Genomic DNA, 52,039 nt, shown 5'->3' with positions numbered 1-52,039 from the left:
CAAGCCGAACCTTTGGCAGGCACGGCCGACCGCGATCCAGTGCGATGTGTCGCTGCGATCGGCCGCGAGCACCACGATGCCTGCCGAGCTGGTGAGCTGCTCGCGGTACTTCTTGTTCTCACCGTTCTCGCTGAAGAAGAGCTTCATCAACGGTCGCGCCAGCCATGACGGCAGGGATGGATTTCCCGAGGCGGGCGCGAACAGCCCGTCCATGGTCGCGAGCGCCTCCGCTTCGTTGAAGCGAATCCAGCTGATGAGCTCGCGCATGAAGGCCATGTCGCGCATCTGCGCCGAGTTGCCTTCGAGCACATAGTCGGTAACCCCGGCGATCGCGGCGCGCCCGGTCATCAGGATAGCCGTGACATCAGGTTCGCGGCAGGCGTCCTCAAGCCGGCGCAAGGTCTCCGGCGCGACCGGCTTGCCGTCGAATGCTGCGCGGGTGCATTGCCTGATCGGAATCGCAGCCGCCAACGTTGATGCGGCGGGCGGGGCCTGCTCGAGTGCGATCACGATGCGGTCGCCGTCGATGACGGGGTCGGCGCGCCAGCCCAGCGTGGACGCGGCGAGGATGAGATTTTCTGCGGCGCAACCGAGGCTGACGAACAGGTGATGATCGTCGGGATCGACGGCAGGACAGCGGCGCGAAAAATCCGGCGCGATCGTGATGTCGTTGCCGCGGGCGGAGAAGATCCACGGCTGGGTGTTGTGGCTGTTGGCGGCGAGGGTGGCAAAGCGCACGAGCTCGCGATCCCGCGGCACGGCTTGCAGCGGAGCCCGTGATATGGCCGCCGCTTCGTCGTAGGTCATCGTTGCTGCTGACGCAGGAGCACCGCCGATCGCAGCTGCGGACAACCCGAGCGCGGTGGTGATGAACTGCCGCCGGTCAACCACAAGATTCCACTCCATGCCGTTGCGCAGGATGCGTCTAGCAGCAATGGGCTCCGGAACGATTGACCGGAATCAAGATCGGATGGCGAACCCAGCCGATTTGCGCATCATGACAAGCCCGCCACCAGCGGGCGCTGCAGATGCCTGGCCATCAGTTCCGCCGCCTCCGCATAGCGTCGCGTCTCCAGGACGTCGAGCAGGCGCAAATGTTCACGCACGTGCCGCCGCATGCCCTCGCGGTCGGCGAAGCTGCGATAGGCGAACAGGCGTCTGATCGAGTTCACCCGCCTGAGCGCTTCGAGAAAGAAGGGATTGCCGGCGCCGCGAATGATCTCTTCGTGGAATTCGCAGCCGGACTGAAAGATCTCGCCGATCGTCATCTTGTCGAGCTCGCCTTCGAATACGCGTTGCTGGCGCTCGCGCAGGCGTACGATCACCTCCTGCGGCAGCGCAAAGCCCGGCTGCGCGATGGCCGCCGGCTCGATCACCGCGCGAAATGCCTTGGCCTGCGTTTGCGCTTCGGGGCTCGAGACCGTCTCCGCAAAGCGCCAGCCATACCCGGGCAGGCGTGCGATCCAGCCCTCGGCGGCAATCCGGTCCAGCAGCCGCTGCAGCTCGGCGCGCGTGACGTCGTAGCGGCGCATCAGCTCCGCTTCGGTGATGTCTGCCGGCAGCCGGCTCGCGAGCAAATCGCCGGCGATGCTCGCATAAACTTGCTCGTTGCGCCTCACCGCCGCGATCGCCGGTTGGGCCGCGCCGCTGGTGGGATTCTTCGCCAGCACGAAGCCGCGATGCGGTTCGCCGCGCGCCGGCAAGCCCTGCAAGATCCTGCTCGCGACCGAGATGGTGTGCTCTTATGCCAACATCATGGTCCGGCAGGACCTCTACGACAGCGGCATCAATACGGTCGAAAAGCTCGCCGACTATAAGCGTGCCGACGGCGCCAAGCCGATCGTCGCCGCCACCGCGATCGGGTCCGGCACATGGGTGTTCGGCACCTATGTGTTCGAAGCGCGTGGCCTCGGCAGCAAGGTGAACTGGGTCGCGGGCGGCGGGCCCAACACGATGTTCCCCTCGCTCCAGACCAAGCAGTTCGACGCCATCATGGCGCCGCCGAGCTGGATCGTCGAGGTCGAAAAGAAGGGCTTTGGCAGGACGGTCTACGACACCTCGAAGCCGGGCGTGTTCGAGAAGGATTTCGGCGGGACATTGCCCGTCCTGGTGATCTACACGCTGCAGGACACGGTCGAGCAGGACAAGGCGATGGTGCAGGCCTATGTCAACGCGATCTATCGCGCGATGGCCTTCGTGAAGGCGACGCCGCTCGCGGAAGTGCAGGCACTGGTCACGCCGAAATATTTCTCAGGGATCGATCCCGACGCAATCAGTGCCGAGCTCGGCTTCGACAAATCGACCTGGGCCTATGACGGTGTCATCGGCAAGGCTGCGTTCGAGCGTGGCGGCAAGCCCTGGTACCGCAAGGGCACGGATATTCCCGAGACCAAATACGAGGATGCCGTGGACATGAGCTTCCTCCAGGCGGCGAGGGCGAAATACAAATGATCGCCGCGCCAGGCCAGGGCCTCGCGCTTGCGCGTGGCGAGGATGAAACAGCGGCGGCGCGCACCCGCATCGCGGTGCAGAGGCTTGCCAAGCGCTTCAACGCCTCGGGCCGCGAATTCGTCGCGGTGGATGACGTCTCCTTCGAGGTCAAGCAGGGCGAGTTCGTTGCGCTGCTCGGCCCATCCGGCTGCGGCAAGAGCACCATTCTCAACATGGTCGCGGGGCTGCTGCCGCGCTCCGGCGGACGCATCCTGATCGATGACGACACGGTCGAGACCGGCCAGGTCAACCCTGGGGTCGGCTACGTCTTCCAGCGCGATACGCTGTTTCCCTGGCGGACCGTGGAGCAGAACATCGGCTATGGGCTCGAGATCGCGGGCCTGCCGAAGGCCGAGCGCGCAGCACGCGTCGCTGCGGCCGTCGAGAAGGCCGGGCTCACGGGCTTTGCGCAGAGCTTTCCGCGCATGCTGTCCGGCGGCATGCGCCAGCGCGTCGCCTTGATGCGCACGCTGATCCTGGAGCCCGAGATCCTGCTGATGGACGAGCCGTTCGGCGCCCTCGACACCCACACCAAGCTGGAGATGCACAAGACGCTGCTGGAGATCTGGGAACGCGAGCGGCAAACCGTGCTGTTCGTGACGCACGATCTTGGCGAAGCCCTGACCCTGGCGAGCCGCATCATCCTGCTCTCGGCGCGGCCGGGGCGTCTCAAGGAAGATTTCGACGTCGCCATCCCGCGTCCGCGCGATCCTGTCTCGTTGCGCGAGACCGCCGAATTCGGCCGTCTCTACTCGCACATCTGGCATTCGCTCGGCGAAGAGTTCCGCCGCACCAGGGCCGACTGACCATGTCCAACAGCCGCACCGCCGTCCTGTTCTGGCAACTGGCCATCCTCGCCGCCATTCTCGTCGTCTGGCAGTGGGGCTTCGAATGGAGCAAGGCGCTGCTGCCGAGGGCCTATGTGCCGAAGATCCTCGATCCCTATTTCGTCGCGAAGCCGTCGCTGATCTGGCAGAGTTTTCTGCGGCTCGGTTGCTTTGCCGATACAAACGGCTTTGCCGCCTGCCTCAAAGGCAACGACAACAATCTGTGGCTTGCGACGGTCGTCACCTTGAAGAACACGTGGTGGGGCTTTCTGTTCGGCTCGGCAAGCGGCATCGCAGCCGGCCTTATTCTCGGCCGTTCGGATTTCCTGGCCCGCGCGTTCGGTCCCTACATCGTGGCGCTCAACTCGATCCCGCGCATTGCGCTGGTGCCGCTCGTCATCCTGATCTTCGGCCTCGGCGATCTCTCCAAAATCGCAACCGCCTGGCTCGTGGTGTTTTTCGTGGTGTTCTTCAACACTTTCGAGGGAACGCGCGCGGTCGATCGCGACCAGATCGCCGCCGCTCGTCTGCTCGGGGCCAGCGAGTTTACCGTGCTGCGGACCGTCGTGATTCCGTCGGCGCTGGCGTGGGTGTTCGCTTCGCTCCTGCCCGCCGTATCTTTCGCGCTGATCGGCGTCATCGTCGGCGAGTTCATCGGCGCCGAGCGCGGCCTCGGCAAGCTCATCATCGAGGCTGAGGCGCGGGCCAACGCCAGCGAGATGATGGTCGCCATCTTCGTCATGATGTTCGTCGGCATCCTGCTCGCGATCGCGGTGCGCTCGCTGCAGTCCTACCTCTTGCGATGGCAGCCGCAATTCGAGCCGTCGGCGTAGCGATCCGGCGTCACCGGCTGAACCGCGCCACCAGCTCCACATGCGGCGTGTGCCGGAACTGGTCGACCGGCACCACCGCCTCCAGCCGGTAACCGCCGTCGATCAGCAGACGCGCGTCACGGGCAAAGGTCGCGACGTTGCAGGACACTGCGACCACGACAGGCACCTTGCTTGCGGCAAGCTTCAGCGCCTGAGCCTGCGCGCCCTGGCGCGGCGGGTCGAACACCACGGCGTCGAAGTCGCGCAGCTCAGGCGGCACCAGGGGGCGGCGGAACAGGTCGCGAGGCTCGGCCTTGATCGGCTTCAGACCGGGCGTGCGCGCGGCCTTCGCCAAGGCCGCGATCGCACCGGCGTCGTTGTCATAGGCCGTGACTCGCGCCTTCTCGGCGAGCCGTAGCGCGAACGGGCCGACGCCGCAGAAGAGGTCGAGAACCTCCTTGGCCTTGCCGATGCGTTCCGCGACGAGCGCGGCCAGCGTCTCTTCGCCTGCGACGGTCGCCTGCAGGAACGAGCCCGGCGGCAGCGTCACCTCCGCGCGGCCCATTTTCACCGTCGGCGGCAGGCGCTGCAGCACCAGCTCGCCATGCCGCGTCAGCCGCGCCAGGCGGTGCTGCTCGGCGACGCCCGAAAGCGCCGTGACCAGCGCCGTCGGCAGCGGGCCGGAGCCGCGCACGTCGACGTCGAGGCCGTTGGCGGTGGCGGTGACCTGGATGTCGAGCGGCTTGGTGACCGGCATCCTGGACGTCAGCGGCTCGGCGATCGCCCAGGCGGCATCGAGCGCACCGTCGAGTGCGGGATCGAGGATCGGGCAGCGATCGATTGGGATGACGTCATGCGAGTTGGTCGCGGAGAAACCGACCTTGAGGACGTCATGCGTGCCGAAGCGGCCGTGCAGGGTGATGCGCCGGCGCCCGGCGCCATGAGCATCGACCAGCGGCGCCACCGCGCAATCGATGCCGGCCTGCGCCAGCGTCTCGACCACGATGCCCCGCTTCCAGGCGTGATAGGGCTCAGCCGCCCAGTGCTGGATGGCGCAGCCGCCGCAGACGCCGAAATGCGGACAGAACGGCGCGACACGCTCGGAGCTCGCGACGTCGACCGCGAGCAGCTTGCGTCGATCAGGGTGGTGGCCCACGACGTGGTCGACCTCGACGGTCTCGCCGCCAAGCGTGTAAGGCACATAGACCGCATCGCCCGCCGAGAGGCAGACGCCGTCACCGCGATGGCCGACGTGATCGATGGTCAGACGCTCAACCACGGCGCGCTCCCAGGAAGAACTCGATATTGCCGTCGCCGCCGGCAATCGAGGAGGGAAATATCTCGATATCGGTGCAGCCGAGCGACGCGGCGAAGGCGGCGATGTCGTCGCAGATCTCCTTGTGCACGGCGGCGTCGCGCACGATGCCCTTCTTGTTGTGCTTCCTGTCTGCCTCGAATTGCGGCTTGATCAGCGCCAGCAGGCTCATCGGCGCGGCGGCGAGGGACAGCGCCACCGGCAGCACCGTCTTGAGCGAGATGAAGGAGACGTCGATGACGACGACATCGGGCCGCGCCGGCAGCCGCTTGCCGTCATAGAGGCGGATGTCGGTCTCCTCCATCGACACGATCTTGGGATGACCGCGCAGCGAGGGATGCAGCTGGCTGGTGCCGACATCGATGGCGAACACGAGGCTCGCGCCGTTCGCGAGCAGCACCTCGGTGAAGCCGCCGGTGGAAGCGCCGACGTCGAGGCAGACATGATCCTCGATCTCGATGCTGTAGCGCTCCAGCGCGCCGGCGAGCTTGACGCCGCCGCGCGAGACGTAGGGGTGCGCAGGCTCGGCCTGGATCACGGCGTCCTCGGCGATCGTCTCCGAAGGTTTTGAAACCTGCTTGTCGTCGGCCGTGACGAGGCCGGCCTCGATCGCCGCACGCGCCCGGGCCCGGCTCTCGAACAGGCCGCGCTCGACCAGCAATATATCTGCGCGCTTGCGGGCAGGGGGCATCACGCTCTCATGGGGCGATTCGTGGGAAGATTGATGGGCTTATTTAGCGATCAATCGCGCGGCCGCCATCCGGACGCAAGCCTCGACCGTCAGGCCCTGCGTGTCGACCTGCCGGCCCATGAAGCGGCCGGTATTTGATGAAGCGAATGACGAAAATCTCGAGCCCGGGAGAGGGGGCGCCGCCAGCAAGACCCCTCAAAGAGGAGAAGGCCCCCATCCCACGCTGTGCGACAGCCGGGGCATCGCCCCGGCGTTCTCAAAGCACAGCCGCCGGAGGCGGCCTCCGCTCTCCCGCAAGCAAGCGGGAGAGGTGAAACATCAAGCCAGCTTGACCGTCTCGGCCTTCACGTCCTTGCCGAGCGCCTCGAACACCTTGGCGACGATGCCCTTGGCGTCGAGACCGGCGCGGCCGTACATCGCGGCCGGCGTGTCGTGGTCCTGGAACACGTCGGGCAGCACCATCGAGCGGAACTTGACCATGCCGGTGTCGAGCACGCCCTGGTCGGTCAGGTACTGCGCGACATGCGAGCCGAAGCCGCCGACCGAGCCTTCCTCGATCGTGATCAGGATCTCGTGGTCGCGGGCAAGCTTGAGCACCAGCTCGGTGTCGAGCGGCTTCATGAAGCGCGCGTCCGCAATCGTGGTCGACAGGCCATGGGCCGCGAGCTCGTCGGCCGCCTTCTCGCATTCGGCGAGGCGGGTGCCGAAGGAGAGCAGGGCGATCTTGCTGCCCTGGCGGACCACGCGTCCCTTGCCGATCTCGAGCGGAATGCCGACCTCGGGCATCTCGATGCCGCGGCCCTCGCCGCGCGGATAGCGCAGCGAGCTCGGACGGTCGTTGATCGCAACCTGGGTCGCCACCATGTGCACGAGCTCGGCCTCGTCGGCCGCCGCCATGATCACCATGTTCGGCAGACAGCCGAGATAGGCGTTGTCGAACGAGCCGGCATGCGTCGCACCGTCGGCGCCGACAAGGCCGGCGCGGTCGATGGCGAAGCGGACGGGCAGGCTCTGGATCGCGACGTCATGGACGATCTGGTCGTAGCCGCGCTGCAGGAAAGTCGAATAGATCGCGCAGAACGGCTTGTAGCCTTCGGTCGCGAGTCCCGCGGCGAAGGTCACAGCGTGCTGCTCGGCGATGCCGACGTCGAAGGTGCGGTCGGGGAAGGCCTTGTTGAAGATGTCGACGCCGGTGCCCGACGGCATCGCCGCGGTGATGGCGACGATCTTGTCGTCCTTCTGGGCTTCCTTAACGAGGCTCTGGCCGAACACGTTCTGGTAGGCCGGCGCATTCGGCTTGGCCTTGGCCTGGGTGCCGGTCGCGACGTCGAACTTGACGACGGCGTGGTACTTGTCGGCGGAGGCTTCCGCCGGGCCGTAGCCCTTGCCCTTCTGCGTGACGACGTGGACCAGGATCGGGCCGGTCTCCATGTCCCGCACGTTCTTCAGGACGGGCAGCAGATGGTCGAGATTGTGGCCGTCGATCGGGCCGACATAGTAGAAGCCGAGCTCCTCGAACAGCGTGCCGCCGTCCATCATGAAGCCGCGGGAATATTCCTCGACGCGATTGGCACGGCTGGCGATGACCTTGGGCAGACGCTGGTTGATCTGCTTGGCGGCCTCGCGCAGCGTGCGATAGGTCTTGCCGGAGTAGAGGCGCGACAGATAGGCGCTCATGGCGCCGACGGGCGGCGCGATCGACATGTCGTTGTCGTTGAGGATGACGATCAGGCGGGAGTTCATCGCGCCTGCGTTGTTCATGGCTTCATAGGCCATGCCTGCCGACATCGCGCCGTCGCCGATGACCGCGATGACGTTGTTGTTGCCGCCGGCGAGGTCGCGCGCCACCGCCATGCCGAGGCCGGCGGAGATCGAGGTCGAGGAGTGCGCCGCGCCGAACGGATCGTAGTCGCTCTCGCTACGCTTGGTGAAGCCGGACAGGCCGCCGCCGGTGCGCAGGGTGCGGATGCGGTCGCGCCGGCCGGTGAGAATCTTGTGCGGATAGGCCTGATGGCCGACGTCCCAGATCAGCCGGTCGCGCGGCGTGTCGAAGACGTAATGGATCGCGGTGGTGAGCTCGACTACGCCGAGACCCGCGCCGAAGTGACCGCCGGTGACCGAGACGGCATCGATGGTCTCCTGCCGCAGCTCGTCGGCAACCTGGCGAACCTGCTCGACCTTGAGCTTGCGCAGGTCTTCCGGCGTCCGGATGGTGTCGAGAAGCGGCGTCTTACTGTATGCGTTCACGGCGATTTCCAATTTGTCAGCGCCGGAAGGTCATTCCGGTGCGCGATGGGTTTGCACAATATCGGCGCAGCGCGAGTCCTCAAACCGTCGGAGCCACCTGCATGGGGCAAGGCCCCGTCTTCAAGCTTAGGTAAGCTTAAGTGCGCTCCGGTTCAGTCTCTGTGATCCCTGTCACTTAGATCGGCTTCGTCCGTCCCAGCCAATTTCATCAGCAGTTTGAAGCGCTTGTCGTCGGTAATCGGTGCCCACGCAAGGCTTGCAAAAAGCCACACTCCGCGCAGCTTTACACCAAAGCTTGGGCCAAAGCCAACCCGCCGGACCGATTAGGGGTATGCAGATGCAACCGGCGGGCCAGAGTGGTTAACTGCGGGCGGGGACGAGGGGTTCCGGCCTTGCCGGGTTCCTTGGCAGGCTTTTTTGCGCGCAAGAGGCCTTTTTCGCCCTCGGATGGGCCGGTTCCGGAGCGGATGCGGTCTGCACGGAACCGCGATGCTTCGCGGGAACAACGCCAAAAATCGCTGCGGCATCGCAGCTCCCCGCAAAGACAATTCGCGGGGCCGCCCTCCGTCAGCAGATCAAATTAAAGAGTCTCGGCTTCATTCACTGAACGTCGAGCGGCGCCGTGCCGGTGGCCTGACCGCTGGCATCGGTGGTGATCTTGTCGACGCGGGCCTCGGCCTGGCGCAGCAATTCCTCGCAGCGGCGCTTCAGCGCCTCGCCGCGCTCGTAGATCGTCACGGATTCCTCGAGCGGCACCTTGCCGTCTTCGAGCCGCTTCACAATCGTCTCGAGTTCCTCGATCGCGCGCTCGAAGGTGAGCCGGGAGACGTCGACTTGGGTGTTTTCGGCCATATCCGTTTCCGATTGCCCGATTCGCTCTTCGTGCAGTGAAGGCGGGTTTTGCGGGCTTAATGTGGCGGGCGTCGTCAGGCGCCCATCAGGGCGCCGACATGCGCCGTAACAGATTCTTTCAGTCCTTGCAGGTCATAGCCGCCCTCGAGCACCGAAACAACGCGTCCGCCCGCGGACTTGTCGGCGAGATCCATCAGCTTGCGCGTCACCCAGGCATAATCCTCCGCGCGCAAATTCAACGAAGCCAGCGGATCGCGATAATGCGCATCGAAGCCGGCGGAGATGACCACGAGCTCGGGGCTGAATTTTTCGAGTTGCGGCAGGATCAGATTCTCGAACGCCGAGCGGAATTCCGGCCCGCCGTCTTCGGAGGCGAGTGGCGCGTTGACGATGGTGTCGTGGTCGCCGCGTTCACCCTTGGCGCCGGTGCCTGGAAACAGCGGCATCTGGTGTGTCGAGCAGTACATCACGGTCGGGTCCGACCAGAAGATGTCCTGCGTGCCGTTGCCGTGATGCACGTCGAAATCGACGATGGCCGCGCGCTTGATGCCGTATTTGCGCTGTGCATGGCGCGCGGCGATCGCGACATTGTCGAAGAAGCAGAAGCCCATCGGCTTGCCGATCTCGGCGTGATGTCCGGGCGGGCGCACCGCGACGAAGGCGTTGCGATGCTCGCCGTTCATCACCGCTTCAGTCGCCGCGACCGCGCCGCCGACGCCGCGCATCACCGCTTCCCACGTGCCCGGCGACATCGACGTGTCGCCGTCGATATAGACCAGGCCGCTGCTCGGCGCGATATGGCGAAGCTCAGTGACGTAATGCTCGTTGTGGCACAGCGTGACGAGATCGAGATCGCCCTCCGGCGCGTGGTCGCGCACCAGGAACTGGAAGCGCTCATGGGACAGCGCTTCCTCCACCGCGCGCAGGCGGTCGGGCCTTTCAGGGTGGCCCGGCGGCGTGACATGGTCGAGGCAGGCCTTGTGGGAAAGGAGAAGCGTGCTCATCAGGTCGGCCTCACAGCAAACGGGCTTTCGGCGTCGTTGGCCCATCCGGCGCCAAAACGCAATGCAAGACCCAATCTATGCGCTTGGGCGGCAATGGCAAAGGGTCGTCACGCGCCGGCCCGTTTGATTCCGGTCAATTCACCCGCAGGATGCGGCTCAGCGGTAGCGGACCGATCGGCCCGTGTGCGCGGAAGAACGCAAACAGCGCGTCCGCGTCGTAGCCGCCATATTGCGGCGCCGTGCCCTGTTTTGCGACGGTAAAACCGTCGCCGCCGACGGCGAGGTAATCGTTGAGGGTGATGCGGTAGCCGCTTCCAGCTTCGATCGGCCGGCCGTTCAGCGTCATCTTCTCTGGCAGCACGCGCTCGCCGAATGGCTTCGCCGCATCCCAGGCATAGCTGAATCCGTTCGACACCTGCAGGATCCGCGGCCGCTTCGGGTCGAGCCATTGCTGCTCGAGCATGTCCTTGAGCTGACTGCCGGTCAGCGTCATGGTGACGAGGCGGTTGCGGAACGGCTGGCTGGCGAAGACATCGCCGAAGGTGATTGCGCCGTTTTCCTTCGGCACGATGTCGGTGCGGATGCCGCCGGGATTGGTGAGCGCGATGACAGCGCTGCCATCCTGGGCCGCCCGGGTTGCGAGCAATTGCGCGTCCGCGATGATGTCGCCGAGCGGGCTTTCGCCGGCCTCGTTCGGCACGCGCGAGAGCGTCTGCGTCACCGATCCGGCCGGCCGGTTGGCGATCGGCGCCGACAGCTTGTCATAGGCCTCAATCAGCGCGGTCTGCTCGGCATCCCTCGCCAGCGAGGCATTGGCGACGATGACGTTCTCGGCCCGGGCACCGACGATGTCGCGCGTTGCGGGATCGAGCTTGAGGTCGATCGCGGTGACCAGCGTGCCGTATTTGTCGCCGCTGGTGACGAGCCGCCCGTCGATGTCGCAGACATAGGCGCGGTGGGTGTGGCCGCTGACGACGACGTCGACGGCGCGATCGAATTTCTTGACGATGTCGACGATCGGCCCCGTGATCGAAGGGCATTCGTTGTAATCGCCGGCGGGCTCGCCGCCCTGGTGGATCAGCACCACGATCGCCTCGACGCCGCGCGCCTTCAGCTGCGGCACCAGTGCGTTCACCGTCTCGGCCTCGTCGCGGAATTCGAGGCCGGCGATGCCCGCGGGCGAGACAATGCCCGCGGTCTCCTTCAAGGTCAGCCCGATGAAGGCGACGGGGATACCGTCGAATTCCCTGATCTCGTAGGGCGGCAGCACGCTGTTGCCCGTCGCGGTCTCGATGGTGGAGGCCGCAAGATAACGGAATTTGGCGCCCGTGAACGGATGCGGACCCTGGCAGCCGTCGAGAGGATGGCAGCCGCCGTTCTGCATCCTGAGCAGCTCGGTCTTGCCCTCGTCGAATTCGTGGTTGCCGACGGACGAGATCGCAAGCCCCATCATCGACAGCGATTCGATCGAGGGCTCGTCGTGAAACATCGCCGACAAGAAAGGGCTTGCGCCGATCAGGTCGCCGGCGGCGACGAAGATCGTGTTCTTGTGACCTTCGCGCAGCTGCTTGACCAGCGTCGCCATGTATTCGGCGCCGCCGGCGGCGACCATCACCTTCCTGGCCTTGTCCTCGGGATCCCCGATGCGGATGCCGCCCGGAGGCGGCCGCAGATTGCCGTGAAAATCGTTGATCGCGAGAATGCGCAGCTCGACGGGGGCTGCGGTCTGGGCCGAGGCGGGGAGGGCGCAGATCAGCGCGACGGCGGTGAGGAGGGATCGGTATCGCATGGAACCAGATTAGTCGGTTCGCACGAAGATTTCACGAAGTTCTCGCTGCCGTCATTCCGGGGCGCGACGAAGTCGCGAGCCCGGAATCCATTCATCCACCAACGCCGTGGTGCGATGGATTCCGGGCTCGCGCTGCGCGCGCCCCGGAATGACGGCGGTTGGTTGGGCGCTGCACCCTACCGCTTCTTCCTGTTCGCAAACGCGTTGAACGCCGCAATCGCCTCATCCGACTTCAGCCGCTCGCCGAACAGGTGACTTTCCTGCTCGATGCGGCGGGTGAGCTCTTCGGCCGGCACGCGCAGCAGCTTGCGCGAGGTCGCGACCGCCTCGGCCGGCAGCCGGCAGATCTCGCGCGCCACCTTGCGCGCTTCGACCTCGGTATGTCCCGGCGATACCACGGTGTTGACGAAGCCGGCGGCATGCGCCTCCGCGGCGGAAAACGTCCGCCCCATCACCAGCATCGCGAAGGCGCGCTGGTAGCCCATCGTGTTCGGCATCAACAGACTGGACGCGCCGACCGGGACGAGCCCGAGATGAATATAGGGCGCGGAAAAGGTCGCAGCGTTGGAGGCCAGAACATAGTCGCAGTGAAACAGCATCACCGTCCCCATGCCGATCGAGGCGCCATCGACGGCTGCAATGATCGGCTTGACGTTGAGGGCCAGCGAATAGAGAAACTTTGCGCCCTCCGACAGCGTCTCGGGGCGCGAGGTGTCGGCGTGCATGAAATCGTCGATGTCGTCGCCGGCGGTGAACACGCCGGAGCCACCGGTGATGATCATGCAGCGGATATCGGGGTTGTTCTGCGCGGTGTCGATCGCGCGGCCCATCTCCCGGTACATGTCCTGGGTGATCGCATTCTTCTTGCCCGGGCGGCGCAGGGTGATCACGCGCGTGCCGCGCTCTTCGGTGATGACGATATTGCCATTCGGCATGAGAGGCCCCTGCACCCGCCGCGACGCTCGCCGCTTCGCGAGGCTCGCCAAGCATCAGCCTACATCATCTCGCAGGCGTGCCAATGCGCTGGGTCAAGCTTTTCGGCGCCAATTTTCGCAAGGCCGGCACATGGCCGCCATCGCTTTCGCATACCGCAACAATTGGCTACAATGTTTCATTTGAAAAACCAGTGGTTGTGGTGCACCATCTCACGCAGTTCCTTTTGGCCGATTGCTCGATCGATGATTGCCGCAACCCTGGTCGACGAATCCTCGCTGAACTACCGTGGCTGGCGCGTCGTGCTGGCCTGCTTCCTGATGGCCTTCTTCATGTTCGGCTTCGGCCTGTACGGTCAGGGCGTCTATCTCGCCGAGCTGCAGCGCGCCCACGGCTGGCCGGGCACGCTGGTCTCCGCGGCCAGTACATTCTCTTTCCTCCTGACCTCGGTGCTCGTCATCTTTACCGATGATCTGCTCGCCCGCATCGGGTTGCGCTCACTGATCCTGTGCGGCCTGGTGGCGCTCGGCGCCTCCACGGTGCTGTTGGCGCTGATGCAGACGACCTGGCAGCTCTATCTCGCCTACGCGCTGATGTCGGTCGGCTGGACCGGCATGGGCACCGTGGTGATCGCGACCGTGCTGAACTCCTGGTTCGAACGCCGACGCGGGCTCGCGCTCAGTCTCGCCTTCAACGGTGCGACCTGCGGCGGCATCATCCTCGTTCCGCTGCTGCTGTCGTTGACCGGCAGCATCGGCTTTCGGTCCGCCATGCTGGCAGCCACGCTTGCGATGATGGTGCTGGTGCTGCCTGTCGTCGTGATCTTCATGGATTGGCCCGCCGGGATGTCGCTGGCATCGAAGGGGCGCGCCTCCGGCGGCAGCGGGGCCGCACCAGGCCAATCACGCAAGGCGCTGCTCGCCAACGCGGCGTTCTGGACCATGGTGCTGCCGATCGCGATCGCGGTTCTGGCGCAGATGGGGTTCATCGTCCACCAGGTGAGCTTTCTCGAACCGCTGATCGGCCGCTCCGCCGCGGGGCTTGCGGTCACCGTCATGGCGGCGATGGCGGTGGTCGGCCGCCTGTCGCTCGGCCTGTTCGTCGACCGGCTCGATCCGCGTCTGGCCTGCGCGGCCTCTATGACGAGCCAGTCGGCGGCGCTGTTCGTTCTCCTGCAGAGCACGAACCCGACGGTGCTGCTGCTGTGTTGCGCCGTGTACGGCTTCTCGATCGGCAACATGATCACGTTCCCGCCCCTGATCATCCAGCGCGAGATCGGCGCCAGCGCCTTCGCCGCCGCGATGGGACTGGGCACCTCTATCAGCGGAATCGTCAGCGCCTTCGGTCCGGGCATCGTCGGCCTGGTGCGGAGTTTCACCGGCAACTACACCACGGCATTCGCGATGTGCGTCGTGCTGGATCTCGTGGCGGCGTGCATGGTGTTGTGGCGGCCGGGGAGAAGAGCCAAGGTCGTGGCCTCGTAGCCCGGATGGAGCGCAGCGCAATCCGGGATTCGTGCCATGAGCGAGGATGGCCCCGGATTGCGCTGCGCTCCATCCGGCTGCAGGGCTTTCCTACCCCAACAACACCGCATCCGCCGCCGCGACCGATTCCGCGCTCTCCGTCACCGTGCGCTCGAGCGCGCCCGCCTGCACACCGATATTCTCGGCGAAGAACCGCGCGAGCGAGACGTAGCGCGCGGCGTCCGTGTTGCCGTCGGCCTTGGCGGCGAGCGCCTCGGAGGCGAGCAGGCAGCCGCCGAGCGTTGAGCCGAACTGCTGCAAATAGGGCGTCGCACCGGCGAGTGCCTCGTTCGGTGCGGAGGTCACGCGCTCCAGCAGCCATTTGCTGCTGCGCGTCAGCGCCTCGATCGCCTCGCGCAACTTCGCACCCGTGGTGCCGAAGGCGGGGTCGTTGGAGGTCTCGACCTGCTTGACGGTGGCCGCGAGCTCGTCGAGCAGGGCCCACACCGAGGCGCCGCCATTGGCCGCGAGCTTGCGCGTGACGAGGTCGATGGCCTGGATGCCGTTGGTGCCTTCGTAGATCGCGGTGATGCGGGCGTCGCGATAGTGCTGCGCCGCGCCGGTCTCCTCGATGAAGCCCATGCCGCCATGGATCTGCACGCCGAGATAGGCGACCTCGTTGCCGATATCGGTGGAATAGCCCTTGGCCATCGGCGTCAGCAGCGCCGCGCGCGCGGCGGCATCGGCCCGCACCTTGGGATCCTTGGCGCGCGTCGAGACGTCGATCGCGACCGCGGTCGCATAGCAGATGGTGCGCGCAGCCGCGGTTTGCGCCCGCATCCGCATCAGCATGCGCTTGACATCAGGATGGACGAAGATCGCGTCCGAGCCGTCGCCCTTCTTGCCGACGGCGCGGCCCTGCTTGCGCTCCTGCGCGTACGCCAGCGCCTGCTGATAGGCGCGATCGGCGACGCCGACGCCCTCGAGGCCGACGCCGAGACGGGCCTGGTTCATCATCGTGAACATGCAGCGCATGCCCTGGTTTTCTTCGCCGATCAAAAAGCCGATCGCGCCGCCATGATCGCCCATGGTCATTGTGCAGGTCGGGGAGGCATGCATGCCGAGCTTGTGCTCGACGCCGCTCGCGAAGATGTCGTTGCGCGCGCCGAGCGAGCCGTCGGCATTCACCATGAACTTCGGCACCAGGAACAGCGAGATCCCCTTGGTGCCGGCGGGCGCGTCCGGCAGGCGCGCCAGCACGAAATGCACGATGTTGTCGGTCATGTCGTGCTCGCCATAGGTGATGAAGATCTTCGTCCCCTTGATGCGATAGGTGCCGTCGGCCTGTTTCTCGGCGCGGGTGCGCAGCGCGCCGACGTCGGAGCCGGCCTGCGGCTCGGTGAGCTGCATCGTGCCGGTCCATTCGCCGGAGACGAGCTTTTCGAGATAGATCTTCTTGAGCTCGTCACTGCCATGGGCGTCCAGCGCCTCGATCGCCGAGGCCGTCAGCAGCGGGCAGAGGCCGAAGGCGACGTTGGCCGCGCTCCAGATCTCGGTGCAGGCGGCGTTGATCGCGATCGGCAGGCCCTGGCCGCCGAAATCTTCGGGACCGGCCACCGCGTTCCAGCCGCCTTCGGTCCAGCGCTTGTAGGCGTCCGGCCAGCCCGGCGCGGTCGTGACCTTGCCGTCGTCGAGCTTGATGCCGTGCTCGTCGCCGACCTTGTTGAGCGGGGCCAGCACGTCGGACGCGAACTTGCCGGCTTCCTCCAGCACGGCGGCGGCGATATCCATGTCGAAATCGCCGTAATGACCGGCCTCCACAGCGGCCTTCAGGCCCGCGCCGTGGTTGAGCGACAGCAGCATGTCATTGATCGGCGCGCGGTAGGTCATGGCTCACTCCCGTGGACATCATTGGCGCCGTATTCTCATGAAACGGGGGAGGTCTCAATGGGCGCGATACGGGACCGCATCGGGCGCGTGCCGGCCTTATAGTTAGAGTGTGGTACGGCCCGGCCCGGCGATCCCAGGTATTTTGCCCCTCCAGATGGTTGAAATGGCGCTGCTCTCCCTATAGACCGGCTGCGACCAGCGGGAATCTGCGGTAGCCAGTTCTTCCGCCCCGTTCCCTGGTCCCTGATGGGGCGTAGCCAAGCGGTAAGGCAGCGGATTTTGATTCCGCCATTCGGAGGTTCGATCCCTCCCGCCCCAGCCAGATTTCCGCACAGCCAGATTTCCTCACAGCTAGGGATCACTCACAAACAGGCCGACCGGCAGGTCGCTGCTGAGCTCAGCGACAGGCTGCCAGTGGTTTGGCCCGGCGCTCTCGCGTCTCAGACCCAGCCGCCGTCGACGATGTAGTGTTGAGCGGTGCAGGCCGAGGCCTCGTCGGACGCGAGGAAGACGGTGAACTTCGCGACTTCGTCCGGCATGAGCCTGCGCTTGAGGCACTGGCGCTGTTGCAACTCGATCTCGCCCGCCGGCGTCATCCATTTCTCGAGCTGCCGCTCGGTCATGATCCAGCCCGGCGCGATCGCGTTGACGCGGATGTTGTAGGGGCCGTAGTCGCGCGCCAGCGAGCGCGTCAGTCCGATCACGCCTGACTTGCTGGCGGTGTAGGCGGCCATGCCGCCTTGTCCGGCGATCCACGACACCGAACCGAAATTGACGATGGCGCCGGCATTGGCCGCCGTCATGTCCGGCAGCACGGCCTGCGACGCAAAGAACTGGTGCTTCAGATTCACCGCGATGCGGTCGTCCCAATATTCCGGCGTCATCTCCTCGGTGTTGTGCCGCTCGTCATGCGCGGCATTGTTGATCAGGATGTTGATCGGGCCATGCGCCTTGCGGGCCTCGAGGACGCCGGCGCGGAGTGCGGGAATGTCGGTGAGGTCGACGTGCTGGAAATGCGCGGCCAAGCCCTGCTCGGACAGCTCACGCGCCAGGCGCTGTCCCTCGTCGAGCTTGATGTCGAAGAACACCACTTTGGATTTCTGCTCGGCGAAACGCCGCACGATCGCAGCGCCAATTCCCGCCGCACCGCCTGTGACGAGCACGACCTTGCCGGTGAGGTCGGAATAGATGGCAGCCATGGGCACCTCAGTTTGTTGTGGCCGGCGCAGCGCCCGGCTCGATTCTTTCGCGAACCTTAGCCATTCCGCCCCTGAGGTACATAGGTCAGAATTTGTGTTGCGCACCTCAAAAATTGAGGGCAGGATTGCTGCAAAGAATAAAAGCCGGTTGGGAGGACGTGATGAGACTGCTCGGGAAGCTGGGACTCGCCGCTGTCGCATGCCTGCTTTGGGCCGATTCCGCGTCAGCCGACACCACTGTGAAATGGCTGCATATCGAGGCCAACCCGGCCCAGGTGAAGATCTGGGACGAGGTCGCGCGGGCCTATGAGGCATCGCATCCGGGCGTCAAAATCGAAATGCAGTTCCTCGAGAACGAGGCCTACAAGGCCAAGCTGCCCACGATCCTGCAATCCAAGGATCGTCCGAACATCATCTACAGCTGGGCCGGCGGTGTCCTGAAGGCCCAGATCGAGGCGGGCGTGCTCGACGACATCACCGATTCCGTGAAGGGTTACAGCGACAGCCTCACGCCCGCCGCCCTCGCGGCTTTCACCAGCAATGGCCGTGTCTACGGTCTGCCGACCGCGCTCTCGCAGGTCGGCTTCCTCTGCAACAAGGAGCTGATGGCCAAGGCGAAGGTCGATCCCGCCGCCATCAAGACGTGGGACGATCTGCTCGCGGCGGTGAAGACGCTGAAGGCGGCTGGCGTAACGCCGATCGTGGTCGGAGGCGCCGACAAATGGCCGCTGCATTTCTACTGGACGCATCTTGCGGTGCGCATCGGCGGCAAGGCCGCGTTCGATGCGGCGTTGCGCGGCGAGAACGGCGGCTTCGCCGGCGAGACCTTCCAGAAGTCCGGCGAGCTGTTCAAGCAGCTCGTCGATCTCCAGCCCTTCCAGAATGGCTTCCTCGGCTTCAAGAACCCGCAGGCCGTCGGCTATTTCGGCGACGGAAAGGCCGCGATGACGCTCGCGATCTCGACCGTCTACCATCTGCAGCGCGCGCTCGCGGCGGACAAGACCGGTCTTGGCGAAGACAAGATCTGCTGGTTCGATTTTCCCGTCGTCGCCGGCGGCAAGGGCGCGCCGACCGACACTCTTGGCGGGATCACGGGCTGGCTGGTCACCAAGGGATCGCCGAAGGAGGCTGTCGATTTCCTGAAATACTTCATCTCCAAGGATGTGCAGACGCGTCTTGCGGCGGGCAATTTCATCATCCCGGTGGTGCAGGGCGCCGATGCCGGCCTCAACAACGCCTTCATGAAGTTGATCGCGGCCAATCTGGCGAAGTCGAACTATCACCAGAATTTCTACGACCAGAGCCTCGGCCCCTCGGTCGGCCGCGTCGTCAACGATGTCACGGCGGAGATCGCAGGCGGCAGCATGGCTCCGCAGGACGCGGCGAAGGCGATCGAGGCGGCCTGGAAGCAGGGTAACTGATGGTGGAACGGCGCATCGCGAGCGTGTCGGCGATGGACGTTGCGAAGCCGTCGTTCGCGCCGCTTGCGGTTCGCGGGCCGAGCTGGGACGGCCGCTTCACGGTCCTGATCCTGTTCCTGCCGCCCGCGCTGCTGCTGTTCACGCTGTTCGTGATGCTGCCGATCGGCGAGGCCGCCTGGTACTCGGCTTTCAACTGGAACGGATTCGGCAGGCCGACGAACTGGATTGGCTTCGACAATTACCGCTTCGTGCTGGAGACGCGGGCCTTCTGGCTCGCACTGCGCAACAACGCCCTGATCATCGCCGTTTCGCTCGCCGTCCAGCTGCCGCTCGCGCTGACGCTGGCGCTCATGCTCGCCGAGCGCTTCCGCGGAGCCGTGGCGCTGCGCATGCTGTTCTTCATGCCGTATATTCTGGCCGAGATCGCGACCGGGCTGATCTTCAGCTTCGTCTATGACGGCGATTACGGCCTCGTCGCCTCGATCTGGCGCACCTTCGGCGCCGAGCCGCCGCATCTTTTGGCCTCCACGGACACGGCGATGCTGGCGGTGCTGATCGTCGTGGTCTGGAAATATTTCGGCTTTCACATGATGCTGTTCATCGCGGCGCTCCAGGGCCTCGACAAGAACCTGGTCGAGGCCGCCCGGATCGACGGCGCGACGCGGACGCAGACACTGCGCCACGTCGTCATCCCCTTGCTCTATCCGACCATCCGCCTGTCTGTGTTCTTCGCCATCATCGGCTCGCTTCAGCTGTTCGATCTCGTCATGCCGCTGACGCGCGGGGGACCTGCGGATTCCTCAAACACGATGGTGAGCTTCCTCTACAACAACGGCATCTCGCGCATGCGGGTCGGCTATGGCAGTGCCATCGGCGTCATCCTGTTCGCGATCTGCGTGACCTTTGCCTTCACCTACAAGCGATGGTTCATGCGCGATGAGTAATGTCGAGACGAGAAGCGCATTCGATCCCGCCGCGCTGTTCAAGGTGCTGTTCCTCGGCTTGGTCGCGGTCTTCGTCCTTGTGCCGCTGCTCGCGACCCTGCTCGGCGGCTTCAAGTCGCTCGGCGAGCTGCGCGTCAATCCGTTCGGCCTGCCCAGGCATTGGGAGTGGCAGAACTACGCCGACATCCTGTTCTCGGCGCGCTATTGGCAGCTCTTGCGCAATTCGCTTGTCATCTCGACGCTGGCGGTGACGCTGACCCTGATCACGGCTTCGATGGCCGCGTTCACCTTCGCCCATGTCAGGTTCTACGGCAGCTCGATGCTGCTCAGCTATTTGACGCTGGGCCTGTTGTTTCCCGCCGCGACCGCCGTGCTACCCCTGTTCATCAAGGTGCGGGATCTCGGCCTGCTCGATACCTATTTCGGCGTGGCGCTGCCGCAGGTGGCGTTCAGCCTCGCCATGAGCGTGCTGCTGCTCCGCCGCTTCTTCAGGGATATTCCCTATGAGTTGCTCGAGGCCGCGCTGGTCGACGGCTGCAGCTACGTCAAGTTCTTCCGCTATGTGACGTTGCCGTTGTCGCGCCCGATCCTGGCGACCGTCGGCACCATCACCTTCGTCAACAGCTGGAACGCCTATCTGCTGCCGCTGGTGATGCTGAACACCGACGCGCTGTATCCCTGGCCGCTCGGCATCATGGTCTACCAGGGCGAATACTCGTCCGAATGGCACCTGATCCTGGCCTTCATCACACTCACCATCCTGCCCACGATCATTCTGTTCCTGCTGGCGCAGAAGCACATCGTCGCCGGCCTCACGGCGGGCGCGGTCAAGGGATGAGCCATAGTCTCGGGAGAACACAATGAGAAAAGTCGGCGTCGGAGTCATCGGCTGCGGTGTGATCAGCACCGCCTATCTCAAGGCGGCCCAGCGTTTTGATGTCATGGAGGTCAGGGCGCTCGCGGACATGCGCAGCGACGTCGCGGAGCGCCAGGGGGCGGCGTTTGGTCTGCCGGCGATGCGGGTCGACCAGTTGCTGAAGCGCGAAGACATCGAGATCGTCGTCAATCTCACGGTGCCGCTCGCCCACACCGATGTCAGCCTGGCGGTGCTGAACGCCGGCAAGCATGTTCATTCCGAGAAACCGCTCGGCATCGATGTCGGCGAAGCGCGCAAGGTGATGGAGCTCGCCACACAGAAGAACCTGCGCGTCGGCTGCGCGCCCGACACGTTCCTCGGCGGCGGGCATCAGACCGCGCGCAAGCTGATCGACGACGGTGCGATCGGCACGCCTGTCGCGGGCAGCGCGTTCTTCGGCTGTCCGGGTCACGAGCGCTGGCATCCGGCGCCGGGCTTCTATTATTTGCGCGGCGGCGGGCCGATGCTGGACATGGGGCCGTATTACATCACCGATCTCGTGCAATTGCTGGGTCCCGTCGCCAGCGTAATGGGTTCGACCGCGCGGCCGAAGACTGAACGCATCGTCACCAGCCAGCCGATGAACGGCGCGCTGATCCCGGTCGAGGTCGCAACCCACGTCGCGGGGACGCTGGAGTTCGAAAGCGGCGCGGTCGTCTCGATCACGATGAGCTTCGACGTGCCGAAACATCGGCATGCGCCGATCGAGATCTACGGCGACAAGGGCAGCATGCTGGTGCCGGATCCGAACCGCTTCGGCGGTGAGGTGCAGGTGGCGCGAACCGGCGGCGAATGGGAAGCGGTGCCGCTGACCCACGGCTATGTCGAGGGCGAGTTCCGCTCGATCGGCGTCGCCGACATGGCGTCCGCGATCCTGAACAACCGGCCGCATCGCGCCAGCGGCGCGCTGGCCTTCCACGTGCTGGAGGTGATGGAGGCGTTCCAGACCTCCGCTGGCGAAGGCCGTCGCGTCAAGATCGAGAGCCGCGTCGAGCGGCCGGCTTTGCTGCCCACGGGACGCGAAACCGGACAGATCGATTGAGGGAATGACCATGCGCAAGGCAATGATTGTATGGGGCGGCTGGCCGGGACATGATCCCGATCTCTGCGCTTCGATGATCCGGGGCTGGCTGAAGGCGGAGGGCTTCGAGGTGCGGATCGAAACTTCGACGGCAGCCTTCGCCGATCCCGCGATTCACGATCTGTCGCTGATTATCCCGATCTACACGATGTCGAAGATCGAGAAGGCGGAGGCGCTCAATCTCTGCGCGGCGGTGCGCGATGGCGTCGGGCTTGCCGGCCATCACGGCGGCATGTGCGATGCGTTCCGCGAATCGGTGGATTACCAGTTCCTGTGCGGCGGGCAGTGGGTCGCCCATCCCGGCAACATCATCGACTACAAGGTCGACTTGACGAAGCCCGACGACCCCATCATGAAGGGCCTGAAGAGTTTCGAACATCGGTCCGAGCAGTACTACATGCATGTCGACCCCGCCAACGAGGTGTTGGCGACGACCACTTTCACCGGCGAGCACGCGCCCTGGATCGAGGGCGTGGTGATGCCCGTGGTGTGGAAGAAGCGCTACGGCGCGGGGAGGGTGTTCTATTCCTCGCTCGGCCACCGCGCCTACGAGCTCGACGTGCCCGAGATCCGGACGTTGATGACCCGCGGCATGCTGTGGGCCGCGCGCGAATGACGGCTGGTGCGATCCAGCCGGTGATGCGAGCTACGCTCGAGGACGTCGCGCGCGCGGCAGGCGTTTCGCTCGCCACCGTCGATCGCGTCGTCAACCGCCGCGAGGGCGTTCGCGCCAAGACCGTCGCGCGAGTCGAGGCAGCTGTCGCCAAGCTCGGCTATCGCGCCGATATTGCCGCCGCGCGCCTGGCCCGCGGGCAGACGTTCCGCCTCGCCTTCGTCTTGCCGACGGGCAGCAACAGCTTCATGACCAGCCTGACTGAGCAGGTGGCTCGCACCGCGGACTGGCTCGCCAGCCAGCGCGGCTTCATCGATGTCCACCATGTCGACGTGTTCGACCCCGATGTGCTCGCCGGTGCGCTGGAGAATCTCTCGCCCGCCTATCAGGGCGTCGCTGTCGTCGCGCTCGATCATCCCAGGGTTCGCGCCGCGATCGACGACCTCGTCGCGCGCGGGATTGCCGTGGTGACCCTCGTGTCGGACGCGCCGAGCTCGTCCCGCGTGCACTATGTCGGGATCGACAATCCGGCCGCTGGCCGCACCGCCGCGACGCTGATGGGACGCTTCCTCGCCGGGCGCGAGGGGACCGTTGCCGTGATTGCGGGATCGTTGTCGTTGCGCGATCACACCGAACGGCAGTTCGGCTTCCACCAGATCCTGTCGAGCGAGTATTCGAACCTGTCGGCACTCCCCGTCATCGAGGGCCGCGACGACAGCGACCGCACGCGAAAGCTCACCGCCGAGTTGCTCGCGCGCCATGCCGATCTCCGCGGCATATATTGCTGCGGCGCCGGAAACCGCGGCATCGCCGACGCGCTCGAAGCCGCGGGCCGCGCGCGCGAAGTGGTCTGGATCACCCATGAGCTGACCGAGTACACGAGGCGATTCCTGGTCCGCGGTACGCTCGATGCCGTCATCAACCAGGATGCCGGCCACGAGGCGCGGTCCGCGGCGCGCATCCTGCTCGCGCATTGTTCGGGCGAGCCGATCAGCCCCGACCAGGAGCGCATCCGCATCGATATTTTTCTGCGGGATAACCTGCCGTAGTCTCGAGCCTTGTCGCCGGTGCGCTAGGGATCAAGCGTGGCGGCGGCCCATGGCCGCCGCAGCCGCATCGGTACGCCGCCACGAGGCGGCGGGTCGTCGTCGTCGTCGAGCTCGCGCAGCGCGGCGAGGATGTCCGCGAGCCGGACCGGGTGATCCATGCCCGGAATCTCGCGCAGCGCCGGATGGGATTCGACTGCGTACATGTCCGAGGCCCACGACGACAATATGATCCGCTTCTCCGCTGTCGAGAGCTTGCCGTCGTCGAGGACGGCGTTCGGCGATGCATAATGCGCGGCCGGATGAAACAGCGGGCCGAGACCGCCGGTGGTCGCATTGGCGTTGGTCATCTCTGGTCTCCCTCTACACTCCTTTCGAAGGGATGGTCTGATCGGCGGACGGCGAGGGGCCGCCGTCCGCCATGATGCTCGCAGGTAGGTCGAACGCGTCGGCGCGATCAGGCGGCCTTCTTCTGCTCGATCTGCGGAGACGCAGCACCCGCGATCTGGATCCGGCGCGGCTTCATGGCTTCCGGAATCTCGCGCAGGAGTTCGATGACCAGGAGACCGTCCTGGAAAGCTGCCTGCTTCACTTGGACGTAATCCGCGAGATTGAACACGCGGCGGAACGGGCGCGCCGCGATTCCCTGATAGAGATATTCACGGGTGGCGCTGTCAGGCTTCCGGCCCTCGATGGTGAGCGCATTCTGTTCGGCCGTCACGGTGATGTCGTTGACGCCGAAGCCCGCCACGGCCAGCGTGATCCGGTACTGGTCTTCGCCGGAGCGCTCAATGTTGTAGGGCGGATAATTGTCCTCGCCCGCCTGCCGCAGCGTGCTGTCGACGAGGTCGGCCAGATGATCGAAGCCGATGGTGGAGCGCCACAGCGGCGCGAAGTCAAAGGTGGTCCTCATACCAAGTCCTCCAAAGAGCAAGATGGATACGAAGGAGCGCAAGGGGGGAATCGGAAGCGGATCCGAAGACCCCCGCCCGGCGCCCGCGCCGGACCCGATCGGGCATCCGGCGCACCGCTCTCGCGGCGAAAAACGAATTAGAGCGGTACAAGGACCTTGCAAGAGGGGGACTGAAAATTTTTTCGGGGTGCCGCCGGCGGCGTCGCGGGAGCGGCGAAGCGGCGTCTTGACAGGGCGACGAGCCTGAATATTTTTTGCGCCGGAAGATGCTTCTTCCTGCACCGCAAAATCGAAAAGGACCCGTGAAAGACCGTCAGGAGTGACGACGATGCTCGATCAGGATTTCGCCCGCATCCGCGCGCACCGCAACAATCTCTCTCGTTATCGACGCTTGCTGAAGACCCACCTGTCGGACGTTGAGCGCCAGTTCATCGAGCGACGCCTCGCCGAGGAACAGACCGCGCTCGAAGCCCTGACCGGCGATGCTATCCCGGCCGCATTCAGCCTTCCGAACATGCCATCGATGTCCATTGCTGCGGGAGCGGAACGATGACCGACGTCCGCAATCTCCTCATCAGCGGCAGCGAGAAGGTGATCGGGCATTATCGCGTGTTGCTCGCCGGCGCCAGAAGCGAGAGCGAACGCGAGCTCTATCGGGCCCGGATCGCGCGCGAGCAACGCCTGCTCGAGGCTCTGCAGGGCGGCCTGCCGGAGCGCGCGGCGGCGTAGACGGGCGGCCGGAATCGGGCGGCGGGATAGACGGCATGGATGCCGCCGGCCGGCAAGCTCCAGGACGGCCGAGGGGATCAATTCGACCCTGCAGGCCGGATAGCTCTTTGCGAGCTTAGCCGCGAGCGGCGCGATGGGCTGAGCGGCAGACGCTAGGCCAGCGCCGCCGCCAATTTGCGCATCGCCCGGTCGAGGACCGCCACCTCCTCGGGGGTCAGCGCCTCGAGCAACTTTGTCTCACGCTGCAGCGCGTAGGGCACGATCTTGCGGTAGAGCGCGCGACCGGCCGCGGTCAGTGAGACGATCAGCTCGCGCCGGTCGTCGGGATGGTGCTTGCGGCTGGCGATGCCGCGGGATTCCAGGCCCTGCACGGCGCGGCTGACCTGCATCTTGTCGAGCGTCGTCAGCGGGCCGATCTGCTTGGTTGCGATCTCCGGGCGCGTGCCGAGAATTGCGAGCACGCGCCATTCCTGCCGCGTCAAGGCAAAACGCTCGGAATAAACCTCGGCCACCGCCAGCGACACCTGCTCGGCAAGGCGCGCCAGCCGGTAGGGAAAATATCGCTGCAGGTCCAGCTCGACGTCGTCCTGCGCTGTTGCGCCTCTCGCCACTTCCCCGCGCGCCACGCCCGAACGTCCCATCCCGCGATTCCCGTCCGCCAAGCCATCCGGAAAATTCTTCCGGGCCGGTTGATCCGGATCAAATCCAGGAGATAGTAACATCTGATACCAATTTCGCAACCGCAAATCCAGGGAGCGAAACGCCATGAAAATCGAGAAGATCCATCACGTCGCCTATCGCTGCGTCGACGCCAAGGCCACGGTCGAATTCTACAAGACCGTCATGAACATGGATCTTCTCGGCGCCATCGCCGAGGATCGGGTGCCTTCGACCAAGGCACCCGATCCCTACATGCACATCTTCCTCGATGCCGGGAACGGCAACATCCTCGCCTTCTTCGAGCTGCCGAATTCGCCGCCGATGGGCCGCGATCCCAACACGCCGGAATGGACCCAGCACATCGCCTTCCAGGTCAAGGACCTCGCCGAGCTCGAGGAGGCCAAGGCGCGCGCGGAGGCCGCCGGTCTCGACGTCGTCGGCGTCACCGACCACACCATCTTCAAGTCGATCTATTTCCGCGACCCCAGCGGCCATCGTCTGGAGATCGCGGCCTGGACCGCCACGCCCGAGCAGATCGACCGCATGAAATCCGTCGCGCACGAGATGGTCGAGGAATGGTCGCGCACCAAGCGTCCGCCGCGCCACACCGCCTGGATGCACGAGAAGGAATTCGCGGACGCGCATTGATCCGACCCCGGGCACCAGGAAGCCAACATGACGAGCTACATCTATCCGAAGTTCGGCTATCGGCGCTCCCAGGAGCAGGCCGATCATGTCGTGAAGCGGCACCCGATCGTGGTGGTCGGCGCAGGTCCGGTCGGCCTCACCGCGGCGCTCGATTGCGCGGCACGCGGCCAGCCGGTCGTCGTGCTCGACGACAACGACACCGTCTCGATCGGCTCGCGCGCGGTCTGCTACGCCAAGCGTCCGCTCGAGATCTGGAACCGGCTCGGCTGCGCAGTCCCCATGGTCGAGCGCGGCGTCAGCTGGAACGTCGGCAGGGTCTTCTTCCGGGACCAGCTGTCTTACCAGTTCGATCTGTTGCCCGAGGCCGAGCACCAATGGCCGGCCATGATCAACCTGCAGCAATATCATCTGGAGGAGATACTGGTCGCCCAATGCAGGGCCAATCCCCTGATCGAGCTGCGCTGGAAGCACCGTCTGATCAGCCTGAAGCAGGCCGCCGACCACGCGACCCTGGTGGTGGAGACGCCTGACGGCATCTTCACAATGGAGGCGCAATGGGTGATCGCCTGTGACGGTGCCAATTCCGACGTGCGCAAGATGGTCGGCGCCGAGTTCACGGGACAGTTCTTCCAGGATCGCTTCCTGATCGCCGACGTCGCCATGAAGGCGGATTTCCCGACCGAGCGCTGGTTCTGGTTCGATCCGCCGTTCCACCGCGGCCAGTCCGTGCTGCTGCACCGCCAGGCGGACAAGATCTGGCGCATCGACTTCCAGCTCGGCTGGGACGCCGATCCCGACGAGGAAAAGAAGCCTGAGCGGGTGATCCCGCGCATTCGCGCCATGCTCGGCGAGGACACCGAATTCGCGCTCGAATGGGTCTCGATCTATCAGTTCGCCTGCCGGCGCATCGACAATTTCCGGCAGGGCCGGGTGCTGTTCGCGGGCGATGCCGCGCATCAGGTCTCGCCGTTCGGCGCGCGCGGTGCCAACACCGGCGTCCAGGACATCGACAATCTCGCCTGGAAGCTCGCGATGGTTCTGCGCGGCGAAGCCTCGGAAGCGCTGCTCGACACCTATCACGAGGAGCGCGCCTATGCCGCGGACGACAACATCCTGAACTCGACGCGCGCCACCGACTTCATCACGCCAAAAACCAAACCGAGCCGTTATTTCCGCGACGCGGTGCTGGAGCTCGCCCGGCATCACGGCTTTGCGAGACCGCTGGTCAACAGCGGACGTCTCTCGACGCCGACGCCTTACGTGACATCGGCGCTCAATACTCCCGACGACAACGCGATCGCGGGCGGCGTGCCGCCCGGCACCAACGCGGTTGACGCGTCGATCACGGTGAATGGCAGGCCCGGCTGGTTCCTGCATTGTCTCGGCGATGGCTTCACGGTCGTGGCCTTCGGCGGAGAGACCGACAGGACCGAGATCGCGGCGGGGCCGCTCGCGGCGAAGCTCATTGTCGTCGGCCGCGACATCGAGGATCCCACAGGTCTCCTTGCCGAGCGTTATGGCGCTTCGCCCGGGACCACCTACCTGTTCCGCCCCGACCAATATGTCGCCGCCCGCTGGGCCGGATTCGACGAGGCAGAGATCACCGATGCGATGTTGCGGGCCTCTGGGCACGACACCGCCGGACGGACGGAGCTAGCAGCATGACGCTCAATTTGTCACCGAACATCGCCGATCCCGACGACTTCTATGCCGAGTTGATCGACAGCCAGCGCGACCTCGACGAGGAGCAGGCGCTGCGGATGAACGCGCGTCTGATCCTGCTGCTCGCCAATCACATCGGCGACCGCAAGGTGCTGACGGAAGCGATCGGTTGCGCTCGCGCCAGCGGCGGCTAGGGCGGAAAAGTTCCCGCGCCACGATAGAGGAGGTCACACGCCGTTTTCTTGACTTGGCTCAAGGTAAATTCCGTGAAGTTCGACACCTTGCCAGCCTTACACCAGGCCGGAGAAAGCGCCATGCCAGGTCGAGCCATTGCTGCAGCGTTGCTGTTCGTCACTCTGGGCCAGCCGGCTTTGGCTCAATCGCCGGCTGAGCATCAGGGCCATCATCCCGGACAGGAGCAGGCGCCGGCGTCGCCGCAGTCGAGTTCTCCTGCAAGCCCCTCCGCCGAGCGCCAGAGTCCGCCGCGCGGTGGAGACATGATGGGGATGATGGGGCGCGGAATGATGGGACAAGGCATGAAGGGACATGGCGCGACAGGCGCAGACGGGATGCAGCCGCCGGTCGTCTTCCGCATCATCTTCGCGCTGATGGATGCCGATGGCGACGGGACGGTCTCGTTGCCCGAGTTTCAGGTCGCGCACGAACGAATCTTCAAGGCCATGGATAGCGACAAGGACGGCAAGCTCAGTTTCGAAGAGATGATGACGTTCATGCACAGGAGCAAGAGCTCTCCTCCGCAACAGTAGTTGCGGGTGCCACAAGCCATGTCGTTTGATCGGGTCTTGCGATGGGCTCTGGTTGCGGTCGCAATCGCGGGATTGGCCGCGGGTATTGTCGCGCGGGCCGCGGGCCGGCCTGATCTCGCCGATCTCGCCTGGGCGCTCGGCACCGCGCCTGTGATCGCGGGATTGGCGGTCTCGATCGTCCAGGATCTGCGGCAAGGCCGCCTCGGCGTGGACGCGATCGCGCTGCTGTCGATGAGTGCGGCGCTGGCGCTCGGACAGCCGCTCGCAGGTGCCGTGGTCGCGCTGATGTATTCAGGCGGCAACGTGCTGGAGGAGATCGCGGTCGCACGGGCGGAGCATGATCTCAGGTCTCTGGTCGATCGGGCGCCGCGGCAGGTCCATCGCAAGTCCGGCGAGCGGATCGAGGATGTTCCGGTCGAGGACGTCGCGGTCGGCGAGGAAGTGCTGGTCAAGGCCGGCGAGATCGTGCCGGTCGACGGTGTCGTTGCGTCGGCCTTCGCAGCGATCGACGAGTCCGCGGTGACCGGCGAACCGATCCCGGTGCAGAAGACGCGCGGCAGCGCCGTTCTGTCCGGTTCTCTGAACGCCGGCGAGACCTTCCAATTGACCGTCACCGCGGCGGCCGGCGAGAGCACCTATGCGGGCATCGTGCGCATGGTGACTGCGGCGCAAACGGCCAGAGCTCCCTTTGTGCGCCTGGCCGACCGGTACGCGCTGATCTTCCTGCCGGTGACGCTCGTCATCGCCTTTGTGGCCTGGTACATCTCGGGCGATGTGACCCGCAGTCTCGCCGTGCTGGTGGCGGCGACGCCGTGTCCCTTGATCCTCGCCGCACCCGTCGCCTTCATCGCCGGGGTGGCGCGAGCGGCCCGTCGCGGCATCCTGGTCAAGGGCGGAAGGGCGCTGGAGGCGTTGGCCCGCGCTCACACCGTGCTGTTCGACAAGACCGGGACCTTGACGGTGGGCGGAGCGCGGCTGCTGTCCGTGGAGGTCGCGCCGGGCGAGGATCCGGCTGAGGTCCTCACGCTCGGGGCCTCGCTCGAACAGGCTTCGCATCACGTGCTGGCGAAGGCCGTCGTCGCCGCGGCCCTCGCGCAAGGGCTCAAGCTGAAGCCGCCGGAGCACGTCAAGGAGACCATGGGGTCCGGCCTCAGCGGCCAGATCGATGGACGACACGTGGTGGCGGGCTCGCGGGAGATGGTGCTCTCGCGTGCCGAGCTCTCGCCATGGGAGTTGCGGGCGATCCGGCGTGCCTCGTGGCGCTCGGCGCTGATCGTCTTTGTCGCGGTCGACGGCCGTCTCGTCGGCGCGTTGCTGCTGGCCGACGAATTGCGCGCCGACACGCCACGCGCGATCCGGCTGCTGCGCGATGCCGGCATCGCGCGGATGGTGATGGTCACCGGTGATCGCGCCGCGGCGGCGCAGGCGATCGGCGCGGCGCTCGATCTCGACGCCGTGCTGGCCGATCGCGTTCCCTCGGACAAGGTCGAGGCAGTGCGGAGCGAGCAGCGGCTGCATCCGACCATCATGGTCGGCGACGGCATCAATGACGCTCCGGCGCTGGCCGTCGCCGACACCGGCGTTGCGCTCGGCGCGCGCGGGGCAAGCGCCTCCTCCGAGGCGGCGGACGTGGTGATCCTCACGGATCGGCTGGATCGGGTCGGCGAAGCCATCGTCATCGCGCAACGCGCGCGGCGCATTGCCCTGCAAAGCATCTTCGTCGGGATGGGGTTGTCGTTGGTTGCGATGGCCGCGGCTGCCGTTGGCTGGCTCGATCCCGTACCCGCCGCGATCGTTCAGGAGGTGATCGATGTCGCCGTCATTCTGAACGCGCTGCGGGCGCTCAATCCGCCGCTCGTCCGGGGTGGTCCGCGCCTCACCGCGGAGCAGGGGCTGACGCTGCATCACGATCATCAGGCCCTGCTCGGGGATCTCGACCGCTTGCGCCACATCGTCGATGCGCTGGACGATGCGGTGCCCGAAGCTGCCGCTACCTTGATCGATGAGGCCCACCGACTGGTCCAGAGCAGCGTCGTGATGCACGAACGCGAGGATGAAGACAGCGTCTATCCGAAGCTCACGGAAGTGCTGCGCGACCGCCACGGGCTTTCTGCGATGAGCCGTGCGCATCGCGAGATACTGCATCTGGCGCGGCTGCTCGCCCGGATCGCGGAGGATCTGCCGTCGGAGAAGGTCGACCGCTACCTCATTCGGGACGCGCAACGCGTGATCGAGGCGATCGAAACGCTGGTGCGCATGCACACGGCCCAGGAGGAGGATATCTACGAGGCTGTGGCGGCATAGGCGATAGCCGTGCCGACGCGGGGGGCGGCTTTGAGTCAGCTCAATGCAACGCGGCGCAATCGGTTCAAGCTGGCGCCGCAATGTTGCGAGGCGAGGACGGCATGCAGAAGCTCAAACGGGTATTTTGGGGCAGTCTGGCGGTTCTCGTCCTGCTGTGGCTGGTTGCGGAGCCCCAGCCATTCGGCCCCGGCGCCTTCTTCCAGCTGCGCGAGAGGATGGTGCAACTGAGCGGCGTCCTGGCAATCGGTTGCATGAGCATGGCGATGGTCCTGGCGCTGCGACCGCGTTGGCCGGAAGCCTGGCTGGGCGGTCTCGACAAGATGTACCGCCTGCACAAATGGCTCGGCATCGCAGCCCTTGTGCTTGCCGTTATCCATTGGCTCTGGGCCAATGGTCCGAAATGGGCGGTCGGTTGGGGTTTGCTGGCACGACCGCAGCGTGGACCGAGGCCCGTCATCGACAACCGGATCGAGGCCTTCCTTGACGGCCTTCGCGAGCCGGCGGAGGGGCTGGGCGAGTGGGCCTTCTACGGTGCCGTGGTGCTGATTGCCTTGGCGCTCATTCAGATGTTCCCCTATCGCCTCTTCTACAAGACGCATCGGCTGCTCGCCATCGCCTATCTGGTTCTGGTCTTTCACGCGGTCGCGCTGATCAAGTTCAGCTATTGGATGTCGCCGCTCGGCTGGATCGTTGGGGCGCTGCTTGCCTTCGGGACATGGGCGGCGGTTGTGACGCTGTTGCGGCGCATCGGGGCCCGGCGTCAGGTTCAGGGCCGGATCACCTCGCTCCAATATTATCCCGGCGTCAGGGCCATGGAGACACAAATCGAGGTGCCCCGTGGCTGGCCGGGGCATAAACCAGGCCAGTTCGCATTCGCAACGTCCGACGTCTCCGAGGGCGCGCATCCCTACACGATCGCCTCCGGCTGGAACGCTGCGGATCCCAGGATCGTCTTCATCACCAAGGAACTCGGCGACCACACCAGCCGGTTGCGCGAGAAGCTCCGTGTCGGGCAGGAGGTGAAGGTGGAAGGGCCCTATGGCTGCTTCACGTTCGACGACGATTGCGCGCATCAGATCTGGATCGGCGGCGGCATCGGCATCACGCCCTTCGTCGCCCGCATGAAACAGGCGGCCATGAAGGATATTCCTGGCTGCTCTGTCGCGCAGGCCGTCGACCTCTTTCACACCACCGCTGACGTGGACGAGGAAGCGCTCGGCAAGCTTGCCGCCGATGCGCACTCGGCAGATGTCCGCCTCCACGTCCTCATCGATGCCCGTGATGGACGCCTGACCGGCGAACGCATTCGCGAAGCCGTCCCGCAATGGCGTGAGGCAAGCATCTGGTTCTGCGGGCCAGTGGCGTTCGGGGAGGCGCTCAGACGAGACTTCGGTGCGCAAGGCTTCCCGGTCGGACAGCGGTTTCATCAGGAGCTGTTCGCGATGCGATGACGGAAAGTCGCCTGCGCGTTCCGCTTCCAACTTGCCCTGGCAGCCAGTCCCTGTAATCTGCAATCAACAACAGGGAAGGGATCGATGGGAGGAGTTTTGGAGGGCGTGCGCGTCCTCGATTTCGGGCGCTATATCGCGGGCCCCTATTGCGCGACCTTGCTGGCCGAATTCGGTGCCGAGGTCATCCGCGTCGAGAAGCGCGACGGCAGTGAGGATCGCTTCGTGGCGCCGGTGGGCGAACATGGCGAAGGCGCGCTGTTCCTCCAGGTCAACCGCAACAAGAAGTGCGTCACGCTCGATCCGATGAAGCCGGAAGGGCAGGAGGTGATGCGCCGCCTGATCGCGACCGCCGATGTCGTCGTCGCCAATCTGCCGCCGCAGACCCTGCGCGCAATGAAGCTCGACTATGAATCCCTGAAGGCGATCAAGCCGGACATCATCCTGACCACGGCAACCGCGTTCGGTGGGCCGGGGCCCTGGTCCGACCGCGTCGGCTTCGACGGTGTCGGGCAGGTCATGTCGGGATCGGTGTACATGACGGGCGCCGGCGAGCCGCCATACCGCGCGGCGGTGAACTGGGTCGATTTCGGCACCGCGCTGCATTGCGCCTTCGGCACGCTCGCAGCGCTGATCGAGCGCGGCAAATCCGGGCGCGGGCAAGTCGTCGAGGGCGCGCTGCGCGCAACCGCCTTGTCCTTCACCAATGCGGCGCTGATCGAGCAGGCCGTCATCAACGTCAACCGCGTGCCGACGGGCAACCTCGGCCAGACCGCGGCGCCCGCCGACATCTACCGCACCAAGGACGGCTGGGTGCTGTGCCAGGTCACGGGTCACCCGCTGTTCAAGCGCTGGGCGCGGCTGATGGGCGAAGAGGATTTGTGGTTGAACGATCCACGCTTTGCCGATGACATCAGCCGCGGCAACAACGGCGCGGTGATCAGCGAGCGGATGGCGCGCTGGTGCGCCGAGCGCACCACGCAGGAGGCCGTCGATACGCTCGGGCAGGCCATGATTCCGACCGGACCGGTGCTCTCGCCGCAGCAGGCGCTGGATCATCCGCACATCCGCGCCGCCGGCTTCATGCAGGACGTCGACTATCCCGGCCTGCCGAAGCCCGCGCCGGTGACGCGGGCGGCGGTCCGGCTCTCGGAAACGCCGGGCGAAATCACGCATCGGCCGCCGACGCTTGGCGAGCACACCGATCTCGTGCTCGGAGAGCTCGGCTACGGCGAAGCCGAGATCGCGGCGCTTCGAAACGGCGGGATCATCTAGGCGACAGCAGCCGCTTCAACGCCTGCGCATCGGCGGGTGCCGCGCTCTTCTGGTCGTTGTCGAAATAGACATAGACGTCGCAGCCCTGCCGCTTCCAGGACTTGATGCGTTTGGCCCATTGCGCCAGCGCGGCCTTGCTATAGTGCCCGTGATAGCGACCGCCCGGGCCGTGGCCGCGGACATAGACGAAATCCGCCGTGCGCTTCCATGGCGCCGGCGCGTCGTGATGGTCGGACAGGCACAGCGAGATGTTCTCGTCCGCCAGCATGCGCAGGATGCGCGGCTGGTACCAGCTCGGATGACGGAATTCGAAACTGTAGCGGCGTTTCCGCGACAACAGCTTGAAGAAGGATGCGAGGCGGTCGGCATTCGCCTCGAATTGCGGCGGCAACTGGAACAGGATCGGGCCGGCCTTGCCGCCGAGCCTGGAGATACGGTCCTCCAGCAGCTCGAGGCTATTGACCGAGCGCTCCGACAGGCGCTTCCAATGCGTGATGAATTTCGACGCCTTCCAGGCAAAGACGAAATCGCGGCCGGTCTGCTCGCGCCAACCCTTCACCGCCTCGGGCGTCGGCGTGCGGTAGAACACGCCGTTCAGCTCGGTGGTGTCGAACTGTCCGGCGTAATGGCTGAGCTGCTGCTTCAGCGTCACACCCTCGGGAAAGAACGGGCCGCGCCAGGAATCGTAGTGCCAGCCGGAAGTTCCGATCAGAACGCGCGCCATTTTCCACGTGCCATCCGTTGGGCGCAGCGGGAGCTGCCGCGCCTTGCCGGAGGAAACGTCGATGGGGGCGATATGTTGCTGTCGGCGCGCGGTCGCTAGTTCGACGCCAGCGCGGCCTTCGCCACTTCCGCCATCCAGCCCGAAGCTACGGGAAGGATCGCGTCGTTGAAATCGTAGCGCGGGCCGTGCAGCTCGGCGCCGTCACGGAGCTCGCCATTGCCGATCCAGACGAAGGCGCCCGGCCGCTGCTGCAGATAATGCGCAAAATCCTCGCCGGCCATGCTGGGCGCGAGGTCGCGGCGCACGGGTGCCTGCACCTTCTCGGCGGCGATGCGGGCAAGGCCTGCCTCATCAGGCGTGTTGACCACCACACCGACGCCCCAGACGATCTCGGGCGTGACCTTGACGCCGAAGCTGGTCGCGATGCCGGCGCAGGTCAGTTCGATGCCCTCGAAGATGACGTCCTTGACCGCCTCGCGGTGGTAACGCAGCGTGCCGCGGATGGTCACGCGGCCGGCGATCTGGTTCGGCGCGGTGCCGCCGTCGATGGTGCAGAGCGACAGCACCGCGGTGTCGAGCGGATCGACGCTGCGCGACACCACCGATTGCAGCGCGACGATCAGATGGCCCGCCGCCACCACGGGATCGCGCGTCAGATGCGGCATGCCGGCGTGGCCCGCATGGCCCTCGATGGTGATGGTGATCCGCCCGCCCGAGGCCATGACGACGCCGTCATGCACGGCGATGGTGCCGGCGGCAAGGCCCGGCCAATTGTGAAAGCCGAACACGCGCTCCATCGGAAAGCGGTCGAACAGTCCGGCCGCAACCATCGCACGCGAACCGCCGAAGCCTTCCTCCGCGGGCTGGAAGATGAAATCGACCGTGCCGCTCCAGCTGTTGTCGGCAGCGAGCAGCGCAGCGGCGCCGAGCAGCGAAGCGGTGTGTCCGTCATGGCCGCAGGCATGCATCACGCCTGATGTCCTGGAGGCGTAGGGCAGGCCGGTGTCCTCGGTGATCGGCAGCGCATCCATGTCGGCCCGCAAGCCGACGCGGTTTCGCGCATGCCCGCGCGTCAAGGTCGCGACGATGCCGTGGCCGCCGATGCCGGCCTCGAAGGGAATGCCGAGCTCGGTGAGCCTGTCCTGCACGAAGGCGGCGGTGGCTTTTTCCTGGAGCGATAGCTCCGGATGGGCATGAAGGTGCCGGCGCCATTCGGTCAGTTTCGCGTGCAGCTCGGGTGTCAAGGGAGGCGTCTCTCGCAAAGTGTCGGTGGCCACCACCATAACGGATTATCCGCGGCATGCATCACGCGTTGGGGAATGGCTCGCGTGCATCAAGAGTCCGCTGGTCGTCGGCTCCAATGAACGGAGCCGCGAGGTCCCCTTCACCTCTCCCGCTCTTGTCCGCCGAAGCCTTGGCGAAGGCGGATGCGGGAGAGGCCGGGAGAGGGCTCGATCGGCATTGGGAATCCCTTCGGTGAGACACCCTCTCCCCAACCCTCTCCCGCAAGCAGGAGAGGGGGCGCACCTCGCTCGTAGCCGCTCGATCCTAAGCCCTCAGCTTCGCCAGCCCCGTCCAGTCGAAGCTGATGCCGTGTCCGGGGCGGTCCGGCGCCAGCGCCTTGCCATCCTCCAGCACCAGCGGATGCTCGATGTATTTGTCGAGCCCGAATCCATGTGCTTCCAGATACGACCGGTTCGGGCAGGCCGCGAGCAGGTGCACGGTGATGTCGTGCGCGCCGTGGCTGGTGACGGGCAGGTTGAAGGCCTCCGCCAGCCGCGCGATCTTCATGAAGGCGGACACGCCGCCGCAATTGGTGACGTCGGGCTCGGGATAGGACACCGCGCCTGATGCGATGTAGTTCTTGAACTCCCACAGCGAGCGCAGATTCTCGCCCGCCGCGATCGGCACGCCGCCCTCCTGCATGATGCGCGCGTGCCCGGCGACGTCATCCGGGATGATCGGCTCCTCCAGCCAGGTCAGGTCGTAAGGCACGAACGCGCGCGCGGCGCGGATCGCTTCCTCGACCGTCCATTTCATGTTGGCATCCGCCATCAGCGGAAAGCCGTCGCCGAGATGCTGTCGCATCGCCGAGACCTTCGCGACGTCGGCTTTCAGGTCGGGCCGGCCAACCTTCATCTTGATGGCGCGAAAGCCCTTCGCGAGATTGCCGTCGGTCTGCTTGAGCAACTCGTCCACGGAGAGATCGAGATCGATGCCGCCGGCGTAGCACGGCACCCGCGCGTCGAACCCACCGAGCAATTGATACAGCGGCAGCTTGGCGCGCCGCGCCTTCAAATCCCACAGCGCGATGTCGAGAGCCGAGAGCGCCAGCACCACCGGCCCGCCACGCCCGCCATAATGCAGCGCCCACCAGACGTGCTGCCAGATCGCCTCGGTATCGTCGGCCTCTCGGCTCTCTATCAACGGCGGGATCTCGCGCTTGAGGATGTCCGCCGTCGCCCCGCCGTTGCGCCCGACCGTATAGGTGTAACCAACGCCCTCCGCGCCGTCGGCGTCGCGGATGCGGCAAGTGATCAGCTCGAACGCCGCGATCTCGCCATGGGTCGAGTCCGAGAGCGTGACGGGGAGAGGGATCCGGTAGAGGGCGGATTCGATATCAGCGATGCGCGGCACGGGGCCTCCCGATTCTTCTTTTTGCTTGTGGTTCGTAGGATGGGTAGAGCGTAGCGAAACCCATCTTCAACGTCGCAAGTCGGGATGGGTTTCGCTTGCGCTCTACCCATCCTACGACAGCAAACGTCTCACCGCATCGTCGCGAGCTGCACCGCCAGCGCGCAGGCCCGGTCGTATTCGTCGAGATTGATCCACTCGTCGACCGTGTGCGCCTCGTTCTGGCCGGCGCCGAAGGTCACGGTCGGGATGCCGTGACGGACCATCCAGTTCGCATCGAGGCCGCCATTGGCGGTGCGCACGTTCGGGGTGCCGCCGAGCGCGGACACCGCCTCGACGGCGCGTTTCACCACGGGCAGGTTCTCCTTCATGCGGAACGGATAATAGTCGGTCTCGGCCTTGAACTTGACCTTGCCGGACTTGCCTTGCGCGTTCGTCACGGTCTTGGCCGCCTTCTCGAACGCGGCCTTGTAAGCCCTGGTGATCTCCTTGAAGAATTTGCCGTCGTGGCTGCGGCATTCGCCGCGCACATGCACATAGTCGGTGACCACGTTGGTGGCATCGCCCGCGGGGCGGCCCTCGCCGCCGGTGACGGGGCCGACATTGCTGGTGCCTTGCTTTGCGCTCGCGCCCTTGCCCTTCACCACCTTGCCGAACCAGCCGCCGGCCTTCACGTCCGCGAGCGCCAGCGCCATGATCATGGTTGCGGAGATGCCGCGCTCGGGCGCCACGCCGGCATGCGAGGCGCGGCCGAAGATCTCGACGGTCCAGCGGTCCGCGCCGACCGCGCCGATGACGACGTTGGAGGCCGAGCCGCCGTCATAGTTGAAGGCCATCACCGGTGATCCCAGCTCGTCCAGCTTGACGTGGCGCGCGCCGTAGAGCCCGCTCTCCTCGCGCACGCAGAACAAGAGCGTGATCGGGGGATGATCGAGCTTCTGCTTCTCGAGCTCGGCCGCCAGCGTCACCAGCACGCCGCAGCCGCAGCGATTGTCGCCGCCGAGCGCGGTCCTGGCCTCGTTGACGATCTTGCGGCCTGATTTCTTCGGCTTGGCGCCGGCGCAGAGCGGCACGGTGTCCATGTGGGTCATGAACATGATGCGCGGCTGGTTGTGCAGCGCGCCGCGGCCGGGCAGGTCGACGATGAGGTTGCCGGTCTCGGTCGGCACGGGAATGCGCGTGTTGGCATCGTCGAGCCGGATCGCCTTCGCCGGCACGCCGCTCTCCTTCAACGCGGCCGTGAGCTCACGCCCGATCGCTGCCTCCTGTCCGGTGACGCCCTCGATCGCGAGGAAGCGCATGAGGCGGTCGGTGGCGGCTTTGGTGTCGACAGGCATGAGTTCATTCCCTTGATGCACGATGCCCGTCAGCATCCCTTGCAGCATGCCGTTGTGCAAGGCGGCCTCGACGCATGAACCACGCCGTTGCGTTGTCAGGCGCGCATGGTCCCGAAAGCGGCCTTGGCTACCGCCTCTGGCCGGCGGTATGGCGCGGGCATCGCGTCGCACAAATATGTCGCGCGACCATAATGTGTCTGAATGTTGCCGCCCGGTGACAGCTTTGGCGGCGATTCGCCTCTAACCTGTGCGTGTTTTCTGGCGCCGCGGCACGCCGAGACCTTGCCGAAACATATTGGGGACAATGATGCGGATCGCGGCAATTGCGGGAAGTGCCTTATTGTTCGGTGTCGTGGCGGCAAATGCCGCGGATATGGCGGTCAAGGCGAGACCGATGCCGGTCGCCGCACAGCCCTTCAGCTGGACCGGCTTCTACGTCGGCGCCAATGTCGGTGGCGCCTGGACTCCCAGCAGTGGCGGCAGCGACGGCGGATTCCTGTTCCCCGGGTACATCGTTTTGCCCCCGGTCGCAGGCGTCATCACGATCGTTCCAGGACAGACCGGCACCCTTGCCGGTGACGGCCGCCGCAGCGGCGTCATCGGCGGCGGCCAGATCGGCTACAATTGGCAGGTCCAGCAGTTCGTGCTTGGCGTGGAGGCCGACGCGGTCGGCAGTGGATTGAAGGGCGGCAGCGCCAGCGCGTCGCGCACCTTCGGCGCCCCGCTGTTTGCGCCCGCGGTGACCCAGACGGTGACGGTCGATTTCGGTCATATCGACTGGATGGCCAGCTTCCGCGGCCGCGCCGGCGTCACGGTGGACAGGGCGTTGTTCTATGTCACCGGCGGCGCTGCGGTCGCCGAGATCGGCGGTTCCCGAACGACTGTCGTCAACGGTCCGGGCATCGCGCTCCCGGCGGGGACGTTCACCGCAACGAACGGCGGCTCGACCACGCGCTGGGGCTGGACCGTCGGCGGCGGCATCGAATGGGCCTTCAACCCGAACTGGAGCCTTGCCGGCGAATACCGCTACACCGACTTCGGCAGCCGCAGCGTCACCTTCACCGTTCCCGACGGATTGGGCGGCGTGTTCGCAACGGGCACCTCGAGCTCCCGCCTGACCGTCGAACAGGCCACCGTCAGGGTCAATTACCGCTTCGGCGGACCGGTGATCGGGAAGTACTGATCTTCGGGCCCATGACAGTCTGGAAGCATGCAAGGAAGGCGTGAGCGAAACGCTCAGCCCGTCCCGCGAAGCGGCGACGTGTAGGCCAGGAAGACCAGCACGCCGAGCGCCAGCATCGCGGCCATGAACAGCAGCACTGCCGGCAGCCCGGCGAACGCCGCCACCGCGCCGGTCACCGACTGCATCAAGGCCGCGCCGAGAAAGAAGGCGAGGTTCACGGCCGCCAGCGCCTTGCCCGCGACTTGCGCCTCGACCAGCTGGCGGGACATGCCAAAGATCAGCGGCTGGGCGGAGGTCGCAAGGCCGATCAGCACGAACAGCACCAGGTCGTATTGCGGCGGCATCACAGCGGTTCCGAACAAGTCGGACACGGCGTAATGCGGCGCTCCGAGCGCCATCAGCGCCAGCAGCAGCGCCCCGGCCATATGCGTGCCCGCCACCAGATCGCGGCGGCGGCCGAGCCTGCGGTCAATCATGCCGATGAGAAGCGGACCTGCGATCATCGCCAGCGTGAAGGCGCCGAGCTGGTTGCCGGCCTCGACCCGCGACAGGCCCTTGACCTGCATCAGCCACGGCCCGCCCCACAATCCGCGCAGCACCAGCGAGGTCGCCAGCGACACCAGCGCCAGTGCGATCAGGCCGCGCAGAGGTCGTGAGAGGCCGAGCCTGAGCACCTCGATCATCTGCGCCAGGGGCGAGGACTCGTCCTTGTGCTCGGCCGGCTGCTGCGGCACCAGCGCGAACACGGCGAGCGCGACGGCGACGCCACCGATAGCGGACATCCAGAAGCCGGCGCGCCAGCCATAAGTGTCGACCACGAAGGCAAGCGGGCTCGACGACAGCAGCATGCCGATATTGCCGATCGAGAGGATCGCGCCCGACCACAGCCCGAACCGCGCCGCAGACAATTGCTTGGCCGCCAGCGTCATCGGGCACATCAGCATGCCCGAGGTGGCGACCCCCAGCATGACCTGCCCGACCGCGAAGCCCGCGGCGCCGGTCGCGAAGCCCGACGCGATCGCGCCGAGCACGGTTCCCGCGAGCAAGCTCAGCGACACCGGGCGCACGCCGAACCGGTCCATCGCTGCGCCGACCGGAATCTGCGCCGCGGCAAAGGCGAAAGGATAGATCGAGGTGAGGCTGGCGAGGGCCTGCGGCTCGAGATGGAAATCCGCGGCCATGAGGTCGAGGCTCACGGCCGGAATGGTGCGCAGCAAGGTCGAGAGCATGTGGCCGCAGGCGAGCGCGAGCAGCGCGAAGATCAGCGCACGGGTGGAGGTGCCCGCGTCGTCGGTGGTGGCCATGGGCGTCCCGTCCCGAAATGGTTTTGGACGGGCTTACATGACGACGAGGAGGGCGCCAATGGCGGCAGCGCGACCCCATCATTCCGGATTGTGCCTTCAGCCGGTACTCAGCACGGTGTTTGCCGGCCTTGGCCGTCATGGCGAAGCGCCTGCCGCCGGTATTGCAAGCCCCAGGCGGCGCTCCTGAACCAGGGCGGCCGCCGGACGTTATATCCGGGAAAAAAGCAGCATCCTGCCAAGCAGGACGCGCCTCCAACTGCGGCCAGCGGCAATGTCTTCGTCGGAGAGTACGGGTCAGACGACCAGCGAGGCGGCCCGCCGGGAGCGGAGGAGGGGCAATTCCCTGCTCGTGGTTCTCGCCGTGGGATTCCTCGTGTTTGGCGCTGCGGCGGGCGTACTCTATTATGCGCTGCGGCCCGACATCCTCCGGATCGCCGTTGGACCACCAGGCAGCGACGATTACAAAGTTATCGAGGCGATGGCCGATGCCTTTGGCGCCGAAAGCCGGACGATCAGGCTGCGCCCGATCAAGACCGATGGCGCCGTGGAGTCTCTTGCTCTGCTTGGAGCCGGCAAGGCCGACCTCGCCGTCGGGCGCGGCGATCTGGACATGCCCGCGGAGGCGCAGGCCATTGCCGTTGTGCGCAAGAACTTCGTTGTGCTGTGGGCTCCGTCCGGACCCACCGGCAAGAGCTCGAAACGAAAGTCCTCTCCAAAAATCAAGGAAGTTGCCGATCTCGCAGGGCGCCGCGTCGGCGTGATCGGCCGGACCCCGGTCAACGCTGCTTTGCTGCGCGTCATCCTGGGCAGCTCCGGCGTGCAGGCGGACAAGGTCGCGGTGACGCACTTTGGCACGGACCAGCTCGAGGATATGGCGCGCGATCCGACCATCGATGCATTCATGGCGGTCGGGCCGCTCGACAGCAAAATCACGGCCGATGCGGTGGCTGCGACGGCGCGGCTGCGCGGCGTGCCGAAGTTTCTCGCCATCGAGACGTCGGAAGCCATCGCCTTGAAGCACCCCCGGTATGAATCGGAGGAAATTCCGCCCAGCGTCTTCAATGCGGATCCGGCTTGGCCCGATGACAAGGTTGAAACGGTCAGCGTCAGCCACCTCATCGTTGCTAGAAAGTCCCTGCCCGAAACGACCGTGGCCGCCTTTTTCCGCCAGCTCTTCGCCGTTCGCCAGGCGATTGCGCGGCAGGTGCCGGGTGCGGCGCACATCGCCAAGCCTGATGTCGACAAGGACACCGAACTGCCGGTTCATCGGGGAGCGGCGGCCGTGATCGACGGCAACGAACGTACCTTCCTCGACCGCTACGGCGATTACTTTTGGTTTGGGCTGCTGCTGCTGTCGGGGATCGGCTCGGCCGCCGCCTGGTTGCGGCGCTATCTGAATCGCGACGAACGAGAGGAAACCAACAGCCACCGCTGCAGAATCCTGTCAATGGTGTCCAGCGCGCGAACGGCGGGATCGAACCAGGAACTGCTCGCTTTACAGAGCGAGGCCGACGCCATCATCGGTGAAACGCTCGCGTGCTACGACGATGGCGCCATCGAGGAAGATGAGCTTGCGGCGTTTGGTCTGGTGCTCGGTCTGTTGAGCAATGCCATCGCCGAGAGACGAACCGCGCTGCAACGGGCCAACCTCGAACCCGTTCGAGGGGCGGTAGCCACGCCGCGGGGATGACGCCCAAAGCTGCCGCTGTCGATCTCTGCGAAGCAATGGACCCGCATTGCCCGGCGATCGAGACGAGCGGGAAAATCAACTTATGCTTGTCCGTGTGGGATTCCGGCGCGGTCGAAGTCCAATTCGGGAAAAGTCGGAACAAAGCGACGTGATCGCTCTTACCCCCAAGTCAGGAAACCTGCTCATGCTGTGCTCAAAACCATCACGGGTCATTCGCACAACGCTTGATCTTGCGAACGCAAGGCAGGTCAAGTCCGTTCGAAGGCGCCTCAAGATCTCCGATGCCGATCTGATCAGGATCGTCGACAAGATCGGAAACTCTCTGCACGACATAGAGAAGGAAGTGCTGCTCGAAAGGCTCGCGCTCGATGAGCAGGCCAGCAACAAAGGCGGGCTCGCAGTCCCCGGATAGAGACAGTCAGCCATCGGAAAGGAGAACTGCCATGAACGGCTTGATTTACCTCGTAGGACTAGTCGTTGTGATCGCGGCTATTCTGTCCTTCTTTGGCTTGCGTTGACGTTCTCCTCAGGCGGGCCGACGCGCCACCCATCCGGGTGAAGCAGTTGGCAGGTTCGGGTGCATCAAATGGACGATCTGCACCAGGTGAATACCATCATCGCCAGCACCATTTGCGCGTTCTTCAAAGGCCATCCCGACGCGCAGATCGGGGCCGAAGAGGCCAAGCTGCTGGCGAAGCAGATTGCCCAGGCGCTGGATGAGGCAGGGCTGCAAATTACTGCCGCTAGTCCAGCGAACGCGGCGCAATAGTCTTTCGACTGGCGCGTGGCTAAGCCTCGATGTCGCTTTGCGAATACGAGCCCGAGTCCAGCTCCTTCAACAGCTTCCCTGCATCGTCCAGCAGATCCCGGATCGCCCTTCGCTCCGCGACCCGCACTTGCGTGAAGGTGCCATGCTTGCGCGCATTGCGGTTGCCCCTTGGGGCGCCCGAGCCAGGGGCACCGCCGTGCATGCGGCAGCGGAGCTTGCCACGCATCGCCGGCGCGCCGCAGGCAAGGCCGCTGCGAGTACGGGCGCCGCAACGCGGGCTCGCCGCCATGGCGCGCGTGTTGCGCACGTGATCGGCGCTCACGTGGTAGCGCCTTGCATGGCTGCGGCTTGGCCATGTTCGCGTTTGCCGGCTTCGCGAGGCGCGACCAGTCCCGCGTCGATCGCGGTGCCCGGCTCGGCAACGGTCAGGTGCGCATGCTGCGCGACATTCCCCACGATCGCACTGCCGCCCTCCTGCACCGACAGATTCTGCACCGTGATCGGACGTTCGCCGTTGCCCCGGTGGCGGTTGAGAGCCTCCATCTGCGCCGCGAAGGTGCGGGCCAGCCGGGTCAATGTGCGTGAGATGCCTTCCTGCTGCGAGAGGCCCTCGGTGAAGGCGAGGCGGGATGCGGAGCGCATTGTGGCGACGTGAATGGACACCATCTGTGCCGTCAACATGGCCTCGAGCGAATCCCTGGGCGCGATGCCCTTCACCATCGAGATCATGAAGGCGAGATTGTCCTCGTCAGGCTTCTGCAGGATCACGCTGGCTTTCATCAATTGCTTGAGGAAGCCGTGCAGGGCGTCGCGGTCAACGGCGCCGAGCGCCTCGCCCATCAACCGTTCGCCGATTTGCGCGTCGGAATGCTGGATCACGATCTCCCGTCGATTGAGCTTGATCCGTGGGCTCGGCCGGCTGCCGTCATACCTGGAGACGGGCGTCGTGCTGTCGCGTGTCAGGGCTGTCGTCATGTCGATATCTCCTTGGGCCCACGGCACGCGCCAGCAGGCTCCGCTGATGCGAAGCCGGCGCGCGCAGCTGCTGTGCGGCGGTTGCGTTGTCGGATGTCGATGCAGGGCTTGTGCGCGACCGAGGTGAGACCCACATGGCCGTGGAGGCCGATGCTCACGCGGATCGCGATGATGCCAGTATGCCCCTGTTTTGCCCGACGAGTCAAAATCGATTTCGCTTCCTCCGAAGGATCGTGCCCCCGCCGTAAGTCCTTGTTTCGACTAGGGCCGTCTACTGTGCATGGGGTTGTTTTCGCATTTTTTGTTTGGAGCGGTGCGGACCTGCCGCGTGGCGGAATGCCGGCGCCCGAACGCGATTGCGAAATCCCGCGCGACCGCTATTCATGATTTCCGGATGCGTCGCGCCAACAAGCCTGCACAAGCGGCGACGTGAGGTCCGGGGAGAGAACCGATGCAACGAACCGCCCGCCTGTTGGCCGTCATCGCCGGATTATGCGCCTCTGCGCTGTCGACCGGCGCCATGGCGCAGAAATATCCGGTGCGGCCGGTCAAGGTCATGGTCGGCTTCAGCGCGGGCGGTCCGGTCGATGTCGTCGCGCGCATCATCGGCGATCGCGTCAGCAGCAAGCTCGGGCAGCCCTTCGTGGTCGAGAACCGCGCCGGCGCCAACGGCATGATCGCCGCCGAGGGCGTCGCGCGTGCGGATGGCGACGGCTACACCATGCTCGCCTGCAACTCCTCCACCATCACGCTCAACAAGACGCTGTTCAAGGATATCCGCTACGATCCGGAAAAGGATTTCGCGCCGCTCACCACCGCCGTGTCGGCGCCGCTGGTGCTGGTGGTCAATCCGGACAATCCCAAGACGGCCGACATCAAGACCGTGGCCGAGCTCGTTGCCGCGGCGAAGGCCGCGCCCGGCGCGCTCGCTTACGGCTCAGGCGGCAACGGCAATCTTGCCCATCTCGCCATGGAGCTGCTCAGCCAGAAGGCCGGCATCAAGCTGATCCACGTGCCCTATCGCGGCGGTTCGGCCGCCGAGGTCGGCATCCTCGCGCAGGAGGTGCTGGCGGTGTTCGATCCGCTTTCCGCCGTGCCGCTGGTCAAGGCCGGAAAGCTGCGCGCGCTCGCGGTATCGTCGGCGGAGCGATTGCCGTCGCTGCCCGATGTGCCGACCGTCGCGGAAGCCGGCTATCCCGGCTTCGACATCTCGTTCTGGGTTGGCTTCTTCATGCCGAAGGCAACCCCGGCGCCGATCCTGGAGGCACTGCACCGGGAGATCGTCGCAGCCGCCAAGGATCCCGCGATCGCGGAGAAGCTCGGCTCGCAAGGTGTGGTCTCCGTGCTGAGCCCCGCCGATTACGCCGCCAAGATCGCGAAGGAGACGAAGGAGCTTGCCGAGGTCGTTGCGGCGGCCAACATCAAGGCGGAGTAGGACGGTCGCTTGGGTCGAACACTAGCCCGATGGCCGTTCGCGTGATGCGAGACGAACGGCGCGGGCCTTCGCGCTCTTTCCGGCCGCACGCGCCGCAATCATGCTGCGGGCCTTGCCGTGAGCGGACGCGGTCTTCCGAAGCAGGGTTGCGAACCGCTTGCGTGCACGGTTCGCCGTCAGCCGTGCGGCGAGCTGCTCGGCTTTGCGAATGATGCTGGCAACCGAGGGCGTCAGGTTGACAGGAACCCAGGCGACGTCCTTGGCCTTGGAGAGGCTGCCGATGCCTTCGCAAGGCGCTTCGCGCGGCAGATCGATCCTGATCGCAAGCGCCTCGGCGCGCTCGGTCCAGTCCTCGGCCTTGGTGCCGGTGATGATGCGGACATAGTCGCGCGTCTCGCGTGGCAGCTCGCTCTCTTTGGCGAGCCACTTCTGAACGCGGCCGGGTCCGGCATTGTAAGCTGCGGCCGCGAGGCCGAGATTGCCGAAATCATCGCGCAGCCTGCGCAGGAACTTCGCCGATGCGGGCAGCGCCTTCATGGGATCGAAGGGATCGTCGAGCCCGACCTCGGCGGCCGTCTCCGGCATGAACTGCGCGACGCCTTGGGCGCCGGCCTGGCTGACCTCGTTGGACTTGAAGCGGCTCTCTTGCCAGAGCAGGCGGGCAAAGAACGGCACGGGAATGCCGCTGGCCTCGGCAGCCTCGCGCAACGCGTGGCAGAACTTGTCCGTCGGTGAAACCGGCCCCTCGGCGACAGGCTCGGTCGCGCGCGGCGGCTCGATCGTTTCCTCATACGCCGCACGCGCGTTGGCGAGCTCGATGGCCTGGACGCTGGCAAGGAAGAGTTCGACCACGGGAACAAGTGGCGAGGCATGATTGTTCTGAAGAACGGTGGTGTCGACAACTGATGTTTGCCGGGACGCCGACGGATCGAGGTCGCACATCAGAATCAGGAACGCGGCGCAAGCCGCGACGACAAATCGCATTTGCTGGAGCAACCTCGAACTGTGGGATGAACGGCCAGCGATGCGCCGGCGCTAGGAAGTTCTTAACCTTCCGATTGCGGCAAAGCTGCGATCTTTCCGGTTCCTTCGGTGTTACTACGGTGTTCCCGAAGAGAAACTGCCCCGCGAATCTGCGGATGATTGTTTGGGACGAGATCATGATGCGACGCATGCTTGGCGCGGTGATATCGCTCTGGTTCATCTGCCCGGCGCTGGCAGGAAATCTCGATGCGCGAGCGGTGAACGATGCCGCGCGTCCCGAAAAGCAGCCGGCTGCGGACAAGATCACCGCGCCGGTGACGAAGCTTCAGATCCTGCTCGACCGTGCGCAATTCTCTCCCGGCCAGATCGACGGCAAGCTCGGCGAAAACGCGCAGAAGGCGCTGAGGGCGTTTGCCGAGCAGAATGGTATCGTCTTCGACAAGACAATTGCCGCTGACCTCTGGGACAAGCTGAACACAGCGAGCGAAGGGCCTGTCCTCGTCGACTACAAGATCACCGACACGGACGTGAAGGGACCGTTCCTCAAGAAACTGCCGGCGAGGCTCGACGACATGAAGTCGCTGGAGGCGCTGAGCTACACCAGTCCGCTCGAAGCGCTCGCTGAGAGATTCCACATGAGCGAAGAGCTCTTGAAGGCGCTCAATCCTGGAAAGGCTTTCGACAAGGCCGGCGAGACGATTGCAGTGGCCAATCTGCCGGCGCGACGGGAGCTTCCACGCGTCGTCCGGATCGAGATCGACAAGACGCACGCGACGCTGAAGGCTTACGAGGGCTCTGGTCGTCTGGTCGCGTTCTATCCGGCGTCCATCGGCAGTCCGGATCGCCCGACGCCGACGGGAACGCTGAAGGTCACCGGCACCCACGAACTGCCGACCTACCACTACAATCCCGAGTACAAGTTCAAGAGCGTGAAATCCAAGAAGCCCTTCGAGATCAAGCCAGGTCCCAACAACCCCGTCGGATCGTTCTGGATCGGGCTATCGGAGCAGGGTTATGGTATCCACGGGACGGCGGAGCCCGACAGGGTCAGCAAGTCCGCCTCCCACGGCTGCGTCAGGCTCACCAACTGGGACGCGCGCGTGCTCGGCGAGAACGTCAAGCGCGGCACCCCCGTCGTCTTCCTCGATGCGCCGACGGACACCTCCTCGAAGCAGCAGGGCAAGGCGGCCGGCAAGCGTGCGGCGAATACGCGTTAGTGAATTCGTTCAAGTCAGCCGTCAATGAAGGCGAGCAGGGTGCCGTTGGCCTCGGCCGGCGGCACGCAGATCGCAGCTCCGCTGCGCACGGCGGCCGAACCCAGCGCCTTCTCCGTCGCCGCGAGATCGCCGCTGACCAGCACCAGCGCCGCACCGCCGCGCTCGGAGAGGCCCGCGAGCGGCACGCCGGGATAGCGCTGTCCGAGCTGGGCCAGCGTCAGATAGACGAAGTCGGCGCGATCGCCGCCGGAGGGCACGGTCACGGCGCCGTCCGGCTCCGCCTTCGGCGCGCGGTCGATCAGCCGTCCCAGATGCGCGGCTTCCTGCGCCGGCTCGGGCGTTGCGATCAGAATCTGCTTGATCCGCTTGGCCGCATTGGCGTGCTGCATCAATTCAGGAATCCACACGGTCTCGCGCGTCTTGTGCTGGCAGGCGAAGATGCGCACGCCGCCCGGCGCCTCCGCGGTCGGCCACATGAACGTGCGGAATTTTGCTGCGGAGACCGTGCCATCAGGCAGCGTCACCGGACGTTCGAAATCGGTCGGGCCGATCGGCGTCAGGCCACGCGCGCGAATCTCCTCCGCGCCCGCGGCGGAATCGACCGCGGTGAAGGCGATGCGCTCGATGCCTTCACCGCGCTTGTCCAGGAACGCCCGCGCCGGCGCGTTGTGCTCGGTCGCGGCGAGCACGCCGAGCAGCTCCATATAATCAGGGTCGAACATGATGGTGTAGTTGCCCGTGCCCATATGCGCGCTGTGGGTGCCGCGCGGGGAGACGGTGAAACCGAGTTGCCGATAGTTCTCGGCGGCCTTGTCGAGGTCTTTCACCATGACCACGGCGTGGTCGATACCGATGACGTTGTTGAGGGCCACTGTTCTTCCTTGATTGCAAACTGAAGTGAGCCGCGCCGGCGGCCGCTAGTTCTGTTTACGCCGGATAGGCGGTCGAGTCATTTTCAATTCAGTGCGAGATGCGGAATTTCATTTCCCGAAATGATTGGCGCGACGGCGTCAAGGGCGCTGCTCGAGATAGGCGGCGAGGATCGCGCGTTCCTCGCTGGTCATTTCGGTGACGTTGCCCGGCGGCATCGCATTGGACCAGGCGGCGACACGGCCGATCAGGCGGATGTTGCGGTGGATGTGCGCGGGCGTATCGAGCACAATTCCCTTCGGTGCGGTCACGATGCCGGCCCAGACCGGCTCGGCCGCGTGGCACATGCTGCAGCGGGATGTCACGATCTCCTCCACAGCGGCGAGGCTCGGCTGCGCCAGCAGCGCGGCCGTCTTCGCCTCGCGCGGGCCGGCCGCGGAGAGGAAGAGAATTGCAATCACGCCGATGGCCGCCACGCCCCACACCCACCATGGCGATTTGCGACCGGCATGCCGCTCGTTGAAGAAATGACGGATCACGGGGCCGAGCGCCAGGATGATCGCGACGATGACCCAGTTGAAGCGCGTGGCGTAGAGCAGGGGAGAGTGGTTGCTGATCATCAGCACGACGACGGGAAGCGTCAGATAGTTGTTATGGACCGAACGTTCCTTGCTGGCCTTGCCGAGCTTTGGATCGGGCGCTTGTCCCGCGATCAGGCTGGCCACGATCTTCTTCTGGTTCGGGATGATCAGCGCGAAGACGTTGGCGACCATGATGGTGCCGATGATCGCGCCGATCTGGTTGAAGGCGCCGCGTCCGCTCAGTACATGCGTGAAGGCATAAGTCAGCGCGACCAGGAACAGGTAGCCGCCGATCGCGAAGGGCAGCTCGCGCTGCGCAAGTCCGCTGCGGCAGGCGGCCTCATAGAGCAGCCACGCCAGCGCAAGGCTCGCGAGGCTGAACAGCCCGGCCTGGAACGGCGTGAGGTCGAGGATGGACTTGTCGACCAGAAACAAATCGGCCTCAAGATAATACACCACCACCATTAGCGCAAAGCCGGACAGCCAGGTGGTGTAGGCCTCCCATTTGAACCAGGTCAGCTCATCCGGCATCTGGCTGGGGGCGACCATGTATTTCATGATCCGGTAGAAGCCGCCGCCATGGACCTGCCAGGCCTCGCCCTGCACGCCGTCAGACAGGTCAGCCCTCGGCCTCAGGCTGAGGTCGAGGGCGATGAAATAGAAGGAACTGCCGATCCAGGCGATCGCCGCGACCACGTGCAGCCAGCGCAGCAGCAGGCTCGCCCATTCCGATATGATGGATCCCCACATGATCATCCCGTCAATTGCGACAGCGATGCCGCAGCTTTGATGACCGCAACCCCCGCTCGACCAATGTGTCGCACCTATCCGCCGCGTTTTCCAGTACGATGGGTTGCACCTGATGCACATCGTGCGGGCATCAGCTGACCTGGGATGTGGCAGGGCTTCGACCTGCCGCGGCGGTGTCGATGTTGCAGGCCGGGAGGACAATTTGAAGAGCAGGATCTTGTCCGTAACGATATCTGCGGGACTGCTGGTTGCGACCGGCGCGCAGGCCGAGCCGGTGCTGCAGGGCAAGGAGGCCTATGGCGATTGGCGGGGCGACAAGCCTGGCACGGTCAGGCTGATTCGGCCGCAGGATCTGGTCAGGCCCGGCGCGACGCGGTCGGTGGCGAGCTCGTCGCGCGTGGTGCCGCGTCCGCCGGAAGCGGAGCTTCAGGTGCCGGCCGGATTCAAGATCGAGCTGTTCGCCGAAGGCCTGCGCGCGCCGCGCATCGTGCGGGTGGCGCCGAATGGCGATGTGTTCGTCGCGGAGACACGGGCAGGCACCATCCGCGTGTTGCGCGCGGGCGAGGGCGGCAAGGTCGCGACCAGCGAGGTGTTCGCCGGCGGCTTGCGGCAGCCGTTCGGCATCGCCTTCTTCCCGAGCGGCGACAATCCGCAATGGGTCTATGTCGCCAACACCGACAGCGTCATCCGCTTTCCCTATCAGGCCGGCGATCTCAAGGCGCGCGGCAAGGCGGAGACGATCGTGCCGAGCCTGCCGCATGACGGCGGCCATTCGACCCGCGACATCGTCTTCACGCCGGACAACAAGCGCATGCTGGTCTCGGTCGGCTCGCTCAGCAACGTCGCCGAAGGTCTAGGTACGCCGCCGGGCGGACTTGAAGCCTGGTCGAAGGCGCAACCGCTCGGCGCGGCCTGGGCCAGCGAGATCGAGCGCGCCGCGGTGCTGGCTTTCACGCCCGACGGCAAGGAGCGGAAGGTCTACGCCACCGGCATCCGCAATTGCGTCGGCCTTGCGATCCAGCCGCAGACCGGTCTGCCCTGGTGCTCCACCAATGAGCGCGACGGCCTCGGCGATGATCTCGTGCCCGACTACGTGACCAGCGTGAAGGAGGGCGCGTTCTACGGCTGGCCGTGGTTCTACATCGGTGGCAACGAAGACCCGCGCCACGCCGGCGCGCGGCCGGACCTCAAGGACAAGGTGACGGTGCCGGATGTGCTGATCCAGCCGCATTCGGCCTCGCTCGGCATGACGTTTTATCAAGGCGCGCAGTTTCCCGGGGAGTACCGGGGCGATGCCTTCGCCGCCGAGCACGGCTCCTGGAACCGGTCGAAGCGCACCGGCTACAAGGTGATCCGCATCAAGATGAAGGACGGCAAGCCGACCGGCGAGTATGAGGATTTCGTCACGGGGTTCGTCGTGAGCGACACCGAGGTGTGGGGCAGGCCGGTGGGGGTGGCGATGGCGAAGGATGGATCGCTGCTGGTGTCGGAAGACGGCAACGGCACGATCTGGCGGGTGACAAGCACGCGGCAGTGACGCTGCTTTCTTCGCCTCTCCCCGCTTGCGGGGAGAGGCCGGGATTTGCGAAGCAAATTCCGGGTGAGGGGGACTCTCCGCGAGTCCGTCTGTCACCGTCCTTGTGGTGA

50 protein-coding genes and 1 tRNA gene are annotated in these 52,039 nt (G+C 65.5%); 27 read left to right on the top strand and 24 right to left on the bottom strand.

What is annotated here, in order from left to right; all coding sequences use genetic code 11:
• A partial coding sequence (locus tag SE92_RS14780; RefSeq protein WP_245324586.1) for an Acg family FMN-binding oxidoreductase occupies positions 1-891 on the bottom strand: 891 nt, incomplete at its 3' end.
• A gap of 104 nt (positions 892-995) precedes the next feature.
• Positions 996-1,712 (bottom strand): GntR family transcriptional regulator, encoded by a 717-nt coding sequence (locus tag SE92_RS14775; RefSeq protein WP_245324584.1) that lies wholly within the window; start codon positions 1,710-1,712, stop codon positions 996-998.
• Between the two features lie 19 nt (positions 1,713-1,731).
• On the opposite strand from SE92_RS14775, the gene SE92_RS14770 reads away from it, so the two are divergent.
• Genes SE92_RS14770 through SE92_RS14760 form a run of 3 tightly spaced genes read left to right on the top strand, consistent with a single transcriptional unit; the run spans position 1,732 to position 4,150 of the window.
• Positions 1,732-2,451: an ABC transporter substrate-binding protein gene (locus SE92_RS14770; protein WP_245324582.1), complete on the top strand. Its 720-nt coding sequence runs from the start codon at positions 1,732-1,734 to the stop codon at positions 2,449-2,451.
• The gene (locus SE92_RS14765) at positions 2,448-3,296 is read left to right on the top strand and encodes an ABC transporter ATP-binding protein (RefSeq protein WP_084251815.1); all 849 of its coding nucleotides are present in this window, start codon (positions 2,448-2,450) and stop codon (positions 3,294-3,296) included. The genes SE92_RS14770 and SE92_RS14765 overlap by 4 nt, the downstream gene beginning before the upstream one ends.
• A 2-nt stretch (positions 3,297-3,298) precedes the next feature.
• Positions 3,299-4,150: an ABC transporter permease gene (locus SE92_RS14760; protein WP_063196428.1), complete on the top strand. Its 852-nt coding sequence runs from the start codon at positions 3,299-3,301 to the stop codon at positions 4,148-4,150.
• 10 nt (positions 4,151-4,160) lie between these two features.
• Here the strand turns inward: SE92_RS14760 and SE92_RS14755 are convergent, their stop codons facing one another.
• From SE92_RS14755 to SE92_RS14725, 7 genes are all read right to left on the bottom strand, one after another.
• Positions 4,161-5,408 (bottom strand): class I SAM-dependent RNA methyltransferase, encoded by a 1,248-nt coding sequence (locus SE92_RS14755; RefSeq protein WP_063196427.1) that lies wholly within the window; start codon positions 5,406-5,408, stop codon positions 4,161-4,163.
• Positions 5,401-6,135 (bottom strand): TlyA family RNA methyltransferase, encoded by a 735-nt coding sequence (locus SE92_RS14750; protein ID WP_063196426.1) that lies wholly within the window; start codon positions 6,133-6,135, stop codon positions 5,401-5,403. The genes SE92_RS14755 and SE92_RS14750 overlap by 8 nt, the downstream gene beginning before the upstream one ends.
• Positions 6,136-6,453: 318 nt before the next feature.
• Positions 6,454-8,382 (bottom strand): 1-deoxy-D-xylulose-5-phosphate synthase, encoded by a 1,929-nt coding sequence (gene dxs, locus SE92_RS14745; protein WP_063196425.1) that lies wholly within the window; start codon positions 8,380-8,382, stop codon positions 6,454-6,456.
• A 600-nt stretch (positions 8,383-8,982) separates the two neighbouring features.
• Positions 8,983-9,234 (bottom strand): exodeoxyribonuclease VII small subunit, encoded by a 252-nt coding sequence (locus SE92_RS14740; protein WP_008132970.1) that lies wholly within the window; start codon positions 9,232-9,234, stop codon positions 8,983-8,985.
• Positions 9,235-9,308: 74 nt separating this feature from the next.
• Complete coding sequence (locus SE92_RS14735; protein ID WP_063196424.1) at positions 9,309-10,238, bottom strand: histone deacetylase family protein; 930 nt, start codon at positions 10,236-10,238, stop codon at positions 9,309-9,311.
• A gap of 133 nt (positions 10,239-10,371) precedes the next feature.
• A complete protein-coding gene (locus tag SE92_RS14730; RefSeq protein WP_063196423.1) occupies positions 10,372-12,027 on the bottom strand; it encodes a bifunctional metallophosphatase/5'-nucleotidase in 1,656 nt (551 codons plus the stop codon).
• Positions 12,028-12,203: 176 nt separating this feature from the next.
• Positions 12,204-12,962: an enoyl-CoA hydratase-related protein gene (locus SE92_RS14725; protein WP_063196422.1), complete on the bottom strand. Its 759-nt coding sequence runs from the start codon at positions 12,960-12,962 to the stop codon at positions 12,204-12,206.
• A 243-nt stretch (positions 12,963-13,205) separates the two neighbouring features.
• Here SE92_RS14725 and SE92_RS14720 point away from each other — a divergent pair, with 243 nt between their 5' ends.
• Positions 13,206-14,444 carry an MFS transporter gene (locus SE92_RS14720; RefSeq protein WP_063196421.1) on the top strand — a complete coding sequence of 413 codons (1,239 nt, stop codon included), beginning with the start codon at positions 13,206-13,208 and terminating at the stop codon, positions 14,442-14,444.
• Between the two features lie 90 nt (positions 14,445-14,534).
• On the opposite strand, the gene SE92_RS14715 is transcribed toward SE92_RS14720, so the two are convergent.
• Entirely contained in the window at positions 14,535-16,313 is a 1,779-nt protein-coding gene (locus SE92_RS14715) for an acyl-CoA dehydrogenase family protein (RefSeq protein ID WP_063196420.1), read from the bottom strand.
• A 247-nt stretch (positions 16,314-16,560) separates the two neighbouring features.
• On the opposite strand from SE92_RS14715, the gene SE92_RS14710 reads away from it, so the two are divergent.
• A tRNA-Gln gene (locus tag SE92_RS14710) sits at positions 16,561-16,635 on the top strand.
• A gap of 118 nt (positions 16,636-16,753) precedes the next feature.
• On the opposite strand, the gene SE92_RS14705 is transcribed toward SE92_RS14710, so the two are convergent.
• Positions 16,754-17,512, bottom strand: a complete 759-nt coding sequence (locus tag SE92_RS14705; RefSeq protein ID WP_063196419.1) for an SDR family NAD(P)-dependent oxidoreductase — start codon at positions 17,510-17,512, stop codon at positions 16,754-16,756.
• A gap of 161 nt (positions 17,513-17,673) precedes the next feature.
• Between SE92_RS14705 and SE92_RS14700 the strand changes: the two genes are divergently transcribed.
• From SE92_RS14700 to SE92_RS14675, 6 genes are read left to right on the top strand one after another with little or no spacing between them, the layout of a single operon-like run.
• Entirely contained in the window at positions 17,674-18,933 is a 1,260-nt protein-coding gene (locus tag SE92_RS14700; protein WP_063196418.1) for an extracellular solute-binding protein, read from the top strand.
• A 2-nt stretch (positions 18,934-18,935) separates the two neighbouring features.
• Positions 18,936-19,877 carry a carbohydrate ABC transporter permease gene (locus SE92_RS14695; protein WP_063203538.1) on the top strand — a complete coding sequence of 314 codons (942 nt, stop codon included), beginning with the start codon at positions 18,936-18,938 and terminating at the stop codon, positions 19,875-19,877.
• Positions 19,870-20,715, top strand: coding sequence for a carbohydrate ABC transporter permease (locus SE92_RS14690; protein WP_063196417.1), 846 nt, complete (start codon positions 19,870-19,872; stop codon positions 20,713-20,715). The genes SE92_RS14695 and SE92_RS14690 overlap by 8 nt, the downstream gene beginning before the upstream one ends.
• 22 nt (positions 20,716-20,737) lie before the next feature.
• A complete protein-coding gene (locus SE92_RS14685) occupies positions 20,738-21,835 on the top strand; it encodes a Gfo/Idh/MocA family protein (protein WP_063196416.1) in 1,098 nt (365 codons plus the stop codon).
• A 10-nt stretch (positions 21,836-21,845) separates the two neighbouring features.
• Positions 21,846-22,490 (top strand): ThuA domain-containing protein, encoded by a 645-nt coding sequence (locus SE92_RS14680; RefSeq protein WP_063203536.1) that lies wholly within the window; start codon positions 21,846-21,848, stop codon positions 22,488-22,490.
• A complete protein-coding gene (locus tag SE92_RS14675) occupies positions 22,487-23,536 on the top strand; it encodes a LacI family DNA-binding transcriptional regulator (protein WP_063203537.1) in 1,050 nt (349 codons plus the stop codon). Before SE92_RS14680 ends, SE92_RS14675 begins: the two co-directional genes overlap by 4 nt.
• Before the next feature lie 23 nt (positions 23,537-23,559).
• Here SE92_RS14675 and SE92_RS14670 read toward each other — a convergent pair whose 3' ends face one another.
• A complete protein-coding gene (locus tag SE92_RS14670; RefSeq protein WP_063196415.1) occupies positions 23,560-23,883 on the bottom strand; it encodes a hypothetical protein in 324 nt (107 codons plus the stop codon).
• A gap of 107 nt (positions 23,884-23,990) precedes the next feature.
• Complete coding sequence (locus SE92_RS14665; protein ID WP_063196414.1) at positions 23,991-24,446, bottom strand: Hsp20 family protein; 456 nt, start codon at positions 24,444-24,446, stop codon at positions 23,991-23,993.
• Between the two features lie 328 nt (positions 24,447-24,774).
• Between SE92_RS14665 and SE92_RS14660 the strand changes: the two genes are divergently transcribed.
• Both SE92_RS14660 and SE92_RS14655 read left to right on the top strand, forming a co-directional pair.
• The gene (locus SE92_RS14660; RefSeq protein WP_063203535.1) at positions 24,775-24,999 is read left to right on the top strand and encodes a hypothetical protein; all 225 of its coding nucleotides are present in this window, start codon (positions 24,775-24,777) and stop codon (positions 24,997-24,999) included.
• Positions 24,996-25,175 carry a hypothetical protein gene (locus SE92_RS14655; protein WP_063196413.1) on the top strand — a complete coding sequence of 60 codons (180 nt, stop codon included), beginning with the start codon at positions 24,996-24,998 and terminating at the stop codon, positions 25,173-25,175. The genes SE92_RS14660 and SE92_RS14655 overlap by 4 nt, the downstream gene beginning before the upstream one ends.
• Positions 25,176-25,327: 152 nt before the next feature.
• On the opposite strand, the gene SE92_RS14650 is transcribed toward SE92_RS14655, so the two are convergent.
• On the bottom strand, positions 25,328-25,816 hold the full coding sequence (locus SE92_RS14650) for a MarR family winged helix-turn-helix transcriptional regulator (protein ID WP_084251814.1): 489 nt from the start codon (positions 25,814-25,816) through the stop codon (positions 25,328-25,330).
• 124 nt (positions 25,817-25,940) lie between these two features.
• On the opposite strand from SE92_RS14650, the gene SE92_RS14645 reads away from it, so the two are divergent.
• From SE92_RS14645 to SE92_RS14615, 7 genes are all read left to right on the top strand, one after another.
• Entirely contained in the window at positions 25,941-26,483 is a 543-nt protein-coding gene (locus SE92_RS14645; RefSeq protein ID WP_028143158.1) for a VOC family protein, read from the top strand.
• A 27-nt stretch (positions 26,484-26,510) separates the two neighbouring features.
• Complete coding sequence (locus SE92_RS14640) at positions 26,511-28,148, top strand: FAD-dependent oxidoreductase (RefSeq protein ID WP_063196412.1); 1,638 nt, start codon at positions 26,511-26,513, stop codon at positions 28,146-28,148.
• Positions 28,145-28,339 carry a DUF2783 domain-containing protein gene (locus SE92_RS14635; protein ID WP_063196411.1) on the top strand — a complete coding sequence of 65 codons (195 nt, stop codon included), beginning with the start codon at positions 28,145-28,147 and terminating at the stop codon, positions 28,337-28,339. Before SE92_RS14640 ends, SE92_RS14635 begins: the two co-directional genes overlap by 4 nt.
• A 72-nt stretch (positions 28,340-28,411) precedes the next feature.
• The gene (locus SE92_RS14630) at positions 28,412-28,912 is read left to right on the top strand and encodes an EF-hand domain-containing protein (protein ID WP_502686762.1); all 501 of its coding nucleotides are present in this window, start codon (positions 28,412-28,414) and stop codon (positions 28,910-28,912) included.
• An 18-nt stretch (positions 28,913-28,930) separates the two neighbouring features.
• Complete coding sequence (locus tag SE92_RS14625; RefSeq protein WP_063196410.1) at positions 28,931-31,216, top strand: heavy metal translocating P-type ATPase; 2,286 nt, start codon at positions 28,931-28,933, stop codon at positions 31,214-31,216.
• Positions 31,217-31,317: 101 nt separating this feature from the next.
• Positions 31,318-32,667 carry a ferredoxin reductase family protein gene (locus SE92_RS14620; RefSeq protein ID WP_063203532.1) on the top strand — a complete coding sequence of 450 codons (1,350 nt, stop codon included), beginning with the start codon at positions 31,318-31,320 and terminating at the stop codon, positions 32,665-32,667.
• A gap of 84 nt (positions 32,668-32,751) precedes the next feature.
• The gene (locus SE92_RS14615) at positions 32,752-33,939 is read left to right on the top strand and encodes a CaiB/BaiF CoA transferase family protein (RefSeq protein WP_063196409.1); all 1,188 of its coding nucleotides are present in this window, start codon (positions 32,752-32,754) and stop codon (positions 33,937-33,939) included.
• On the opposite strand, the gene SE92_RS14610 is transcribed toward SE92_RS14615, so the two are convergent.
• The 4 genes from SE92_RS14610 to SE92_RS14595 all read right to left on the bottom strand — a co-directional run bounded on the left by SE92_RS14610 (position 33,932) and on the right by SE92_RS14595 (position 38,634).
• Positions 33,932-34,663, bottom strand: coding sequence for a DUF72 domain-containing protein (locus tag SE92_RS14610; protein WP_063196408.1), 732 nt, complete (start codon positions 34,661-34,663; stop codon positions 33,932-33,934). The two genes, SE92_RS14615 and SE92_RS14610, sit on opposite strands and share 8 nt — an antisense overlap.
• Before the next feature lie 95 nt (positions 34,664-34,758).
• Entirely contained in the window at positions 34,759-35,907 is a 1,149-nt protein-coding gene (locus SE92_RS14605; RefSeq protein ID WP_063203531.1) for an amidohydrolase, read from the bottom strand.
• 304 nt (positions 35,908-36,211) lie between these two features.
• Positions 36,212-37,300, bottom strand: coding sequence for a mandelate racemase/muconate lactonizing enzyme family protein (locus tag SE92_RS14600; RefSeq protein ID WP_063196407.1), 1,089 nt, complete (start codon positions 37,298-37,300; stop codon positions 36,212-36,214).
• Between the two features lie 128 nt (positions 37,301-37,428).
• Positions 37,429-38,634: a M20/M25/M40 family metallo-hydrolase gene (locus tag SE92_RS14595; protein ID WP_063203530.1), complete on the bottom strand. Its 1,206-nt coding sequence runs from the start codon at positions 38,632-38,634 to the stop codon at positions 37,429-37,431.
• Between the two features lie 304 nt (positions 38,635-38,938).
• On the opposite strand from SE92_RS14595, the gene SE92_RS14590 reads away from it, so the two are divergent.
• Positions 38,939-39,817 (top strand): outer membrane protein, encoded by an 879-nt coding sequence (locus SE92_RS14590; protein ID WP_283806769.1) that lies wholly within the window; start codon positions 38,939-38,941, stop codon positions 39,815-39,817.
• A gap of 53 nt (positions 39,818-39,870) precedes the next feature.
• Here the strand turns inward: SE92_RS14590 and SE92_RS14585 are convergent, their stop codons facing one another.
• Entirely contained in the window at positions 39,871-41,121 is a 1,251-nt protein-coding gene (locus tag SE92_RS14585; protein ID WP_063196406.1) for an MFS transporter, read from the bottom strand.
• A 271-nt stretch (positions 41,122-41,392) separates the two neighbouring features.
• Here SE92_RS14585 and SE92_RS14580 point away from each other — a divergent pair, with 271 nt between their 5' ends.
• The 3 genes from SE92_RS14580 to SE92_RS14570 all read left to right on the top strand — a co-directional run bounded on the left by SE92_RS14580 (position 41,393) and on the right by SE92_RS14570 (position 43,580).
• Complete coding sequence (locus SE92_RS14580; RefSeq protein WP_063196405.1) at positions 41,393-42,811, top strand: TAXI family TRAP transporter solute-binding subunit; 1,419 nt, start codon at positions 41,393-41,395, stop codon at positions 42,809-42,811.
• Between the two features lie 148 nt (positions 42,812-42,959).
• Positions 42,960-43,223, top strand: a complete 264-nt coding sequence (locus SE92_RS14575) for a hypothetical protein (RefSeq protein WP_157095437.1) — start codon at positions 42,960-42,962, stop codon at positions 43,221-43,223.
• Positions 43,224-43,397: 174 nt separating this feature from the next.
• A complete protein-coding gene (locus tag SE92_RS14570; RefSeq protein ID WP_063196403.1) occupies positions 43,398-43,580 on the top strand; it encodes a hypothetical protein in 183 nt (60 codons plus the stop codon).
• Between the two features lie 19 nt (positions 43,581-43,599).
• On the opposite strand, the gene SE92_RS14565 is transcribed toward SE92_RS14570, so the two are convergent.
• Complete coding sequence (locus tag SE92_RS14565) at positions 43,600-43,902, bottom strand: HGGxSTG domain-containing protein (RefSeq protein WP_084251813.1); 303 nt, start codon at positions 43,900-43,902, stop codon at positions 43,600-43,602.
• Positions 43,899-44,420 (bottom strand): hypothetical protein, encoded by a 522-nt coding sequence (locus SE92_RS14560; protein WP_349510038.1) that lies wholly within the window; start codon positions 44,418-44,420, stop codon positions 43,899-43,901. The genes SE92_RS14565 and SE92_RS14560 overlap by 4 nt, the downstream gene beginning before the upstream one ends.
• Positions 44,421-45,006: 586 nt before the next feature.
• Here SE92_RS14560 and SE92_RS14555 point away from each other — a divergent pair.
• Positions 45,007-45,990: a Bug family tripartite tricarboxylate transporter substrate binding protein gene (locus SE92_RS14555; RefSeq protein WP_063196401.1), complete on the top strand. Its 984-nt coding sequence runs from the start codon at positions 45,007-45,009 to the stop codon at positions 45,988-45,990.
• A 21-nt stretch (positions 45,991-46,011) separates the two neighbouring features.
• Here the strand turns inward: SE92_RS14555 and SE92_RS14550 are convergent, their stop codons facing one another.
• Positions 46,012-46,974: a lytic transglycosylase domain-containing protein gene (locus tag SE92_RS14550; RefSeq protein ID WP_063196400.1), complete on the bottom strand. Its 963-nt coding sequence runs from the start codon at positions 46,972-46,974 to the stop codon at positions 46,012-46,014.
• A 176-nt stretch (positions 46,975-47,150) separates the two neighbouring features.
• On the opposite strand from SE92_RS14550, the gene SE92_RS14545 reads away from it, so the two are divergent.
• Complete coding sequence (locus SE92_RS14545; RefSeq protein WP_063203527.1) at positions 47,151-48,191, top strand: L,D-transpeptidase family protein; 1,041 nt, start codon at positions 47,151-47,153, stop codon at positions 48,189-48,191.
• Between the two features lie 14 nt (positions 48,192-48,205).
• On the opposite strand, the gene SE92_RS14540 is transcribed toward SE92_RS14545, so the two are convergent.
• Both SE92_RS14540 and SE92_RS14535 read right to left on the bottom strand, forming a co-directional pair.
• Entirely contained in the window at positions 48,206-49,063 is an 858-nt protein-coding gene (locus SE92_RS14540) for a VOC family protein (RefSeq protein ID WP_063196399.1), read from the bottom strand.
• A gap of 138 nt (positions 49,064-49,201) precedes the next feature.
• Positions 49,202-50,392 (bottom strand): urate hydroxylase PuuD, encoded by a 1,191-nt coding sequence (locus SE92_RS14535; RefSeq protein ID WP_063203526.1) that lies wholly within the window; start codon positions 50,390-50,392, stop codon positions 49,202-49,204.
• Positions 50,393-50,594: 202 nt separating this feature from the next.
• Here SE92_RS14535 and SE92_RS14530 point away from each other — a divergent pair, with 202 nt between their 5' ends.
• Positions 50,595-51,929, top strand: coding sequence for a PQQ-dependent sugar dehydrogenase (locus SE92_RS14530; protein WP_063196398.1), 1,335 nt, complete (start codon positions 50,595-50,597; stop codon positions 51,927-51,929).
• The last annotated feature ends 110 nt before the right edge of the window (positions 51,930-52,039 follow it).

It is taken from the genome of Bradyrhizobium sp. AT1 (genome assembly GCF_001590795.1).
In the GTDB taxonomy this organism is placed as follows: Bacteria; Pseudomonadota; Alphaproteobacteria; order Rhizobiales; family Xanthobacteraceae; genus Bradyrhizobium.
This window is presented reverse-complemented; position numbering and strand designations above follow the sequence as displayed.

Coding starts and splice junctions, on each gene's coding strand:
- SE92_RS14770 (WP_245324582.1), top strand. CDS start 1,732: ATGGTGTGCTCTTATGCCAACATCATGGTCCGGCAGGACCTCTACGAC.
- SE92_RS14765 (WP_084251815.1), top strand. CDS start 2,448: ATGATCGCCGCGCCAGGCCAGGGCCTCGCGCTTGCGCGTGGCGAGGAT.
- SE92_RS14760 (WP_063196428.1), top strand. CDS start 3,299: ATGTCCAACAGCCGCACCGCCGTCCTGTTCTGGCAACTGGCCATCCTC.
- SE92_RS14750 (WP_063196426.1), bottom strand. CDS start 6,135: ATGCCCCCTGCCCGCAAGCGCGCAGATATATTGCTGGTCGAGCGCGGC.
- SE92_RS14740 (WP_008132970.1), bottom strand. CDS start 9,234: ATGGCCGAAAACACCCAAGTCGACGTCTCCCGGCTCACCTTCGAGCGC.
- SE92_RS14735 (WP_063196424.1), bottom strand. CDS start 10,238: ATGAGCACGCTTCTCCTTTCCCACAAGGCCTGCCTCGACCATGTCACG.
- SE92_RS14730 (WP_063196423.1), bottom strand. CDS start 12,027: ATGCGATACCGATCCCTCCTCACCGCCGTCGCGCTGATCTGCGCCCTC.
- SE92_RS14725 (WP_063196422.1), bottom strand. CDS start 12,962: ATGCCGAATGGCAATATCGTCATCACCGAAGAGCGCGGCACGCGCGTG.
- SE92_RS14720 (WP_063196421.1), top strand. CDS start 13,206: ATGATTGCCGCAACCCTGGTCGACGAATCCTCGCTGAACTACCGTGGC.
- SE92_RS14715 (WP_063196420.1), bottom strand. CDS start 16,313: ATGACCTACCGCGCGCCGATCAATGACATGCTGCTGTCGCTCAACCAC.
- SE92_RS14705 (WP_063196419.1), bottom strand. CDS start 17,512: ATGGCTGCCATCTATTCCGACCTCACCGGCAAGGTCGTGCTCGTCACA.
- SE92_RS14700 (WP_063196418.1), top strand. CDS start 17,674: ATGAGACTGCTCGGGAAGCTGGGACTCGCCGCTGTCGCATGCCTGCTT.
- SE92_RS14690 (WP_063196417.1), top strand. CDS start 19,870: ATGAGTAATGTCGAGACGAGAAGCGCATTCGATCCCGCCGCGCTGTTC.
- SE92_RS14685 (WP_063196416.1), top strand. CDS start 20,738: ATGAGAAAAGTCGGCGTCGGAGTCATCGGCTGCGGTGTGATCAGCACC.
- SE92_RS14680 (WP_063203536.1), top strand. CDS start 21,846: ATGCGCAAGGCAATGATTGTATGGGGCGGCTGGCCGGGACATGATCCC.
- SE92_RS14675 (WP_063203537.1), top strand. CDS start 22,487: ATGACGGCTGGTGCGATCCAGCCGGTGATGCGAGCTACGCTCGAGGAC.
- SE92_RS14670 (WP_063196415.1), bottom strand. CDS start 23,883: ATGACCAACGCCAATGCGACCACCGGCGGTCTCGGCCCGCTGTTTCAT.
- SE92_RS14665 (WP_063196414.1), bottom strand. CDS start 24,446: ATGAGGACCACCTTTGACTTCGCGCCGCTGTGGCGCTCCACCATCGGC.
- SE92_RS14660 (WP_063203535.1), top strand. CDS start 24,775: ATGCTCGATCAGGATTTCGCCCGCATCCGCGCGCACCGCAACAATCTC.
- SE92_RS14655 (WP_063196413.1), top strand. CDS start 24,996: ATGACCGACGTCCGCAATCTCCTCATCAGCGGCAGCGAGAAGGTGATC.
- SE92_RS14650 (WP_084251814.1), bottom strand. CDS start 25,816: ATGGGACGTTCGGGCGTGGCGCGCGGGGAAGTGGCGAGAGGCGCAACA.
- SE92_RS14645 (WP_028143158.1), top strand. CDS start 25,941: ATGAAAATCGAGAAGATCCATCACGTCGCCTATCGCTGCGTCGACGCC.
- SE92_RS14640 (WP_063196412.1), top strand. CDS start 26,511: ATGACGAGCTACATCTATCCGAAGTTCGGCTATCGGCGCTCCCAGGAG.
- SE92_RS14635 (WP_063196411.1), top strand. CDS start 28,145: ATGACGCTCAATTTGTCACCGAACATCGCCGATCCCGACGACTTCTAT.
- SE92_RS14625 (WP_063196410.1), top strand. CDS start 28,931: ATGTCGTTTGATCGGGTCTTGCGATGGGCTCTGGTTGCGGTCGCAATC.
- SE92_RS14620 (WP_063203532.1), top strand. CDS start 31,318: ATGCAGAAGCTCAAACGGGTATTTTGGGGCAGTCTGGCGGTTCTCGTC.
- SE92_RS14615 (WP_063196409.1), top strand. CDS start 32,752: ATGGGAGGAGTTTTGGAGGGCGTGCGCGTCCTCGATTTCGGGCGCTAT.
- SE92_RS14610 (WP_063196408.1), bottom strand. CDS start 34,663: ATGGCGCGCGTTCTGATCGGAACTTCCGGCTGGCACTACGATTCCTGG.
- SE92_RS14595 (WP_063203530.1), bottom strand. CDS start 38,634: ATGCCTGTCGACACCAAAGCCGCCACCGACCGCCTCATGCGCTTCCTC.
- SE92_RS14590 (WP_283806769.1), top strand. CDS start 38,939: ATGATGCGGATCGCGGCAATTGCGGGAAGTGCCTTATTGTTCGGTGTC.
- SE92_RS14585 (WP_063196406.1), bottom strand. CDS start 41,121: ATGGCCACCACCGACGACGCGGGCACCTCCACCCGTGCGCTGATCTTC.
- SE92_RS14580 (WP_063196405.1), top strand. CDS start 41,393: ATGTCTTCGTCGGAGAGTACGGGTCAGACGACCAGCGAGGCGGCCCGC.
- SE92_RS14570 (WP_063196403.1), top strand. CDS start 43,398: ATGGACGATCTGCACCAGGTGAATACCATCATCGCCAGCACCATTTGC.
- SE92_RS14560 (WP_349510038.1), bottom strand. CDS start 44,420: ATGGGCGAGGCGCTCGGCGCCGTTGACCGCGACGCCCTGCACGGCTTC.
- SE92_RS14555 (WP_063196401.1), top strand. CDS start 45,007: ATGCAACGAACCGCCCGCCTGTTGGCCGTCATCGCCGGATTATGCGCC.
- SE92_RS14550 (WP_063196400.1), bottom strand. CDS start 46,974: ATGCGATTTGTCGTCGCGGCTTGCGCCGCGTTCCTGATTCTGATGTGC.
- SE92_RS14545 (WP_063203527.1), top strand. CDS start 47,151: ATGATGCGACGCATGCTTGGCGCGGTGATATCGCTCTGGTTCATCTGC.
- SE92_RS14535 (WP_063203526.1), bottom strand. CDS start 50,392: ATGTGGGGATCCATCATATCGGAATGGGCGAGCCTGCTGCTGCGCTGG.